Source organism: Mesorhizobium sp. BAC0120 (genome assembly GCF_033542235.1).
Taxonomy (GTDB): domain Bacteria; phylum Pseudomonadota; class Alphaproteobacteria; order Rhizobiales; family Rhizobiaceae; genus JAWRCU01.
Map to the genome: position 1 here is coordinate 1 of NZ_JAWRCU010000028.1, position 55319 is coordinate 55319.

General features: G+C 62.7%; 52 protein-coding genes and 1 tRNA gene. 17 read left to right on the forward strand and 36 right to left on the reverse strand.

The features are described from left to right. The first annotated feature begins 517 nt into the window (after nt 1-517). A complete protein-coding gene (locus tag SAZ10_RS31740; RefSeq protein ID WP_318613524.1) occupies nt 518-2479 on the forward strand; it encodes a M23 family metallopeptidase in 1962 nt (653 codons plus the stop codon). Here the strand turns inward: SAZ10_RS31740 and SAZ10_RS31745 are convergent. From SAZ10_RS31745 to SAZ10_RS31760, 4 genes are all read right to left on the reverse strand, one after another. After that, nucleotides 2463-4076, reverse strand: a complete 1614-nt coding sequence (locus SAZ10_RS31745; protein ID WP_318613525.1) for an MFS transporter — start codon at nt 4074-4076, stop codon at nt 2463-2465. The genes SAZ10_RS31740 and SAZ10_RS31745 overlap by 17 nt on opposite strands. Before the next feature lie 149 nt (nt 4077-4225). Then, a complete protein-coding gene (locus tag SAZ10_RS31750) occupies nt 4226-5644 on the reverse strand; it encodes a L,D-transpeptidase family protein (protein WP_412535337.1) in 1419 nt (472 codons plus the stop codon). 210 nt (nt 5645-5854) lie between these two features. After that, nucleotides 5855-6952, reverse strand: coding sequence for a tetratricopeptide repeat protein (locus SAZ10_RS31755; RefSeq protein ID WP_318613527.1), 1098 nt, complete (start codon nt 6950-6952; stop codon nt 5855-5857). A gap of 565 nt (nt 6953-7517) precedes the next feature. Next, entirely contained in the window at nt 7518-7658 is a 141-nt protein-coding gene (locus SAZ10_RS31760) for a hypothetical protein (RefSeq protein ID WP_318613528.1), read from the reverse strand. A gap of 105 nt (nt 7659-7763) precedes the next feature. Between SAZ10_RS31760 and SAZ10_RS31765 the strand changes: the two genes are divergently transcribed. Next, nucleotides 7764-7976, forward strand: coding sequence for a helix-turn-helix transcriptional regulator (locus SAZ10_RS31765; protein ID WP_318613529.1), 213 nt, complete (start codon nt 7764-7766; stop codon nt 7974-7976). A 179-nt stretch (nt 7977-8155) separates the two neighbouring features. Here the strand turns inward: SAZ10_RS31765 and clpB are convergent, their stop codons facing one another. The 9 genes from clpB to SAZ10_RS31810 all read right to left on the reverse strand — a co-directional run bounded on the left by clpB (nt 8156) and on the right by SAZ10_RS31810 (nt 20743). Then, complete coding sequence (gene clpB, locus SAZ10_RS31770; RefSeq protein ID WP_318613530.1) at nt 8156-10768, reverse strand: ATP-dependent chaperone ClpB; 2613 nt, start codon at nt 10766-10768, stop codon at nt 8156-8158. 203 nt (nt 10769-10971) lie between these two features. Then, entirely contained in the window at nt 10972-11757 is a 786-nt protein-coding gene (locus SAZ10_RS31775; protein ID WP_318613531.1) for a DUF4167 domain-containing protein, read from the reverse strand. A gap of 307 nt (nt 11758-12064) precedes the next feature. Next, entirely contained in the window at nt 12065-12937 is an 873-nt protein-coding gene (prmC, locus tag SAZ10_RS31780) for a peptide chain release factor N(5)-glutamine methyltransferase (protein WP_318613532.1), read from the reverse strand. Continuing rightward, entirely contained in the window at nt 12924-14003 is a 1080-nt protein-coding gene (gene prfA, locus SAZ10_RS31785; protein ID WP_318613533.1) for a peptide chain release factor 1, read from the reverse strand. Before prfA ends, prmC begins: the two co-directional genes overlap by 14 nt. A 17-nt stretch (nt 14004-14020) precedes the next feature. After that, a complete protein-coding gene (gene ptsP / locus SAZ10_RS31790; protein ID WP_318613534.1) occupies nt 14021-16297 on the reverse strand; it encodes a phosphoenolpyruvate--protein phosphotransferase in 2277 nt (758 codons plus the stop codon). Between the two features lie 101 nt (nt 16298-16398). Beyond that, complete coding sequence (locus SAZ10_RS31795) at nt 16399-17673, reverse strand: aspartate kinase (protein WP_318613535.1); 1275 nt, start codon at nt 17671-17673, stop codon at nt 16399-16401. Between the two features lie 171 nt (nt 17674-17844). After that, nucleotides 17845-18606 (reverse strand): ABC transporter permease, encoded by a 762-nt coding sequence (locus SAZ10_RS31800; RefSeq protein WP_318613536.1) that lies wholly within the window; start codon nt 18604-18606, stop codon nt 17845-17847. Next, on the reverse strand, nt 18603-19529 hold the full coding sequence (locus tag SAZ10_RS31805) for an ABC transporter ATP-binding protein (RefSeq protein ID WP_318613573.1): 927 nt from the start codon (nt 19527-19529) through the stop codon (nt 18603-18605). Before SAZ10_RS31805 ends, SAZ10_RS31800 begins: the two co-directional genes overlap by 4 nt. A 293-nt stretch (nt 19530-19822) precedes the next feature. Beyond that, nucleotides 19823-20743: an NAD(P)-dependent oxidoreductase gene (locus tag SAZ10_RS31810; protein WP_318613537.1), complete on the reverse strand. Its 921-nt coding sequence runs from the start codon at nt 20741-20743 to the stop codon at nt 19823-19825. A gap of 223 nt (nt 20744-20966) precedes the next feature. Between SAZ10_RS31810 and ubiG the strand changes: the two genes are divergently transcribed. Together ubiG and SAZ10_RS31820 are read left to right on the forward strand one after the other, a co-directional pair. Next, nucleotides 20967-21755 carry a bifunctional 2-polyprenyl-6-hydroxyphenol methylase/3-demethylubiquinol 3-O-methyltransferase UbiG gene (gene ubiG, locus SAZ10_RS31815; RefSeq protein WP_318613538.1) on the forward strand — a complete coding sequence of 263 codons (789 nt, stop codon included), beginning with the start codon at nt 20967-20969 and terminating at the stop codon, nt 21753-21755. A gap of 57 nt (nt 21756-21812) precedes the next feature. Further along, a complete protein-coding gene (locus SAZ10_RS31820; RefSeq protein WP_318613539.1) occupies nt 21813-22148 on the forward strand; it encodes a GIY-YIG nuclease family protein in 336 nt (111 codons plus the stop codon). 69 nt (nt 22149-22217) lie between these two features. Here the strand turns inward: SAZ10_RS31820 and SAZ10_RS31825 are convergent, their stop codons facing one another. Continuing rightward, nucleotides 22218-23336, reverse strand: a complete 1119-nt coding sequence (locus SAZ10_RS31825) for an LLM class flavin-dependent oxidoreductase (RefSeq protein WP_318613540.1) — start codon at nt 23334-23336, stop codon at nt 22218-22220. Between the two features lie 103 nt (nt 23337-23439). Here SAZ10_RS31825 and SAZ10_RS31830 point away from each other — a divergent pair, with 103 nt between their 5' ends. Both SAZ10_RS31830 and SAZ10_RS31835 read left to right on the forward strand, forming a co-directional pair. Further along, the gene (locus SAZ10_RS31830) at nt 23440-24015 is read left to right on the forward strand and encodes a winged helix DNA-binding protein (protein WP_318613541.1); all 576 of its coding nucleotides are present in this window, start codon (nt 23440-23442) and stop codon (nt 24013-24015) included. Between the two features lie 113 nt (nt 24016-24128). Further along, nucleotides 24129-24512 (forward strand): MmcQ/YjbR family DNA-binding protein, encoded by a 384-nt coding sequence (locus tag SAZ10_RS31835; protein ID WP_318613542.1) that lies wholly within the window; start codon nt 24129-24131, stop codon nt 24510-24512. 5 nt (nt 24513-24517) lie between these two features. On the opposite strand, the gene SAZ10_RS31840 is transcribed toward SAZ10_RS31835, so the two are convergent. The 5 genes from SAZ10_RS31840 to SAZ10_RS31860 form a co-directional block, all read right to left on the reverse strand. Then, a complete protein-coding gene (locus SAZ10_RS31840; protein WP_318613543.1) occupies nt 24518-25426 on the reverse strand; it encodes a DMT family transporter in 909 nt (302 codons plus the stop codon). Nucleotides 25427-25542: 116 nt separating this feature from the next. After that, complete coding sequence (locus tag SAZ10_RS31845) at nt 25543-25968, reverse strand: DUF1178 family protein (protein WP_318613544.1); 426 nt, start codon at nt 25966-25968, stop codon at nt 25543-25545. Further along, a complete protein-coding gene (locus tag SAZ10_RS31850) occupies nt 25965-26834 on the reverse strand; it encodes a carbon-nitrogen hydrolase family protein (protein ID WP_318613545.1) in 870 nt (289 codons plus the stop codon). The genes SAZ10_RS31845 and SAZ10_RS31850 overlap by 4 nt, the downstream gene beginning before the upstream one ends. An 8-nt stretch (nt 26835-26842) precedes the next feature. After that, a complete protein-coding gene (gene grxC, locus SAZ10_RS31855; protein ID WP_318613546.1) occupies nt 26843-27112 on the reverse strand; it encodes a glutaredoxin 3 in 270 nt (89 codons plus the stop codon). A gap of 22 nt (nt 27113-27134) precedes the next feature. Next, complete coding sequence (locus tag SAZ10_RS31860; protein ID WP_318613574.1) at nt 27135-27932, reverse strand: ComF family protein; 798 nt, start codon at nt 27930-27932, stop codon at nt 27135-27137. Nucleotides 27933-28055: 123 nt separating this feature from the next. On the opposite strand from SAZ10_RS31860, the gene SAZ10_RS31865 reads away from it, so the two are divergent. Further along, entirely contained in the window at nt 28056-28913 is an 858-nt protein-coding gene (locus tag SAZ10_RS31865) for a methyltransferase domain-containing protein (RefSeq protein ID WP_318613547.1), read from the forward strand. A 45-nt stretch (nt 28914-28958) separates the two neighbouring features. Here the strand turns inward: SAZ10_RS31865 and SAZ10_RS31870 are convergent, their stop codons facing one another. From SAZ10_RS31870 to argJ, 5 genes are all read right to left on the reverse strand, one after another. After that, nucleotides 28959-29135 (reverse strand): Flp family type IVb pilin, encoded by a 177-nt coding sequence (locus SAZ10_RS31870; RefSeq protein ID WP_318613548.1) that lies wholly within the window; start codon nt 29133-29135, stop codon nt 28959-28961. 219 nt (nt 29136-29354) lie between these two features. Beyond that, the gene (locus SAZ10_RS31875; RefSeq protein ID WP_318613549.1) at nt 29355-29669 is read right to left on the reverse strand and encodes a hypothetical protein; all 315 of its coding nucleotides are present in this window, start codon (nt 29667-29669) and stop codon (nt 29355-29357) included. Between the two features lie 195 nt (nt 29670-29864). Beyond that, nucleotides 29865-30278: an 8-oxo-dGTP diphosphatase MutT gene (mutT, locus tag SAZ10_RS31880; RefSeq protein ID WP_318613550.1), complete on the reverse strand. Its 414-nt coding sequence runs from the start codon at nt 30276-30278 to the stop codon at nt 29865-29867. Continuing rightward, nucleotides 30271-31059 (reverse strand): GNAT family N-acetyltransferase, encoded by a 789-nt coding sequence (locus SAZ10_RS31885; protein WP_318613551.1) that lies wholly within the window; start codon nt 31057-31059, stop codon nt 30271-30273. The genes mutT and SAZ10_RS31885 overlap by 8 nt, the downstream gene beginning before the upstream one ends. A gap of 4 nt (nt 31060-31063) precedes the next feature. Continuing rightward, nucleotides 31064-32305, reverse strand: a complete 1242-nt coding sequence (argJ, locus tag SAZ10_RS31890) for a bifunctional glutamate N-acetyltransferase/amino-acid acetyltransferase ArgJ (RefSeq protein WP_318613552.1) — start codon at nt 32303-32305, stop codon at nt 31064-31066. 137 nt (nt 32306-32442) lie between these two features. Here argJ and SAZ10_RS31895 point away from each other — a divergent pair, with 137 nt between their 5' ends. Next, on the forward strand, nt 32443-32865 hold the full coding sequence (locus tag SAZ10_RS31895) for a hypothetical protein (protein WP_318613553.1): 423 nt from the start codon (nt 32443-32445) through the stop codon (nt 32863-32865). 508 nt (nt 32866-33373) lie between these two features. Here SAZ10_RS31895 and SAZ10_RS31900 read toward each other — a convergent pair. After that, on the reverse strand, nt 33374-34276 hold the full coding sequence (locus SAZ10_RS31900) for a peptidylprolyl isomerase (RefSeq protein WP_318613554.1): 903 nt from the start codon (nt 34274-34276) through the stop codon (nt 33374-33376). 250 nt (nt 34277-34526) lie between these two features. On the opposite strand from SAZ10_RS31900, the gene secA reads away from it, so the two are divergent. After that, nucleotides 34527-37274 (forward strand): preprotein translocase subunit SecA, encoded by a 2748-nt coding sequence (secA, locus tag SAZ10_RS31905; protein ID WP_318613555.1) that lies wholly within the window; start codon nt 34527-34529, stop codon nt 37272-37274. A gap of 103 nt (nt 37275-37377) precedes the next feature. Here the strand turns inward: secA and SAZ10_RS31910 are convergent, their stop codons facing one another. Further along, nucleotides 37378-38061: an HMA2 domain-containing protein gene (locus SAZ10_RS31910; protein WP_318613556.1), complete on the reverse strand. Its 684-nt coding sequence runs from the start codon at nt 38059-38061 to the stop codon at nt 37378-37380. Between the two features lie 75 nt (nt 38062-38136). Here SAZ10_RS31910 and SAZ10_RS31915 point away from each other — a divergent pair, with 75 nt between their 5' ends. Further along, nucleotides 38137-38613, forward strand: a complete 477-nt coding sequence (locus SAZ10_RS31915) for a hypothetical protein (RefSeq protein ID WP_318613557.1) — start codon at nt 38137-38139, stop codon at nt 38611-38613. A gap of 209 nt (nt 38614-38822) precedes the next feature. Here SAZ10_RS31915 and SAZ10_RS31920 read toward each other — a convergent pair whose 3' ends face one another. The 3 genes from SAZ10_RS31920 to SAZ10_RS31930 all read right to left on the reverse strand — a co-directional run bounded on the left by SAZ10_RS31920 (nt 38823) and on the right by SAZ10_RS31930 (nt 42612). After that, nucleotides 38823-41912: an HAD-IC family P-type ATPase gene (locus SAZ10_RS31920; protein ID WP_318613558.1), complete on the reverse strand. Its 3090-nt coding sequence runs from the start codon at nt 41910-41912 to the stop codon at nt 38823-38825. A 61-nt stretch (nt 41913-41973) separates the two neighbouring features. Further along, nucleotides 41974-42273 carry a DUF5132 domain-containing protein gene (locus SAZ10_RS31925; RefSeq protein WP_318613559.1) on the reverse strand — a complete coding sequence of 100 codons (300 nt, stop codon included), beginning with the start codon at nt 42271-42273 and terminating at the stop codon, nt 41974-41976. 48 nt (nt 42274-42321) lie between these two features. Continuing rightward, nucleotides 42322-42612, reverse strand: coding sequence for a DUF5132 domain-containing protein (locus tag SAZ10_RS31930; RefSeq protein WP_318613560.1), 291 nt, complete (start codon nt 42610-42612; stop codon nt 42322-42324). A gap of 404 nt (nt 42613-43016) precedes the next feature. On the opposite strand from SAZ10_RS31930, the gene SAZ10_RS31935 reads away from it, so the two are divergent. Together SAZ10_RS31935 and SAZ10_RS31940 are read left to right on the forward strand one after the other, a co-directional pair. After that, on the forward strand, nt 43017-44051 hold the full coding sequence (locus tag SAZ10_RS31935) for an OmpA family protein (protein ID WP_318613561.1): 1035 nt from the start codon (nt 43017-43019) through the stop codon (nt 44049-44051). A gap of 43 nt (nt 44052-44094) precedes the next feature. Further along, nucleotides 44095-44409: a hypothetical protein gene (locus tag SAZ10_RS31940; protein ID WP_318613562.1), complete on the forward strand. Its 315-nt coding sequence runs from the start codon at nt 44095-44097 to the stop codon at nt 44407-44409. A 674-nt stretch (nt 44410-45083) separates the two neighbouring features. On the opposite strand, the gene SAZ10_RS31945 is transcribed toward SAZ10_RS31940, so the two are convergent. Further along, nucleotides 45084-46634 (reverse strand): CHAD domain-containing protein, encoded by a 1551-nt coding sequence (locus SAZ10_RS31945; RefSeq protein ID WP_318613563.1) that lies wholly within the window; start codon nt 46632-46634, stop codon nt 45084-45086. Nucleotides 46635-46813: 179 nt separating this feature from the next. Then, nucleotides 46814-47050, reverse strand: a complete 237-nt coding sequence (locus SAZ10_RS31950) for a hypothetical protein (protein ID WP_318613564.1) — start codon at nt 47048-47050, stop codon at nt 46814-46816. Nucleotides 47051-47146: 96 nt separating this feature from the next. On the opposite strand from SAZ10_RS31950, the gene SAZ10_RS31955 reads away from it, so the two are divergent. The 3 genes from SAZ10_RS31955 to SAZ10_RS31965 all read left to right on the forward strand — a co-directional run bounded on the left by SAZ10_RS31955 (nt 47147) and on the right by SAZ10_RS31965 (nt 50994). Continuing rightward, nucleotides 47147-48556: a lipopolysaccharide biosynthesis protein gene (locus tag SAZ10_RS31955; RefSeq protein ID WP_318613565.1), complete on the forward strand. Its 1410-nt coding sequence runs from the start codon at nt 47147-47149 to the stop codon at nt 48554-48556. Beyond that, nucleotides 48556-49839, forward strand: a complete 1284-nt coding sequence (locus SAZ10_RS31960; protein WP_318613566.1) for a GNAT family N-acetyltransferase — start codon at nt 48556-48558, stop codon at nt 49837-49839. Before SAZ10_RS31955 ends, SAZ10_RS31960 begins: the two co-directional genes overlap by 1 nt. Before the next feature lie 144 nt (nt 49840-49983). Further along, nucleotides 49984-50994: a DUF4105 domain-containing protein gene (locus SAZ10_RS31965; RefSeq protein WP_318613567.1), complete on the forward strand. Its 1011-nt coding sequence runs from the start codon at nt 49984-49986 to the stop codon at nt 50992-50994. Nucleotides 50995-51001: 7 nt separating this feature from the next. Here SAZ10_RS31965 and SAZ10_RS31970 read toward each other — a convergent pair whose 3' ends face one another. From SAZ10_RS31970 to SAZ10_RS31990, 5 genes are all read right to left on the reverse strand, one after another. After that, nucleotides 51002-51556, reverse strand: coding sequence for a flavin reductase family protein (locus SAZ10_RS31970; RefSeq protein ID WP_318613568.1), 555 nt, complete (start codon nt 51554-51556; stop codon nt 51002-51004). 301 nt (nt 51557-51857) lie between these two features. Then, a complete protein-coding gene (locus tag SAZ10_RS31975) occupies nt 51858-52313 on the reverse strand; it encodes a hypothetical protein (protein ID WP_318613569.1) in 456 nt (151 codons plus the stop codon). Between the two features lie 425 nt (nt 52314-52738). Next, nucleotides 52739-53215 carry a hypothetical protein gene (locus tag SAZ10_RS31980; RefSeq protein ID WP_318613570.1) on the reverse strand — a complete coding sequence of 159 codons (477 nt, stop codon included), beginning with the start codon at nt 53213-53215 and terminating at the stop codon, nt 52739-52741. Continuing rightward, complete coding sequence (locus SAZ10_RS31985) at nt 53193-53483, reverse strand: hypothetical protein (RefSeq protein ID WP_318613571.1); 291 nt, start codon at nt 53481-53483, stop codon at nt 53193-53195. Before SAZ10_RS31985 ends, SAZ10_RS31980 begins: the two co-directional genes overlap by 23 nt. Nucleotides 53484-53763: 280 nt before the next feature. Then, a tRNA-Leu gene (locus tag SAZ10_RS31990) sits at nt 53764-53850 on the reverse strand. A gap of 201 nt (nt 53851-54051) precedes the next feature. Here SAZ10_RS31990 and SAZ10_RS31995 point away from each other — a divergent pair. Together SAZ10_RS31995 and SAZ10_RS32000 are read left to right on the forward strand one after the other, a co-directional pair. Then, nucleotides 54052-54639, forward strand: coding sequence for a YqaA family protein (locus SAZ10_RS31995; RefSeq protein WP_318613575.1), 588 nt, complete (start codon nt 54052-54054; stop codon nt 54637-54639). Between the two features lie 35 nt (nt 54640-54674). Next, the gene (locus SAZ10_RS32000) at nt 54675-55193 is read left to right on the forward strand and encodes a disulfide bond formation protein B (protein ID WP_318613572.1); all 519 of its coding nucleotides are present in this window, start codon (nt 54675-54677) and stop codon (nt 55191-55193) included. The last annotated feature ends 126 nt before the right edge of the window (nt 55194-55319 follow it).

Consider the following 55319-nt stretch of genomic DNA (forward strand, 5'->3'; position numbering starts at 1 on the left):
CGCAGAGTGTCGCTCACGCGGCTCTCTTGGATTTCACAAGGGCGAACTTTCTGGTCGCCAGCGGCGCGCCGCCCTCGTTGTGGGGCGTATATAGGCGGCACCCACTTTCCATGTCAACAGCGATTTGCAGTTTTTTTGAAACTTTTGCGACGACGCGTTGCCAGCCCGAATTGGCGTCCGGGCTGCCCCAAGGGCAATGCCTAACCTGTTCCCTGGGCGCCCATATGTCCACAGCGCCGGTACGCTCTTATGTGGGGTCAGCCTGCCGCAGGTTCAATGTTCCAACCGTCTTCGACCGTGCCACAAAGGAGCCCTATTGCGGCCCCATTGCCGGCTGATGAATGCACCTCCTCCCGCGGGGACATGAGCCGGCAGGCGCATAGCGGGAGGGCAGAGCTTGGAGGGGTAAACACGATGAACGGCGCCCGCCTTCATTGACTTCGCCCATCCCGGCAGGCAATTGTCCGGCAACAATTATTTTATCGACAAGTCGGGTTGGGGAAGTCGCCTTTTCTGAATGAATGAAACCGAGGCAACTATAGCTGAGCTCGGCAATGAGCCGCCGCTGTCAGCCGACGGCCGTAGCGGCCCGCCCGACAAGCGGGAGATTTCAGCGCGCTGGCTGTCGGGCACGTTCCTGACCGGTGTGACCTCGACGATCCTGATGGGCGTCGCGCTGATTGCGGCGCTCGATGGGCGCGAGCAGCTCGCCACCCCGCCAGAAATCATGAAGCTCGCCGCTGCCGCGGATGATGGTGAATCGGGCGAGAAGGCCAAGACGACCCGCCTCTCGCCGCCGCACCAGATCGCGCGCGCCAAGGACCGCAGGCACATGGAAATACCGACCGCCACGCGTGTCGGCGACCATGATGTGGTCCGCACCATGCCCTACGTGCAGATCAAGATGGCGCTTGCCGCGGGCCACAAGAGCAACCGCAAATATCCGCCCTTCGATCCGTTCGCCATCGCCTCAGAAGACGGTGAGTTGCAGCAAGTCGCCCAGCAGGCCGCGACGAACATCACGTTCGACGCGAAGGGCGAAAGCGACATGAGCATCAAGACTGTCGACTTTCCGCTGGACGCAGTCTCGTTCGACGGCAGCAGCACGCTTTCTGCAGACGAGGTCGAGGAAGTTGTTCGCCAGACGGCCGATGTCTTGAGCGATGGCGCAGTGCAGGTAGCGGCCCTGCACTATGTCGACCCGCAGCGTTTCGGCACGTCCGATGCTGAAGCGCTTGCCAGTTCTTACGGCGTCAAGATCGTCCAGGAGAATGTATCGGTCGCCCCGCGGCCGCCGGTCGATCAGGACAGCAGCGCCTATGCGGAAGACATCATCCCATTCACAGAAGACCGCAACATTAAGGACGCTCTGGCGCAGGCCGGCTATGACGGAGACGACGCGGTCGGCATGGCCGAGGCGATCGGAAAGCTTCTGAACAGCGAAGCGCTGAAGGCGGGCACGGTTCTCCGCGTCGGCCTCCTCGTGCATGGCGACGCGCCGAAAGTCGTGCGTACAAGCGTCTACGACCGCACCACGCATATATTGACGATCGCGCTTGACGATCGCGATCAGCTGGTGCCGGCCCAGGAGCCGGAGCCGAATCCGGAGCTTGCCACGGCTTTCGACGATACGCCGGCGGCGGTGCGCACGCGCGGCGATCTGCCGACCGTCTATGATGGCATCTATCAGGCGGCCTTTTCCTACGGCATGTCGGCGCCGATGACGAAGCAGCTCATTCGCCTGCTTGCTTCCGACGTCGACTTCCAGGCCCGGCTCAACCCGACCGACCGTCTCGAAGTGTTCTTCTCACAGCCCGACGGCGACGATCAGGTATCGGACGAGTCGGAGCTTCTCTATGTGTCCGCCACTTTCAGCGGCAGCACCCGCAACTTCTATCGCTTCCGTTCGTCGGACGGCAGCGTCGACTATTTCGATCAAGAGGGCCGCAGCTCCAAGCAGTTCCTGCTGCGCACGCCCGTTCCGACGGGTCAGTTCCGGTCGGGTTTTGGCGCGAGGCGGCATCCGATTCTCGACTATGTGCGGATGCACACCGGCGTCGATTGGTCCGCGCCGGCCGGCACGCCGATTCTCGCCGCCGGTAATGGCGTGATCGAAAAGGCTGGTTGGGCCGGCGGATATGGCCGCCAGACCATCATCCGTCACCCCAACGGCTACGAGACCTCCTATAACCACCAGAGCGCGATCGCGAGCTGGGTGAAGCCCGGCGCCAAGGTGCGCCAAGGCCAGGTGATCGGCTATGTCGGCGCCAGCGGTCTCGCTACCGGCGCCCACCTCCACTACGAGCTGATCGTCAACGGCACGAAGGTCGACCCCATGCGCGTGCGCCTGCCGAACGACAAAGTGCTCAAGGGCGACGATCTCGTCGCCTTCAAGCAGGAGCGGGACCGCATCGACCAGCTCCTTAGGGAAGAGAACGATCCATCGCTGAACGTCGCAAGCGTCAAGCTGACCGACTGACTCGCTGGGCTGCGCTTCGGGTTTCCGTACTTTGCCGCGAATCTGCGGTGGCTGCCGGCGTACCCGGAACGGTCATCCATGCAATGGCGGCGGAAAGCAGGCAGAGCACGCACGTGACCCAGGCAACTGCCGAATAGGCGGCGTCGCTCGCGGCGATCCGCTGCGCGTCAAGTTCGGCGGGGAGAGCCCTGGCGACCTCACCGAAGCCTGGCAAGGTCCCTGAGTGTTCGCCCAGTTTCGAGGCATAGCGTGCCGTGGCCACGACTCCCATCGCGGCGACCGCGATCAGGCCGGCGATGCGAGAAACAGCATTGTTGATTCCCGACGCCGCGCCGGTGTCCTTGTCCTCGACTGAAGTCATTACCGCAGTCGATAGCGGGGAGACTACGAGCCCCATGCCGAATCCCATGACCACCATCATCGGGAATATCGCGGACCAGAAGCCGTGATAGCCGGCTCCCGTCACGGCTCCTAATCCGGCGAAGGCGGCACCGACCAGGAGGCTTCCAGCGGTGATCGGCAATCGCGGCCCGATTCGATCCGCAAGCGTGCCCATGGGTCCTGACAGCAGGGCGATTGCGCCCGAAAGCGGCACGAAGATGAATCCGGCTTCGGCCGCACTCAGTCCCCAGCCCGCGATCAGCAGCATCGGCAGGTAAAAGAGAATCGCCGAAAGGGCGAAATAGAGGAAGAAGGTCGAGGCATTGGCGCCGGCGAAGGAAAGGCTGCGAAACAGCGAGAGGTCGGCCATCGGCTGCTCCTGCCGCCACTCCCAGAAGATGAAAACTGCCAGGAGCACGACCCCCGCCAATATGAAGGCTGCTGGCCAGCCGATCGACAATTGACCATTTTTCGCCGTCATGGCGGTGAGGCCATAGGCAAGAGCGCCGAAAGCCATGGTCGCCAGAGCCGCCCCGGTCAGGTCCAGCTTTCGCCGGTCGGTGGCCGCGTCCGGCGGCACCTTCGCCAGCAGCAGGTAGATGGCCACTCCACCGAGCGGCAGGTTTATGGCGAAGATCGCACGCCAGATACTGTCGCCGAATGCCGAGAGCACAAAGCCGCCGAGAACAGGCCCAAGCACAGTGGCGAGCGCCGACGAAGCCGCCCAGATGCCGATCGCTCTGCCACGTTGCTTTTTCGGATAGGCCTTTGCGATAATGGCGAGGCTGCCCGGAACCATGAAAGCCGCCCCGACTCCCTGCACGGCACGGGCGCAGATGAGAAGCGTCGGACCAGGCGAGATCGCGCACAGGATCGAGGCGACGGCGAAAAGCGCGATACCCGCCGTGAATGTTCGCCTGAGCCCGAAATTGTCTCCGGCCGCGCCCCCTGGAAGAATGAGCGCCGAGAGAGTGAGCGCATAGGCGTTGGAAATCCACTGTGCGTCCGCAAAGGACGCGCCGAGATTGCTGCGAATCGCAGGGATGGCGATCGACACCACCGAACCGTCGATGAAACCGAGCGCCGAGGCCAGGATGGCTGCAACGAGAACGAAGCGCCGGCGTGGCTGCGGACAGAAGGTGTCGTCTGCTTCGGCTTGAGCCGTCGCGTCGAAGCGTGCCCACGACTGCCTGGCGGGCCGGATAGGATAATGCATGGCACGCCACATAGGCTGAAAGGCCGCGGTGGCAAGCGGCGACAGATCACCCAGTCGGCAATCCAGAAAAGTTGCAGAGTTTTCTGATAAGTTCGCGAGAGAGGAAAGAACTAGAGCAGGATGAATGATCCTGCGCTAAGCCGCTCCTGCTAATCCACGAACTCCACGGGCACACCCGGCTTCACGAGCTTTGCAAGCTCGGCAGCATCCCAATTGGTGAGCCGCACGCAGCCATGGCTCTCGCTCTTGCCGATCTTGGAGGGCTCAGGTGTGCCGTGGATGCCGTAGGTCGGTTTGTCGAGCGCGATCCAGATCGAGCCGACAGGTCCGTTCGGGCCGGGCGGGATCTTCAGTATTTTGTCGTTTTCACCCTGCTTGAAGTTGAGCTTGGGATTGTAAGTGTATTCCGGGTCGAAGGCGACGCGGGACACCGCATGCGTGCCGGACGGCGATGGCGTGTCGGACGAGCCGATCGTGGCCGGATAGGCGGCGACGATCTTGCCAGCCGCATCGTAGGCCCGGACCTGCTTCTGGCGCTTGTCGGCGACGATCCGCGCGACGGCCGTCGAAACCTGGCGCCCGGTATTCGCGACCTTTATGACTGTTCCTGGTCGCGAAAAATTGGCGCCGGGGTTCTGCGACTTGAGGTAGCTCTCGTCCATATGGAAGCGCTCGGCGAGCATTTCGGAGACCGAAGTATAGCTGAGACGATCAAGCTTCGCCTTCGCGCCATAGTCCTCGGGGACCGAGGCAACGTAGGGGCCCGCGGCGTCCTCCGGCGTGATCGTATATTGGATGAAGGCATCGCCGCCGCTCGCCGCCAGGTCCGCCTTGATCTTCGCCGTGTCCGTCGAGTGCAGGTTGTCGCCGGTAATCTCGCGATAGGCGGCAAGCGCCTTGTCGAGATTCGAGCCGAAGCGACCGTCGATCACGCCCGGCGAAGCTCCCTTGCGGTCCAGCAATACCTGCAGCGCAGCGACATCGTCGCGCACCCCGAAGGCGAGGCCGGGCTGTGTTGCGCCGGGTCCGGTTTCGCTGCCGATGGTTCCACCGTCGTTGGTTCCGTTCTCAATCGTCGGATTGCCGAGCGGTCGCCGCTCGATGGGGTCGCGAGTCACGATTTCCGGACCACCCGGCTCCTCGGGGTAGGCCTGCAGCGTCTCGGGCGAGACCCCCTGGGGCGCTTCTGGATACACCTCATCCGGGCCGTCGCCTGGATAGGCTTGGTACTCGTCGACAGGCCGGCCATTGCGATATGGCCTCGGCCTGTAGGGAACATCCTCGTCTGGGTTGACGTAGCCGAAATCCGGATCGCGATCGAGTTGCCGGCGCCGCATCATGCGCCGGTACTCCTCCCGGCTGCGATACGTACCCGGCCGCTCGATTCCGACCACCTCCCCGGTGAAAGCGTCGACGATGACGCGCCGGCCATACTGGTCGGTATAGACCTCGACATTGCCATATTGCGCGAGTTGCAGCAGCGGCGGGGTGTTCGCGCTGCGCGAATCCGTCCTTCCTGTGAAGGAGGCCGTTTGATCTTGCCCTGTCGAAGCGACAGCTTGCGACATCGGCAGCCCAGCCAATAGCGCCGGCACTATGACAAGAGTCCAGACGAATTTTTCCAACAATGCTCTCCGATATTGTCGCCCTATGCCCCGGCCCGGCGACGTGAATCATCCCTGCCCGCCAATAAGCGATCTCACCATCAACATGAACCGGGCATGAAAATGGCGATCCGAACCACGTTCAAAACGCCGATCGAGGGACTTTGGTTCTGGCTAATTCGTGTTGCTGGCGACCGGATCCGTATTTGCCAGAACGGGCTCGCCAGGGCTTAGCCCAAGACGGCGCACGATGGTGATGAACCGGTCCGAATTGCGCATTTCGCGGAAGATTGGATCTATATTTATCGCCAGAACAGCTTGCTCGCGTAGCGCGAGAGCTTGCTCCAGATACGCGATAGCGGCCTCGGGATCCCCTTGCAGGGCCGCAATTCTCGCCTGGAGATAGGCATGGTTGCCCGGCTGCCCGGCTTGCCCGGCGAACAATTCCGGGATCTTCGTCGCAGTCACCCCGGCTCCGCCCTCTTGAACGCCCGACTGCGCAGCCGAGATCATGGCGGAAAGTGGGGTGTCTTTGCGTATCCGCGCCACCGCTTCCATGTTCTTCAGGAATTGAGCAGATCGTCCCTCGACAAGGTCCAGACCAGCCATGTAACGATAAGGAGCGGCAAACTCCGGGGCGCTCTCGATCAGATCGGTCAGCTCACGTTTGGCGTCCTGAGAGCGGCCCAGAAGCGCAAGTATGCGTCCCTTGGTGGCGCGAATGGCAGGCGAGCGTGGACTAAGGTTCTGCGCCTTCTGAATGTGGCCAAGGGCGATATCGAAATCGCCTTGGTACATGCGCGCCACGGCATACCAGTGATTGGCGGCTGCGGAGTTGGGGGAAATGGCCAGGGCCTGTTCCAACAGTTGACCGGCGAGGGCGACGTTCCGGCTGCCGTAAAGCGCCACGATAGCTGATGCGGCAATGGCTTCGGCATTCCTGGGGTTTGCGCTGAGCGCCCTGTCCGCCCAATACCTCGCCAGCGTGAACGCGTCAGCGGCTTGGGCCGGTTGGGCGGCCTCGCCGATCACTGCATATGTCTTTGCCAACCACGCCAAAGCTTCGTCGGATTTTGGATCGAGGCGGACGGCCTGCCTGAAGTCCTGCTTTGCGCGTTCCAGGCTATGAGGCGTGCGCAGGGCCAGCTGGTAGATCCCCGAAAGGAAGAAATCCCGTGCCTTCGATACTTCCGATTTGACATCGCTCGCAGGTGCAGGGGCCGGGGCGCCGGCAAAAATAGCAGTGGTGGCAACAGCGCCGACCAGCAGCACGCCGAATACGAGCCCCGACAAAATCGATGTCCGCGCTCCACCTAATCGCCAAGGCGCTGCCGGCGGCCTGCCAGGCGTGTCGGATTGCGGCGTTCTGGTCCGGGCGGGTCTGCGAAGCCACTCCTCGAGCTCGGACCGATATGCGTAGACGGTAGCGTTCGTCCGATCGTCGACTCGATGGATGGGAAGGCAATGTTCGCGTTCCCATCTTTTTGCGGTCCTTTCCGTCTTCCCGAGAAAGGCAGCGATCGCTTTCCAGCCCTGCAGGCGTGGATCGTCGTCAGCGAACTGTGTCATTTTGCATGGTTTGTCCCGATTTGGCCTGACATGGTCAATGCAATCGCGTGACGATTGGAGATAACCTCCCCCCAGCCTTTTGCATACCGGATGGTTGACGCGAGAAGTTGGGCGGGAACTTCGCATCAAGGGCATAAGGTTGGTCACGTGTCGGGCTTGGCACGAGACCCCGTCGCAGCTTCAACATACGAGACCCCATCCAGTCATCTGTTGAAGCTGCGGCGGCATTCATGATTCCGCCGCAGCATAACGCTGCCGACGAGGCGGATCAATTTGGCGGGCCGACCGCAGCCGACCAGCCGTTCGAGTGGCCGGCGAGGCGTTCGTCCGCGTCCTGGAGCATCGGACCGAAAAATGCGAAGCGGTTTTCGGATAAATCCAATGCATAATCAAAGACATAGAGCGGCACGGGCCGCTCCATCATCGGGTTTTGCGCTCGAGTTTTCGACATCACAAGGGAGTTGCAGTGCAGCATTCTAAGATCGCCTCACCATTCTCGCAGACGGAGGGCCCGATGAGCGCCGAGACCAATGTCATCACGACCATCCGCACATCGATGGGCTACACGGTCGAGGAACTGTCATTGACCTGCGGCCTTTCGGTCGGCGAGATCACCGAGATGGAGCGTGACGACGAGGTCGATATTCCGAGATTGCGCCGGATCTTGTCGGCTTTGCGAATCTCTGAAAGCGACCTGCCGACCGTATTTGTTTTGGCCAGCAGCTAGGCCGTGTCTGGTGGAATGCCGAGGAGGAGAGCGGCAGACGCGAACTGGCAGCCTGTCAACGATCCCGCGGCAGCGGAAGAATGCGACCGAAGCCTGCCAGCCTTCAAAAAAGCCCCGGCGAGCTTCTCGCCGGGGCTTGATAAGCCAGGAGCATATCCGACGGCGTCGGGTGCGCTATGTCAGGCGGCCTGTTCGGCCTCCGCCGCAACTGTCGGCCGCGACCGGAAGTTCAGCCTGTCGGACCCCGACGTCACGGCAACGGTGGAGCCGTCGAGAATCTCGCCGAGCAGGATCTTCTCGGCGAGCGGGTCCTGCAGTTCCTTCTGCATCACCCGCTTCAGCGGCCGAGCGCCGTAGGCAGGGTCGTAGCCCTTGCCCGCCAACCAGTCGATCGCATCCTCGTCCAGCTTGAGCGTGATCTTGCGGTCCGACAGCAGCCGCTCCAGCCGCTTCAGCTGGATCTCGACGATCCTGTCCATGTCCTGCCGGCGCAGCCGGTGGAACAGGATGATCTCGTCGACGCGGTTCAGGAACTCCGGCCGGAAGGCAGCCCGAACCACGCTCATGACCTCGTCGCGCACCGCATCGACGTCCTGGTCTTCGCGCAAATTGACCAGATATTCGGCGCCGAGGTTGGATGTCATGATGATCAACGTGTTTCGGAAGTCGACCGTGCGGCCCTGGCCGTCGGTGAGCCGCCCGTCGTCCAACACCTGCAGCAGCACGTTGAACACGTCTGGATGCGCCTTCTCGATCTCGTCGAACAGGATCACCTGATAGGGTCTGCGCCGCACCGTCTCGGTGAGCACGCCGCCCTCCTCATAGCCGACATAGCCCGGAGGCGCGCCGATCAGCCTGGCGACCGAATGCTTCTCCATGAACTCCGACATGTCGATGCGCGCCAGCGCGTTCTCGTCGTCGAACAGGAAGGCGGCGAGCGCCTTGGTCAGCTCGGTCTTGCCGACGCCGGTCGGGCCCAGAAACATGAACGAGCCGATCGGCCGGTTCGGGTCCTGCAGCCCCGCGCGGGCGCGCCGCACGGCCTTGGAGACGGCCTGCACCGCTTCGCCCTGGCCGACAACGCGCTTGCCGATCTCGTCCTCCATGCGCAGGAGCTTGTCGCGTTCACCTTCGAGCATCTTGTCGACCGGGATGCCGGTCCAGCGCGAGACAACCTGCGCGACGTGGTCCGGCGTCACGGTCTCCTCGACCATGGAGCCCTTGGTACTGTCGCGCTCTTCGGCTTCCCTGAGCTTCTTCTCGAGCTCCGGGATTTTGCCGTAAGCGAGCTCGCCGGCGCGAGCGAACTCGCCCTTGCGCTGCGCAATCGTCAGTTCGTTGCGCGCTTCGTCGAGTTGCTTCTTGAGTTCCGCGGCAAGCCCCAGCTTCTGCTTCTCGGCCTGCCATGTGGCGGTGAGCGATGCCGACTCTTCCTCGAGCCCTGCGAGCTCCTTCTCGAGCCGCTGCAGCCGGTCCTTCGAAGCCTCGTCCTTCTCGACCTTCAGTGCTTCTCGCTCGATCTTGAGCTGCATGATGCGCCGGTCGATCTCATCGAGCGCTTCGGGCTTGGAATCGACCTGCATCCTGAGGCGCGAGGCGGCTTCGTCGACAAGGTCGATCGCCTTGTCGGGCAGGAAGCGGTCGGTGATGTAGCGGTTGGAGAGCGTAGCCGCTGCAACCAGCGCCGAGTCGGAGATGCGAACCTTGTGATGCTGCTCGTACTTCTCCTTGATGCCGCGCAGGATCGAAACCGTATCCTCGACCGACGGCTCGTCGACGAATACCGGCTGGAAGCGCCGCGCGAGCGCTGCGTCCTTCTCGACATGCTTGCGGTATTCATCGAGCGTGGTCGCGCCGACGCAGTGCAGCTCGCCGCGCGCGAGCGCCGGCTTCAAGAGGTTCGAAGCGTCCATCGCGCCTTCGGCCTTGCCAGCGCCGACCAGCGTGTGCATCTCGTCGATGAAAAGGATGATATTGCCGGCAGCGGCAGTGACCTCGGAGAGCACGGCCTTCAGCCGCTCCTCGAACTCGCCGCGATACTTCGCGCCGGCAATCAGCGCGCCCATGTCGAGCGCGAGCAGGCTCTTGTCCTTGAGCGATTCCGGTACGTCGCCATTGACGATCCGGAGCGCCAGGCCCTCGACGATTGCGGTCTTGCCGACGCCCGGCTCGCCGATCAGCACCGGGTTGTTCTTGGTGCGGCGCGACAGGACCTGGATGGTCCGACGGATTTCGTCGTCGCGGCCGATCACCGGATCGAGCTTGCCGGAACGGGCGTCCGCGGTCAGGTCTCGTGCGTATTTCTTCAGCGCGTCATAGCCCTGCTCGGCGCTCGCCGAATCGGCGGTGCGGCCCTTGCGGATGTCATTGATCGCCTCGTTCAGGGCCTGCGGCGTGACGCCGGCCTTGGCGAGGATATCAGATGTTTTTGCCGACTTCTCCATGGCAAGCGCCTGCAGCAGGCGCTCGACCGTGACGAAGCTGTCACCGGCCTTCTTGGCGAGCTCTTCGGCGGTCGTGAAGACCTTGGCGAGCGGCTGCGCGAGATAGAGTTGGCCGTTGCCGCCTTCGACCTTGGGCAGCGCTTCGAGCGCAGCCTCGACGCCGAGCTTCACATCACGCGGGCGGCCGCCGGCGCGCTCGATGAGCGAGGCGCAAAAGCCGTCGTCGTCGTCGATCAGAACCTTCAGAAGATGTTCGGGGGTGAATTGCTGGTTGTTGCGGGAAAGCGCTGCCGTCTGCGCGGACTGTATGAAGCCGCGGACGCGCTCCGTGTACTTTTCAAGATTCATCTATGTCTCCCTTCCTTCACCGGCCCGCTTCGCGGCACCGGATCAGCATCTGGCGACGGGCCTCCTGGCGGCAGGCCCAACGCTCGCCATATGGGGATTGTCATTGTTCGGCTCAAGATGAATTGACAGGCGTCAAACAGCAAAAAACGGCGGGAAGGTTCCCGCCGTTTTTTGCTGTTTGATCCGAATCTCGTTCGCGTGCGTCAGTCCTGCGAGGCTGGCGCCGCCTCCGTACCCTGAGCCGCCGGCGCCGTCGCCTCGCTTACGGGCTCGTTCGGTTCCTCTTTTTGTCGCGCAACGGATTCGCCATTGCCACGCCGGGTCGGCGTCGGCTTCACGGGTTCGTCGCTGCCGGCCTCTTGGGGAGCATTGCTGCCCTCGGCCGCCCGCCCTGCCTCGCCCTCGCCGGCCTGATCGCCGCCCTGCTCGAAATCGGGACGGCCGCGGCCGCGGCGCGAGCGCCGGTTGCGGCGCGGATAATTTTCTTCGCCGTTGAGGCCGTTGTGGTTCCCGTTCTGCTTGTCGGCGCGCTGCTGTCCGCCATTGCCGGCGGCTTCCGGATTGAGCGCGACTTCAGCCGGGGTACCGTCGATCACGGGCTGCGGGCTGCTGCCGTTGACGAAAGCCTGCTGCTGGCTCTCGGCGAAGCCGCTATTTTCAGGCTGCTGCTCTTCGCGCTCCTCGTCGAGATCGTCGTCGAAATCGTCGCGATTGTCACGGAACTGCTGTATAGGCATCTGCGCCTGGGCGGCGGCAATGATGCGGTTGTAGTGCTCTGCGTGCTGCAGGTAGTTCTCTGCCATCACACGGTCGCCGGAGCTCATGGCGTCACGGGCGAGTGTGGCATATTTTTCCGCGATCTGCTGGGCGGAGCCACGGATCTTCACGTCCGGGCCATTGCTCTCATAATTCCGCGTAAGTGGGTTCGGGCCTTTGCGGTTGTTGTTGTTGCGACCGCGCATGCGCCTGTTTTGCTGTTGTGGCCTCATTCGATTCTCTTAAGCTCTGAAATGCTACCGCGAACGGAGCACGTCATATGCCTTCCGTCCGGTATTGGTCTGCCGGTGTCCGCGCGCAAGATCGCGCTCGCGTCACATGCCATTCTGGTTTGGTCTCAGTCAGTTGCCGGACAATCCCCGCACGAAGTCGCGGCGTTGTTCACGCAGTTAGGCAGTTGTTTTCAACGGGAACCGAATCGTTTCCAGCACTGCCTGCTTCGTTTCATCCGGTGGCCGGACCCTATCCACATTCCCTGGTATTGCCAAGCATTTTTTCGTTACGCGCTGAAATGCCACGTCATCCCCCAAACACCAGCGCCCGCTCGGTTCCCGCGAGGTCGCGATGTGCCGAAGCCATTCGAAAGCCGGCTTCGGAAAATATCAGCGCAACGTCTCTCCCCTGTCCCTCGCCTACCTCGACTGCAATAATCGCGTTCTCGTCGAGATGTTCCGGCGCCCCGGCAGCGATTGCGCGATAGGCATCAAGCCCGTCAGCTCCGCCGTCCAGCGCCCTTACGGGGTCATGCAACCTCACTTCCAGCTGCAGTCCGGCAATCGCTCCAGCCTCTATATAGGGAGGATTTGAGACGATTGCATGAAATTTTCCGTCGACGGCCGAAAACCAGTCCGAAACGCGTGGGATGAACCGAGCCGCCAGCCCCAGGCGAGCCGCGTTCCCGGTCGCCGTGGCAAGGCTGCCGGCCGAAATGTCGGTTGCGGTCACAATTACCTCCGGCACTTGCGCCGCGATCGCGAGCCCAATCGCACCGGTACCGGTGCCGAGGTCAAGGACACGGCAGTGCCCTTCCCGCCTGACCGTTTCGCGAACAAATGGAAGCACTGCATCGACCAGCGTCTCCGTGTCGGGCCGCGGCTCCAGCGTGTCGGGCGACAGCTTGAGCCGGAGCCCGTAGAACTCACGCCAGCCGAAGATGCGATGCACCGGCTCGCCTGCCAGTCGCCGGTTGACGGCATCGTCAATGTTGGCAATCTCTCCTGCGGATACCGACCGCTCCGGCGTGGCGATCGCGTCCTTCCGCGCCGTTCCGGTGAAATGCTCGACGATCATTCGAGCTTCGAGCGCCGGATCGTCCATATCGCCGGCCGCCAGCCGCCGCCGCGCTTCAGCGAGCACGGCTGCCAGTGTCGCCGCTCCCTCAGTCTTCGGCACCGGCATCGGCCAACAGCTTCGACTGATGATCGGCTATGAGCGCGTCGATGATCTCGTCGAGGTCGCCCTCCATCACCCGGTCGAGCTTGTAGAGGGTCAGATTGATGCGATGATCGGTTACCCGCCCCTGCGGAAAATTGTAGGTGCGGATACGCTCGGACCGATCGCCGGAACCGACCTGCAATCGCCGGGATTCCGAGCGCTCCTCGGCAGCTCGCGTCCGTTCCAGGTCATAGAGCCTGGCGCGCAGGATCTGCATGGCACGCGCCCGGTTCTGGTGCTGCGATTTCTCGGCCTGGGTCACCACGATCCCCGTCGGCAGATGGGTGATGCGCACTGCCGAGTCCGTCGTGTTCACATGCTGGCCGCCGGCGCCCGAGGCCCGCATCGTATCGATGCGGATGTCTTCCGGCCGCACTTCGATATCCACCTCCTCGGCTTCTGGCAGAACGGCGACGGTGGCCGCCGAGGTGTGGATGCGACCGCCCGCTTCGGTGACCGGCACGCGCTGCACGCGATGGACGCCTGACTCGAACTTCAGGTGCGCGAACACGCCCTTGCCCGAGACCGTGGCGATGATTTCCTTGTAGCCCCCGACTTCGCCCTCACTGGCCGAGGCCACTTCGACCTTCCAACCATGGTTGGCCGCATAGCGTTCATACATGCGGAAAAGGTGGCCTGCAAAGAGCGATGCCTCGTCGCCCCCCGTGCCGGCACGGATTTCGAGGATGGCGTTCCGATCGTCGGCGACATCTTTCGGCAATAGCAGGATCTGGATGTCGTGCTGCAGGCCTTCGATGCGTTCCCGCACCGCCGGGAGCTCGGCTTCCGCCAGCGCACGCATCTCGCCGTCCGTCGCCCTGTCGGCGACCATCGCCTCGAGATCGGCATTCTCCTTTTCCGCAGATCTCAGCGCTCGTATCTTGCCCGCGATCTCTTCCACCTCGGCATATTCGGAGGCGAGCTTCACATAGGCTTCCGGCGAAGGACCAGCAGCCATCTGCGCTTCGAGCATGTCGAATCGCTTGACGAGCTGGTCCATCCGATCGTGTGGCAGGCTGATCATGGCGTACAAATAGTGAGCTAAAGGGGAATGCCGTAAGCGTCGGCGAAGGATTGCAGTTCGCGGCGCACGTTGCGGCCTCGCGCCGGTTTCGACAAGGTATCGTCGAGCATCTCTTTCAGCGCCGCGTAGGGTAGCTCGTGGACCATTGCCTTGACAGGGCCAATGGCCGCGGCCGACATGGAAATGGCCCTGTAGCCGATACCGATGAGCGCCATCGCCGAAATGGGTTTGCCGGCAAGCTCGCCGCACAGCGTCACCGGCGTGCCCGTCCGCTCGCCGGCATCGACGATCTGCTTCAACACGCGCAGGAACGGCACCGACAGCGGGTCGAAACGGTCGGCAAGCTGTGTGTTGCCGCGATCCGTCGCCACGATGAACTGGAACAGGTCGTTGGAGCCGACCGAGACGAAATCGACCGCCGCCATAAGCTCGTCGAGCTGCCACATCAGCGCCGGCACCTCCAGCATCGCGCCGAGTTTAAGACTTGTGGGCAGATGGTGCGCGAAGCGCGACAGGTGCCGCACCTCGCGATCGATGATCTCGCGCGCCTGTGCGATCTCGGAAAGCTCGGTCACCATGGGTAGCATGAGCCGCAATTCGCGTCCGCCTGCCGCCTTGAGCAATGCCCTGATCTGCGTCCGCAACAGGCCGGGCCGGTCGAGGGTGAGCCTGATCGCCCGCCAGCCAAGCGCCGGATTCTCCTCGACGGTAGCGTTCTTGAAATAGGGGAGCACCTTATCGCCGCCGATATCGATCGTGCGAAACGTGACCGGCTTGTCTCGCGCCGCGTCGAGCACGTCGCGATAGAGCCGCTCCTGCGCCTCCGCGCGTGGGAAGGTCGAGGCGACCATGAACTGCAACTCGGTCCGGAACAGACCGATGCCGGCTGCCCCCGACTCGGCAAGTTGCGGCAGGTCGACCGCCAGCCCGGCATTTATGAGCAGCGTGACCTTCACCCCGTCGGGCGTGACCGCCGGCTTATTTCTCAGCTCGCGGTAGAGCTCCTGCCGTCGCGCCCGGAAGCGAACCTTCTCGGCATAGGCGCTTTCGAGATCGGCCTGCGGCCTCAGATGTACCTTGCCGTCGTCGCCGTCCACGATCGCCGGATCGCCGTTTTCGGCCATCGACACGGCGCCGGGCACCTGCCCGGCGACCGGAATGCCCATGGCCCGGGCAACGATGACCACATGGCTGGTAGCAGCCCCGTCCTCGAGCACCAAGCCGCGCAGCCTGTCGCGGGGGTAATCGAGCAGTTCGGCCGCACCCATCGAGCGGGCGACGATGATGGCATCCTTCGGCAGCGTATCGGCGAGCAAATCGGGGCCGCGTCCCATCAGCTGCCTGAGCAGCCGATTGGTAAGGTCGTCGAAATCGCTCATCCGCTCGCGCAGATAGGGATCGGTCATGTGCAGCATGCGCGCGCGCATGTCGCTCTGCACCTTCTCGACCGCCGCCTCGGCGGTAAGGCCGTTGCGCACCGCCTCCTCCAGCCGGCGCACCCAGCCGCGGTCGTTGGCGAACATGCGGTAGGCTTCGAGCACGGCCCGGTGCTCACCTTCGAAGGCAACTTCGCGGCGCGACAGCATGTCGTCTATGGAGAGCCGGAGCGAACCGAGGGCCTCGTCGAGGCGGCTTATTTCCTCGTCGCTGTCCTCGTTGAAGAGGTTCGTGACGACGACACGCGGCTCGTGGAGCACCACATGGCCGAGCCCGACCCCGTCGTTGAAGGAGTGGCCGGCAAGGCTGACAGGCTTCCTGAGGTCGAGCTCCAGGCCTGGACGCGTCAGTCTCGCAAGGTCGCCGGTCGCAATCATCTCGGCAATCACCATCGCGGTCGTTTCCAGCGCCTCGAGCTCGTCATCGCGATAGTGCCGCTTGGTGCGGTTCTGCACGACCAGAACGCCCAGCGTACGGCCGGCGCGCAGCACCGGCACACCGAGGAAGGAGTTGTAGATCTCCTCACCCGTTTCCGGCAGGTAGGCGAAGGCCGGGTGAGTCTGCGCGTCCGGCAGATTGAGAGGCCTGGCGCTTGCGGCGATCGTGCCGACCAGGCCCTGCCCGAGCTTCAACTGGGCAAGGTGCACCGAACCCGGGTTGAGGCCCTCTGTGGCGTAGAGTTCGAGCACCCCATCCGCACGCAAAACATAGAGCGAACAGACCTCGGCCACCATGTTGGCGGCGATTTCGCGCACGATGCGGTCGAGCCGAGCCTGCGGCTCGAGCGGCTCCGCCATCAGCTCGCGCAGGCGCTTCAGTAGGACGCGCGGACCTGCCGCCATGTCACGTGTCGACATTCTCCAACGCCCACCAGCCAGTTTTGCGCCCCGGCCCTGAGCCCGTCGAAGAGGGATAGGTCAGGAGCGGCCGCCAGCCATCGCTCGAATCTATTTTCCAGCTACTGCTTATCTAGACCATAAACGGAATGCAAAGTACGAACCGCAAGTTCCGTATACGGTCCGTCGATCAATATGGATATCTTGATCTCGGAGGTCGTGATCGCACGGATGTTGATGGCGCGGTCGGCCAACGCCTTGAAGGCGGTGGCGGCGACGCCCGCATGGCTTCGCATGCCTATACCGATCACCGAGACCTTCGACATGCCGGCTTCCGACTGTACGGCGTCGAACCCGACGGTCTGTCTGACCTTTTCCAGCACGGCGAGCGCCTTGTCGATGTCGCCCGACGGCACGGTAAAGGTCATGTCCGTGAACTTGCCGTCCTCGGAGATGTTCTGGACGATCATGTCGACGTTGATGTTTGCCTCGGCAAGCGGCCCGAAGATGCTGGCGGCCACGCCCGGTCGGTCCGCCACCCGGCGCAGTGAAATCTGGGCTTCGTCCTTGGCGTAGGCGATACCGCTGACAACCTGCTGTTCCACGATTTCATCCTCATCGCAAATGAGCGTACCTGGCGGGTTCAAGAGATCGCCCATGCCGGGTGCGTCCGGATCCTCGAAGGAGGAACGCACGAAGGTGCGCACCCGATGCACCATCGCCAGCTCCACCGAGCGGACCTGTAGCACCTTGGCCCCGAGCGAAGCCATTTCCAGCATTTCCTCGAACGAAATCTTCGAAAGCCGCCGGGCCTTGGGCTCGATGCGCGGGTCCGTCGTGTAGACGCCGTCGACATCGGTATAGATGTCGCAGCGGTCTGCCTTGACCGCCGCGGCGATAGCTACCGCGCTGGTATCCGAGCCTCCCCGGCCGAGCGTGGCGATGCGGTTATCCGGCGCCAGGCCTTGAAAGCCGGCTATGACCGCCACCTGCCCTTCGCCGAAACGCTTGATCAGGAAGGATCCGTCGATGTCGGTGATGCGGGCTGCGCCATGCGCATTGTCGGTACGGATCGGGATCTGCCAGCCTTGCCAGGAGCGGGCGTTGACCCCCATCGACTGGAGAGCGATCGCGAGCAGGCCGGACGTGACCTGCTCTCCCGATGCGACGACTGCGTCATACTCGCGCGCGTCGAAGAAGGGGCTTTTGGCGCCCGTCGCCTTGGGGATGCCCTGGACCCAGCCGACAAGCTCATTGGTTTTTCCCGACATTGCGGAAACCACGACCGCAACCTCATGGCCGGCGTCGACCTCGCGCTTGACGTGGCGCGCGACGTTGTGGATGCGGTCGAGATCGGCGACGGACGTCCCGCCGAATTTCATCACGATGCGCGCCATCGGCCCGGAGCGAACCTTCTGAAGGCTGCCGCTCAGTTAAGCCGGGAGCCTGTTGAAACGAAAGCGCCCCGGCTTGCCGAGGCGCGGAATTCGCCGGCTCATTAGCCAAAACAGCCTGGTCGCGCAAGGACGCGTCTGCAACCGCCCTTGCCAGCGAGCCTCGCCTCCCATTCAACTCTTCAGTCTGTATCCGGTCCTGAAGATCCACGCGACGATGCCGAGGCAGATCGCCAGGAAAGCAAAAGTCATGCCGAGGCTGATCCCGATGCTCACGTCGGACTTGCCGAAGAAGCTCCAGCGGAAGCCGCTGATCAGGTAGACTACCGGGTTGAACAGCGAAACCGTCTGCCATACCGGAGGCAGCATTGAGATCGAATAGAAGCTGCCCCCAAGGAATGCGAGCGGCGTGACGATCAGGAGCGGGATCATCTGAAGCCGCTCGAAACCGTCCGCCCAGATGCCGATGATGAAGCCGAACAGGCTGAACGTCACGGCCGTCAGCACCAGGAACAGTATCATCCAGAACGGGTGCTCGATGTGGAGCGGCACGAAGAAAGTCGATGTGGCGAGGATGATCAGGCCGATCATCGTCGATTTGGTCGCGGCCGCGCCGACATAGGAAAGCACCGCCTCGAAATAGGAGACCGGCGCCGAAAGCACCTCGTAGATCGTGCCGGTGAATTTCGGAAAATAGATCGCGAACGAAGCGTTGGAGATGCTTTGCGTCAAAAGCGTCATCATGATCAGCCCCGGCACGATGAAGGCACCGTAGGCCACCCCTTCGACCGCATCGATGCGCGAGCCGATCGCCGCGCCGAAGACGACGAAATACAGCGCTGTAGATATGACGGGCGAAACGATGCTCTGCAGGATCGTCCTGAACGCCCGTGACATCTCGAAGACATAGATCGCTTTGATTGCATAAAGGTTCATTGCCGCCCCCTCACCAGCCCGACGAAAATTTCTTCCAGCGAGCTTTGATGCGTCTGCAGGTCCTTGAAGCCGATGCCCGCCCTGCCAAGTTCGTCGAGCAGCGCAGTGATGCCGGTCCGCTCGCCCTGGGTGTCGTAGGTAAAGACGAGTTCATGTCCTTGATTGGCGAGCTCAAGCCGGTGGCCGCCGAGCGCCGGCGGGATTTCCGAAAGCGGAGTGTGCAGTTCGAGTGTAAGCTGCTTCTTACCGAGCTTGCGCATCAGGGCGGTCTTTTCTTCGACCAGGACGATCTCGCCCTTGTGGATGACGCCGACGCGGTCGGCGAGTTCCTCGGCCTCTTCGATATAATGGGTGGTGAGGATGATGGTCGCCCCGGCATCGCGCATCGAGCGGACAAGCTTCCACATGTCACGCCGGAGCTCCACATCGACGCCCGCTGTCGGCTCGTCCAGGAAGAGTATCTCCGGTTCGTGAGAGAGCGCCTTGGCGATCATCTGGCGGCGCTTCATTCCGCCGGAAAGGGTGATGATCTTTGCGTTTCGCTTCTCCCAAAGCGACAGATCCTTAAGGATCTTCTCGATCAACGCGGGATTGGCCGGCTTGCCGAACAGGCCGCGGCTGAACGTGACGTCGGCCAGCACCGTCTCGAAGGCATTGGTCGTCAGTTCCTGCGGGACCAAACCGATCATCGAGCGGACGGCGCGGTAGTTCGCAATGATGTCCTTGCCCGCAACCTTCACCTCACCTGCCGTCCGATTGACGATGCCGCAGATGATATTGATAAGCGTCGTCTTGCCGGCGCCGTTCGGCCCGAGCAGAGCGAAGATTTCGCCGCGGCGGATCTCGAGATTGACATTTTTCAGCGCCTGAAAGCCGGCCGAGTACGTCTTGGAAAGATTGGATATTGCAACTATCGGCTGCATGAAAGGCGTCGATCGGGCCATGTCCCATCCCTATGCAAGTTTCGCAAAGATGTCCTCGCTTTTGCGACAAACAACGAATCCAGCGGGCATTCGTGGGTCGACCATGAATGCCTGGTTGGCTAAAGCACTGTCGCAGGCCAAATGCCATAGGCGACCGGCGGCCCTGCGCGAGTTCGCTCGATATAGAGCCGGCTCGGCCGTTAACCAAGCCGAAAGCGTCGTGTCGATGATCTTGCAGCGTGAGGCCGCGCATGCATTGGCGTCGAAGCCTTGCAAAGCCTCCGCTCCGTCCGCTATTTGCCTTTCATCTCGGCCAAGGTGGCCGGCCACCCCTCACGCACGCTCGGATAGCGCGGGCTCCACCCGGTTTCCTCTTTCAGCTTGCGGTTGGAGAGACGCAACGAACGTGCCGCCGCTTCCCCCACGCTGCCGAACAGCACCGTTGCCCACGACGGCAGGAACCGCGGCGGTCTCAACCCCAGATTCTCGGCCAGCGACCCAAAGAATACTGCGCGCGTGACCGGCTCGTCATCGCTCACATTGTAGGCGCCGGCCGACGCATCGAGCGCCGCGACGACCGCGGAAGCGGCATCGTCATGGGAGATCGACGAAATGTAGCGGTCCGCCCCGCCCGGCAGCACCGCCAGGCCTTTGCGCAGCCCGTCTACGTAGCCCTGCACCTGAATCGCGTCGGGCCCGTAGAAAGCCGCGAAGCGGAGGACCACGCCTGCCCTGCCATCATCTGAGAAGCTGGTCGCCGCCGCTTCGGCATCGAGCACCGTCCGGTTGTAGTCGGAAGGATCGAGAGGAGTCGTCTCGTCGATCCAGCGGTCGCCGCTGTCGGGATAGGTCGGTGCGAAGGATTCCTGGATCAGCCTCGCAGCGCCGCCCTCTCGTGCTGCCGCGGCGATGTTCGCCGCCCCTTCGGTCCTGATACGATCGTTGAGCCTCCACGAGCTGCGGAACACCATCTTCCAGGCCGCCGAGGGCATGTGCGTGGCCAGATTGATGACGACGTCATGTCCGGCCACGGCGCGTCTCAGCGCATCCGGATCGAACAGGTCGACATTCACGAATGTGAGGCCGCCATGCACGACCGCCGCCGAATCGGGCATTTTCCTCACGATCGCCGTGACGGAATGTCCTTGAGCCAGAAGAAGTGGGATAGCGCGCCGACCGACGACGCCCGTGGCGCCGCTCACGAAAACCTTCATGGGTCGCTCGTTTCATCCTCAGGAGGAGCCATGTCCCCGTTCGTCGGCTCTGGTCGGTCCTTCGACACCCGGCCACCACCGGGTTAGCGGCCGGCGCCCGTTTTTCAGCATCTGTGGCAGGCGCTCGGCAAGTCAACGGTGATAGCCTGGGCATGACCGCGATTGTCTCCTTGACTTTCGCGTGGCGCGGCCCGACTTCCTGTGCTCGGAGGAGATCATCCCCATGGCCGAAGCACGACGCACGACGATCGACACCGGCGAAGTGGCCCGTTTTTCGGCACTCGCCGCTGAATGGTGGAACCCGAATGGCAAGTTCCGCCCACTCCACAAGTTCAACCCGGTCCGGCTGGTCTACATCCGCGACGAGGTGGCGACGCGCTTTGGCCGCGATCCGCGCGCGGCGCAGCCGTTTGAAGGCTTGCGCTTCCTCGACATCGGCTGCGGCGGCGGCCTGCTTTGCGAGCCTATGGCGCGCCTCGGCGCCGAAGTGGTCGGCGCCGACGCCTCTGCCACCAACATCGAGGTGGCGAAGCTCCATGCCGAGCAGGCCGGTGTTTCGATCGACTACCGCAACACGACCGCCGAGGATCTGGCCGAGGCCGGCGAGCGGTTCGATGTCGTGCTCAACATGGAAGTAGTCGAGCACGTCTCCGACGTCGATTTCTACATCGCCCGTTGCGCCGAGATGGTGAAACCGGGCGGGCTCATGTTCGTCGCCACCATCAATCGGACACTGAAAGCGCTTGGGCTGGCGATCATCGGCGCCGAATATGTGCTGCGCTGGCTGCCGCGCGGGACGCACAACTTCAGCAAATTCGTCCGGCCCGAAGAGCTGGAAAAGGCGCTCGCTCCGACGGGCATGACGATCGTCGACCGCACCGGCGTCGTCTACAACCCGCTCGCCGACCGGTGGCAACGCTCGAAGGACCTGGACGTGAACTACATGGTGCTCACGGAGAAGCCACGCCTGGCCACGCCCGATGCACCGGCGTCGGATACGGGAGCAGTCTAGGCGATTTGGCAGACACGTGTCCCCACGGTTTTGCGACGAGATACTGCGCGAGGTCTCATGAAAGGCCCCGATAGGAAGGCTGCTATTGCGGCCTACAAGGAAGAGAAGGTCATCGCCGGCATCTATGCCGTCCGCTGCCTTCCGACTGCAAAAGTTTGGGTTGGCAGCGCCCCGAACCTCGCCACGATACAGAATCGGATCTGGTTCATGTTGCGCCAGAATGCCAGCGCCAACCGCGCCCTTCAGGCTGCGTGGAACGACTCGGGCGCCAGTGCCTTTTCGTTCGAGATTATCGAGCGGCTGGACGAGGAGACTTCACCCTATTTCCAGGCCGCCGGGCTCAAGGACCGGCTGCAGTATTGGCGTGCAGCTCTTGAAGCCGAGCTTGTTTAGCCGGCGCTTCAAGACATTCTCACCGCAAATGTCCGTGCCATCCGGATCTTCACGCGACGGGCACGGAGCTCAGATCGCCGACTGCATGCGAGGGGCTGCAGCACGGATGCCGCGCTCCTCGAGCAAGGGCAGAACGTTATCGCGGAAATAAGGGAACTCCTCCGCATAGTCGACGAAGGACAGTGTCGTGCCGCGGAAGCCCGCAGCATGCAAGCCGGCGATTCCGTCGGCAACCTGCTCCGGCGTGCCGGTGAGGGGGAACCCGCCATGTCCCGCCGCCATGCGGTCGCGGATCAATGCCAGCAGGTCGTGCGGGAAGGATTGCGCGTGAGCGAACTGCAGCCGCACAAGATTGTCGACGGCCTCCCAATCGGCATTCGTCCGGCCGAAATGTTCGAGATAGTCCTTCGCCTCCTTTTCGGTTGGCCGACAGACGACATGCGCGAAGGTGAGCACCTCGACAGAGCGGCCGGCCTCCCTTCCCTGCTCCTTCAGCGCCGCAACTTCCGCTTTGGAACGCGAGAGGTCGATCGCCGGCGTGAACAGGAAGTTGGCATTGCGCACCGCGAACTTGCGGCCTTGCTCGGATCCGGCGGCATTGATGATCGGCAAGGGCTTTGCCGGCCGTGGATCACCGAGCACGTTCCTCAGCTTGAAGAAGGCGCCGTCCCAGTCGAAGGCCCCCGTACGGGTCCACAACGCCCTGACGACATCGAACCACTCTTGCGCGTAGCCGTAACGGGTCTCGTGGTCGTCGGGCAGGGTCAGGCCGAGAGCCTCGTATTCGGGTTTGTTCCAGCCGGCGACAATGTTGAGGCCGATGCGGCTCCCGCTGATCTGGTCGATGGTCGCGAGTTGCTTGGCGACGACCACAGGATGGTTGGCGGCCGTGTGGATGGTGGCGAAAACGGTGAGGTTGCGGGTGTGGGCGAGGAGCCCTGTTGCCCAGGTCATCGTCTCCAGCACGCTGCCATGGAAGTTGGTCTCGCCGCCGTAGCCAATCCACCTCGCGATCGGCAGCATGAAGTCGACGCCCGCGTCGTCGAGCAGACGAGCGAGCCGCAGATTGTTGTCCCATGAGCTTACCCAGCGCTCCGGAACCTTCGTGACAGTCATGCCGCCGGAGCAGTTGGACGCAAAGGTGCCGAGGAAGAACGGCTGCGAGTTGGAGGCGTCGAGCATACTCATGTCTGGTTCCCCTATTGCTTATAATTTATGATAAAAAGTCTATCATAAATTCACATGGACGCAATTTGCAATCCATGCATGCTTGCCGGCGGGGAGCCGGCACATGAGCAAGCGGAAAACACCTTTGGGAACATCAGACGATCTTCTGGATCGCGGTTGGCACCTCGCCCGCACGCCGCTGGAAATCGACGTGACGGAGGTAGAGTACGCGCTGATGCGGTCTTATGAAGCTTTCGGCCGGTGGCAGGCCGAATGCTTGGCGACCGTGATCGAGTTCTCGGCAAGCGGGCCGGAGAACGCGCTGCTGCATATCATCAGAATGAACGACCGGCCCAAAAGCGTGCGCGACCTCGCTTTGATGACCAACCGGGAGGACATCCCCAACATCCAGTATAGCCTGCGCAAGCTCCTGAAGGGTGGCTTCGTTAAGCGCACCGGCAGCGGACGCGCGGGCGTCACCTACGAGGTCACGCCCCTCGGGCAGCGCGTGACGGAGCGCTATGCCGACATACGCGAAGTGCTGCTGATCGGCGCGGTGAAGCGCATCCCGGATCTTGCCGGCAAGCTCGAGGTGGCGGCGCGAACGCTGGAACTCATGACCGGCATCTATGAGGAGGCGGCGCGGGCGGCTGCCACTCACCGCCAACGCCATCCGCAGCCCGAAGTGAAAGGCGGTTAGCGGAAGATCTGCGGCCTCGCGGTAACATTCCTTCAAGACTACCCGATCCCATTGATCCATCCTGGCGGGCAGCTCGGCCAACTGGCCGTCACTGAATTTAGGACCCGTGCATCATGGATAAGGAAACCGTCCGACAGCTCGCCCTCGCCCTTCCCGATGCGGAGGAGAAGGCGCATTTCGGCCGGCCGGATTTCCGCGTCCGCAACCGCATCTTCGCAACGCTCCCCAAAGATGCCCATGCGGTCGTCAAACTGACGCCCGACCAGCAGGAGATGCTCATCAGCAGCGAGCCGTCCCTATTCAAGCCGGTCATTGGCGGGTGGGGCCGGCAGGGATGGACTGAGGTGATGCTTGCGCATGCGGACGAGGTAACACTGAAGAGTGCGCTGCTCATGGCTTGGCGCAATGTGGCGCCAGCCTCCCTTCAGAAAGGGCTCGGTCTCGATGCGATCACGCTATCGACGACAGCCTGGCTCGCGACTGTGCGCAAGCCTTGACTGCTTCATTTCTGCGCCTTTGTCGTCATCAGGACGCCGATGGTGATGATGAACGCCCCGATCCAGGTGAGCGTCTGGTAGTGCTCGCCGAGAAATACCGTCCCCGAGAACAGTCCGACGGCGGCGGCGACATAGCCGATCTGGCTCAAATAGACCGGCCCGCCGACCGCCTGCAGCCTGAAGAAGAAGGCGAACATGGCGGCGCTGGATGCGACCTGGGCAAGCGTCACGCCCGGAACGCTACCGAGCGCAATTAACGCACCGCCATTGCCGGTCGCGAACAGGAGGATAAGCAGCATGCTTGCTGCCGCCAGATGGCTACCGGCAGCGAGCTCGATCGGCCCGGCATCCTGCGGCCAGTCGAATGTCCGGTAAATGTTACCCGCTGCAAGAAACACCGGGATCAGCAGTCCGACGATGACCCAGAAGGCTTCGGCCGGCTGGCCGACCTCGCCTCGCGTCAGCGCTACCATCACCGCGCCGACGAAGCCGATCGCTATCCCCGCGACACCGAGCAAATTGGGCCGGCGCACCCCGAGCGCGATTGAAAGCACCAGCGTGATGACCGGCGAAAGTGTGAACATGATGCCCGCATAACCCGCGCCAAGATGCGGGATGGCCGAGAACATCAGAAGATTGGGGATGGCATAGGAGATCGCCGCAGCGATTGCGAAATAGCGCAACCGATGCGCGGTGAGCTTGAAACGACGGCCCGTGATGAGAAGAGCACCGATGAGCACGCCGCCCGCGCCGCCGGAGATCACCAGAGCCCACACGATCGCCGGCACGCCGGCGGCGGTGGCAACCTTGCCGAAAGGCAGCGTGAGCCCGAGCAAGCCGCCGGTGATGACCAGCAGGCCGATTGCGGACTCCCACAGCCTGTTCGTGCGGATATCTTCGGCACCAACGGTCATTGCGCAGCCTCGCGAAGGTTGATCGCCAGGTTCAGATCAAATGAGTGAATAGCGGATAGGGAATAGCGAATAGCGAATAGCCAATGCTGAATGGTGAGGTGCTCAGTACGCTATTTCTAATTCCTGTCATCTGGAAACACCGGCAGCGGCACAAACGGCACGCCGTCCTCGGCAAGGCTCTTTGCCTCATCCGGAGAGGCCTCGCCATAGATGCCGCGCGGCTCCGTCTCGCCGAAATGGATCTTGCGCGCTTCCTCGGCGAACTTGTTGCCGACATAATCGGCATTCTCGCGCAGCTTTTCGGTCAGCGCCTTTATTTCGGTCATGACACGACGCTGCTCGGCATTCATCGCGAGCGCCACCTTTTCCTTTTTCCGGCTGGTCGAGACGGCCGGGGCCATCAGGGTCTTTTCGACCTTGTGCGAGCCGCATTCGGGGCAGTCGATCAGCCCGCGCTTTCTCTGCTTGTCGAAATCGTCGCTGCTGCGGAACCAGCCATCGAACTCATGGCCTTGCTCGCAGCCCAAAGTGAAACGGATCAAGATGCCGCCCTCAGCTTGTCGACGCTCGCGCCCGGCGCGACCTCGTTGACCTTGAACTCGCGCGAGTTCCTGAGGTTGGGAATTTTCTTGCGCGCCTCGGCGACCACGGCCGTATCGATGTCGGCATAGACGATGCCGGGCTCGTCACTTCCTTGCTCGGCCACGATGCGGCCCCAGGGATCGACGATCAGCGAGTGCCCGAAGGTCTCGCGCCCGTCCTCATGCAGCCCGCCTTGCGCAGCCGCGATCACCCAAGCGCCGTTCTCGATCGCGCGCGCCCTGAGCAGCGTGTGCCAATGCGCCTCGCCGGTCTGCCGCGTGAAAGCGGCCGGCACGGTGAGCACTTCGGCCCCGGCCAGCGCCTCGGCACGGAAGAGCTGCGGGAAGCGCAGATCATAGCAGACGGCAAAGCCGAGCCTGGCGAACGGCAGGTCGGCGACGACTGCCTCGGTGCCGGGCTCGTAGGTCGCAGATTCGCGCCAGCTCTCACCATGGTCGAGATCGACGTCGAACATGTGGATCTTGTCATAAGTGGCGATGCGCGCCCCGTCGGGCCCGAACAGGAAGGCGCGGTTCGCGACCTTGCCGTCGGTCCTGGCGATCGCAGTAGAGCCGACATGGAGATATAGGCCGAGCTCGCCTGCGAGCCGCGCCGCGGTACCGGCAATCAGGTCGCGCTCCTCGGGAAGCAGCGCGGCGGCGAGCGCCGCCTTGTCGCGCACGAGCGCGCCCGTCATCTCGGGAGTCTGCACATAGATCGCACCGCCGGCGGCAGCCTCGCGCACTTTTGCCTCGAACGTCGCCGCATTGCGCTCCGGATCGGTCCCCGAACGCATCTGGATCGCGGCTGCCTTGAAACTCGCCATCGTCCCTCTCAGTTCAACTGTCCGGTTGCAAGCAGGTCATCGAGCCGACCCTGCCGGTCGAGCGCGTAGAGATCGTCGCACCCGCCGACATGCACCTCGCCCACGAAGATCTGCGGAAACGTCATGCGGCCATTGGCGCGGCTGATCATTTCCTGCCTCGCCTCCGGCGTGGCGGTAGCGTTGTGCTCGGTATAGCTCACGCCTTTCTGGTCGAGCAGACGCTTGGCCGCCTCGCAGTAACCGCACCAGTCTCGTGTGTAGATCGTGACATCCGCCATGATTTTACCTGCTTGTGGGCAGCTATATAAGCTCCGCCTCGCTCGCCGAGAAGTCCCCCGGCAGCACACGCGCGAAGGTGAGCACATCGACCTCTGCTGCGCCACCCCGCTTCAATGCGCGCGTCACGGCGCCTGCCGTCACCCCTGTCGTGTAGACGTCATCTATCACCAGCACACGCCGGCCGCGCACGAGCACTTCGCGCTCAGAAGGCACGCGGAAAGCGCCCCGCACATTGTCCTCGCGGGCGGCAAGCCCAAGACCGACCTGCTGGTGGGTGGCCCTGATGCGCGTCACGGCCTCCGGCGCGAACGGCTTGCCCCCACCCTTGGCGACGGCCCGCGCCAGCTCCGCCGACTGATTGAAGCGTCGCCGGACGAAGCGGCGCCAGTGAAGTGGCACGGGCACGACGACATCGGCTTCGGCGATGAGCTCGGCACCGGCGCGCAGCATCCAGCGCGCCATCCACGGTGCGAGACCTGTGCCGTCATGGTATTTCAGGCTCTGCACCATCTGACGCGCCACGCCTGAATAGACGACAGCGGAGCGTGCCCGCCGGAACGGCGGCGGGTTGGCGATCGCCTCCGCCGAAAGGAAGCCCTCGCCCATGTCATGCATGAATGGTGTGCCCATCACCGGGCACCATGGCCTCTCCAGGAACCTGAGCTTCGGCCAGCACTCGCCGCACAGAGTTCCCGGTTCCGCAACTAGTCGGCGGCAACCAGCGCAAGCCGGCGGGAACAGCACGTCGGCAGCCCAGCCGAGCGCTCGTCCTGCAAAGACCTTGAACTCTCTCCCCCGATCCGCCACGTGGTAACCCATCAAAGCGCGTCCGGAAAACGCGGGCACCCGTTTTCCGCCCCGGACGTACGCCAACAGAGACATCAGAGAATAGCCTGCAGCCCGGCCGCAGGCTATCCGCCAAAGAAGCTTTCGGATCAAGCCTTGCAGCCGATTTTCGACGACCAGCTCATTCTCCGGCACAAGCACCGCGCACTCATGGCGGCAACGCCCGGGATATCCTTCCTGCTCGACCGCGCCGCAGAGGATCTTGCCGAGCGGCTATCGACGGTCGAGCGGCGCTTTGCCAAGGCCGCCGCCCTGTTCTCGCTGACCCCCGCCGCTGGCGACGCGGTGCTCGCCAGCGGCAAGGCAGGAGAGTTGGTCCGCATAGAGACGGATCAAGCCTTCCTCGGCGGCGGGCCCGGCATGGTCGGCAGTTTCGGCCACATCCCGCTTGAACCGGAAAGCATCGACCTTGCCGTATCGCTGCTCTCTCTGCACGAAGCCAATGACCTTCCCGGTGCGCTGATCCAGATCCGCCGGGCGCTTCGGCCCGACGGCCTGTTCCTCGGCGCGATCGCCGGCGGCGGCACGCTTGCAGAGCTGCGCGAGACCCTGCTCGTCGCAGAAACGGAGATCTATGGCGGCGCAAGTCCGCGCGTTGCGCCATTCACGGACGTCCGCGACGCCGGCGCGCTTCTGCAGCGGGCAGGCTTCGCGCTGCCCGTAGCCGACGTGGAGGCGCTTACCGTGCGTTATGATTCCATGTTCACATTGATGCGCGACCTGCGCGCCATGGGCGCTGCGAACGCCCTGACCGCGCGCTCGCGCCGGCCGGGCTCGCGGCGGCTGTTCGCCCGCGCCGCCGAACTTTATGGAGAGAGATTCTCGGACCCCGACGGCCGCGTCCGTGCCACATTCTCGATCGTGTGGATGTCGGGCTGGGCGCCGCATGCCTCGCAGCAGAAGCCGCTGAAGCCCGGCAGCGCCGAAGTATCGCTCACCAAATTGCTGAAATAGTCCTGGGCAGGATGTCGAGCAGAAGGCCAGTGAAGCGGCTCGGCGTCAATTGCCGGTCTGCTCCAGAGTAGTTGTCGCGTAGCCGAACATGTTGAGGAGGGCGTCCTTGACCCCTTCAACGCCGGCGACGACCGCCAGGGAAAGAACCGCTACAATCAAACCGTACTCGATTGCCGTCGCCCCGTGCCGGTCTGCGAGAAATCTGCTGATAGTCGTTCGCATGACAGTATCCATTTCGCCAGGAACCTAAGGCGTCGGCCGTTAAGAAACATTAACGCCGCAGCATTAACCATATATGAAAGGCTGTGTCCGACCACCGGCACGATGTCGAACCGACGGTCGGCGAAGCAAAGCGCCGTCACGTTTCTGATGAGATCGTGCTGCGAAAAAACCCCGGATCGGGGTGAATGGGCTCTATCGAAACCGTCAAGCTCCGCGTGTTCAGCAGTCACCGGCCCGTCGGCCGTTGCTTTGAATAACACATATCGAATCCGGCGAAGATTGCAGCACGCTCTTGCGGATTGTGTAGGTTCTGTCGCCTTTATTGATGCTTCCGGTCGTGAACTCGTCGAGGCCGAAACGCGTAGTGCCCTGCGCGAAATAAGAGCGTGTCTGGTTCTCGGCGAGCGGAGTGAGGATCAGCGCCAGCGCGATGGCCGCCGACCCGAACAGCAGCGCGATGCGCAATAGCCCCATGCCGGTGCCGCCGACCGGCCAGCCGCGGTCGTTGCGCACCACATCCCATTCGTTTTCCATGATGTGCTCCCCGGTTGCCTGGATGGACGGGCGAAGTGCCGCCTTTGAATCAATTTTTCATGCCGGGATAAAGGATTGATTAATTGTTGGTCGCCGGATTGGGTACTGGGGACAGTTTACTTTTTCCGCTGGCGCAAGTTCTCGACTGCCGCCAGCTTTCTGCGGAAAAAAGTAAACTGTCCCCGGGAGAGCCCCTCAAAGAAGGTCTATCAGGAAGGGTATCAGCGGCGCGTCGGCCGGTGGCATCGGGTAGTCGCGCAACTGCTTCGGCCGCACCCATTTGAGTGCCTGCCCCTCCTTCGGCTGCGGTGTGCCCCAGAAGCGCCGGCAGACGTACAGCGGCATCAGCAAGTGAAACTTCTCGTAGGCATGGCTCGCGAAGGTGAGCGGCGCAAGGCATGCGGCCTTGGTCTCGATCGCAAGCTCCTCATGCAATTCTCGGATCAGCGTCTCCTCGGGCGTCTCGCCCGGCTCGACCTTGCCGCCGGGAAACTCCCAGAGCCCAGCCATCGGCTTGCCCTCAGGCCGCCGCGCAATAAGCACGCGCCCGTCCGCATCGACCAGAGCGCATGCGGCGACGAGCAGCACAGGCTTCACAGGGCTATCCATGAGCGCTTCCCGCCGGCTGCCGGTAATGGTAGCGATAGATCTCGACAAAGCCGATCGAGCGGTAAAGCGCCAGAGCGGCCCCGTTATCAGCTTCGACCTGCAGCCAGGCTTGGCCGGCGCCGTGCTGGCGCGCCCATTTCAGCGCCGAGAGCACCAACCGCCGCGCGTGTCCCTGGCGCCGCTCGCCAGGGTCGGTCGCAATTTCAAACAGCCCGGCAAGTTCGCCGTCATGTACGCAGATCGCGCTGACGACAGGCTTGTCGTGGATCTGATGCACGAAGAGCCCTGCGTCCGGCTGGATCGAGCCGATTACCTCGGAGAGACCGGGCCGGATCGACTCCCCTGCGCCGCGCACGGCGAGCGCCGCCGTCACGAAGCGCGCGATGTCCTTGAGCGGGATCTGGTCGATGGCCTCGGAAAAATCCGCCTGATCAAGGTCAAGCCGCATCACCAGCGACTCAGAGAAATAGGACCAGCCTTCCCGGTCGAGATAGGCCGACAGTTCCCTGCCCGAAAGCGGCGAGAGCCTGAAGGTGAGCGGGCGGCCATAGGCGGCGAAGCGGCGCCCGATCCGCCCGATCCGCCCCTCTATGTCGCCGACATCGGCCGGGTCGAGCGGGTTTACCGAATTGAGGCGCTTCGCCGGATGACCGGCAGTCAGCCTGATCGCCCAGGTGCCGTCATATTGCACGGATGCAGCAGGCCAGGCCCGGAAGCCTGCCGCCTCGAAGCGTCGCACCCTGGCAAAATCCGGCTTTCGCTCCGTGCGCTTCGCCGTCAATCCATCAGCTCCGGTAGTCGCCGTTGATCTCGACATATTCCTTGGTGAGGTCGCAGGTCCAGACCGTCGCCTTGCCGCTGCCGAGCCCGAGATCGACGCGGATCGCGACCTCATCGCGCTTCATGTAGGCCGAAGTCGCCTGCTCGGAATAGTCCGGATCGCGCTCGCCCTGAAATGCAACGCGGATATCGCCGAACCAGACCGATAGGAGGTCGCGGTCGGCCGGCTCGCCGGCCTTGCCGACGGCCATCACCACCCGGCCCCAATTGGCGTCCTCGCCGGCGATCGCCGTCTTCACCAGCGGCGAGTTGGCGACCGACAGCGCGACCTTCTTCGCAGACCGCGGCGACTTCGCCCCGGTCACGGTCACCTCGACCTGCTTGCGCGCGCCTTCCCCGTCCCGCACCACCTGCAGCGCCAGCGACTTCAGCACGCGGTCCAGCGCCCGGCGGAACGGCGCGAGCCGCGGATCCTTCGCATCGGAAATGCACGCCACGCCGCGCTTCTTTGCCGTTCCGGTCGCAAACAGGAGCAGCGTGTCGCTCGTCGACGTATCGCTGTCCACGGTCACCGCATTGAAACTCTTGCCGACGCCGGCCGAAAGCAGCGCCTGCAGCACCGGTGCAGCGATCGGCGCATCGGTCGCCACGAAGGAGAGCATCGTCGCCATGTCCGGTGCGATCATGCCGGCGCCCTTGGCGATACCGTTGATCGTCACCTCAGTGTCGCCGAGCTTCACCGTCGCGGTGGCATATTTCGGGTAGGTGTCCGTGGTCATGATCGCTTTGCCGGCGTCAGCCCAGCGGCCGGGCTCGGCCTTGGCGGCGAGGTCGTCCAGCAGATGAGCGAAGCGCCCGGCATCCAGCGGCTCGCCGATCACGCCGGTCGAAGCGAGGAAGACCTCCTCCGCCTTGCAGCCGGCCGCCTTGGCGGCGGCATCCGCCGTCATCCGCGTCGATTCCCGCCCCTTCTTGCCGGTGAAGGCGTTGGCGTTGCCGGAATTGACGACGAGCGCTCGCGCCTTGCCGCCCGCGAGATTGGCGCGGCAGAGGTCGACCGGTGCGGACGGGCATTTCGAGCGCGTGAAGACGCCCGCGACCTCGGTTTCCTCATCGAACACCATCATCATGAGATCGGTGCGATGCTTGTACTTGATGCCGGCCTCGGCAGTGGCGATCCGCACACCCTCGATCGGCGGCAGCTCGGCGTAGGTCTTCGGGGCAAGCGGCGAGACTTTGGTCGACATGGAAGCTCTGGAAATGTGAGGGACGGGCATCGTTTGCCCCAGACGGTTTGCACGCGCAAGGCGTTTTCTCGCTCCGGCACCATGGCCTCCCATGCGAGCCGAGGCTGCGCAACCGAACGGCGATGTCGGATGTCAGCATGCTCGGATCCGGTAATGCCCCAGCCTTGTTCCATCTCCGGCTCTCGGGCAGTGTTGCGCTGGCTTTGGAGGAGGCGATGATGTGCGAACCCCAGATCATCCTGCGCAAATGGAGCGGCCGCATCAGGACCGCCGACGAGGCGGTATATGTCGCCTATATCGCAAAGACGGGGTTGAAGGAGTACTCAGAAACCCCTGGCAACCTCGGCTACCAGATGATGATGCGCACGCTAGGCGACGGCGTCAGCGAAGTCAGCACGCTGAGCTGGTGGCGCGACATGGAGGCCGTGCGCAGCTTCGCCGGAGATAATCCCGAGCGCGCTGTCTACTACCCGGAGGACGACCGCTTCCTGCTCGACCGGCCGGAATTCGTCGAGCACCATCGCGTATTTGCAAGCAACATCGGTCTCGGAGAAGCATAGCCTCGCCAGGCCTGTCGGTCGGATTCAGGCCTGACGGTCCGATTGGCGTCACACGACCGTGCGCGCCTTCGTCGATTCGATTTTGCGCGACGGCAGGGCGTCGGCCGAAAGGCGATTGTTGATCTGTCACGCAGCGTGGTCGACCACGCTGCTCGCGCCCTCCTCCCGCGCGCAATGAGCGCAGCAGTAGATGACGTCATTTTCCTCGACGCCATGCCCCAAGATCCGGCAACCGCAATGCGCACAGGTCGGCGCAAGTTTTTGGGCCGCGCACTCGAAACTGTCGAACGTGTAGCTCTGTCCTGCCATCGAAATTGAGAAGGACTTGTCGTAGTCGTTCCCGCAAACGTCGCATCGCGCCATGACGTCACCTTTCACTTGGCCCCCGCATAGAACCGCTCTCGAAGAGCCATGTTCCAACGCAGGACCGAGAAAGCCGGCGCGACGGAGCTGAGCGTCAGAGCAATGTCGCTGGGAAGGGCGCCAGGCGCCCCTCCTCAACGTCAGTCTACTGCTGGGATTTTTCGAGTTGCCCGACAGAGTTCTTCAGGTCAGGGTCGGCGATCTCGATCTTGGCAGCGTCGCGGACCTGCTTGACGAACGCGAAATACTCGTCGCGCAAGAGCATCGAGCGCACCTGGTCCTTCACCTGCTCGAAAGCCGGCGGCTGCTTGGCCCGCTTGTCCTCGACCTTGATCACATGCCAGCCGAACTGCGTCTGCACCGGCTCCTTCGTGTACTGGCCCGCATTCAGCGCGAATGCCGCCTTCTCGAACTCCGGCACCATCTGACCCGGGCCGAACCAGCCGAGATCGCCCCCGGAGGTCTTGCCGCTCGGATCATTCGTCTTCTCGTTGGCGAGCTTTTCGAAGTCACCGCCGGCGTCGAGCTGCTTGATGATGTCCTGGGCCTCTTCCTTGGTCTTCACGAGGATGTGTCTGGCCTTCACCTCATTGACCGGCGGCTGGTTCGCGACCTCCTGGTCGTAGCGGGCGCGAATGTCCTGGTCGGTGATCTTGCCGGCCACATCCTTCTCGACCACAGCGCTGTGCAGCGAGCGGTCGCGCAGGAAGGCGATGCGGCGCTGGAACTCATCCGTTTTGTCGAGGCCCTCCTCAACACCCTTTGCCGCGAGCACCCTGATTTCGATGATCGCGGACATGGCAGCCGCGCGGCGCTGCTCTTCCGGCAAACGCGAGAACTGCTGGTCGAGGTCGGCGAGGGCCAGCTCCAGGTCGGCCTCAGTGATCGGCTGGCCATTGACGGTGCCGAGCACGGTGTTGGGCGCCGGCGGCGCAGCTGGCGTCGGCTGTGGCTTGTCCTCAGCGAATCCAGCCGCCGTCCCGATAATCAACAAGGCGGCAACGGCGGTGAGGCGGACAAGCAGGCCGCGTAACGGGGATGTGTTCATGACAAGAACTCCGGAAGGTCGGATCGCGAGGCGATTTGTCGCGAAAACTGGCAGATTTCCGCGCCGCAGAGGGCTTCGCTGCTACGTTGACATCGGTCCGGCCCCCTCTTATCTGTCCTTCATCCTTGCGTCCAGAACCGTTTTCTGGACGTTTTTGATTGGTAGACCCTGCCATCTGACGGTATCAGGCGGGTTGGGCCGGTAAACCCGGCAAGATCCGCCCAAAGCTTTGGAATGAAAGGACCAGTGGATGGTCAGTCTCGGCGGGATCGCCCGCAAAATCTTCGGCTCCTCCAACGACCGGCGCGTCAAGTCGCTGCGTCCCCGTGCCGCACAAATTACGGCGCTGGAGCCTGAGATCAGCAAGCTCACCGATGCCGAGCTGCGGGCCAAGACCGACGAATTCAAGGCAAGGCTCGCGGACGGCGCCACACTCGATTCCATCCTTATCGAAGCCTTCGCGGTAGTGCGCGAGGCCGCCAGGCGCGCCATCGGGCTGCGCCCATTCGACGTCCAGCTCATCGGCGGCAGCGTGCTGCATTCCGGTTCGATCGCCGAGATGCGCACCGGCGAGGGCAAGACGCTGGTCGCGACCTTGCCCGTCTATCTCAATGCCCTCGAAGGCAAGGGTGTCCACGTCGTCACCGTCAACGACTACCTTGCCAAGCGCGACTCCGAATGGATGGGCCGCGTCTATTCCTTCCTGGGGCTGACGACCGGCGTCATCGTGCACGGCCTCACCGACGACGAGCGACGCGCTGCCTATGCCTGCGACATCACCTACGGCACCAACAACGAGTTCGGCTTCGACTATCTGCGCGACAACATGAAATACGAGCGCTCGCAGATGGTGCAGCGCGGCCACCATTACGCGATCGTCGACGAGGTGGACTCGATCCTGATCGACGAGGCACGCACGCCGCTCATCATCTCCGGCCCGCTCGAAGACCGCTCCGAGATGTACAACACCGTCGACGCCTTGATCGTGAAGATTGGCCCCGAGGACTATGAGGTCGACGAGAAGCAGCGCACCGCAATCTTCACCGAGCAGGGCACGGAGAAGGTGGAGGGCATGCTGAAGGCGAATAACCTGCTGAAGGGAGAGTCGCTCTACGACGTAGAAAACGTCGCCATGGTCCACCACGTCAACAATGCGCTGAAGGCCCACCGCCTGTTCCAGCGCGACAAGGACTATATCGTGCGCAACGGCGAGATCGTCATCATCGACGAGTTCACCGGCCGCATGATGCCCGGCCGCCGCTATTCGGAAGGGCTCCACCAGGCACTCGAGGCCAAGGAGCACGTGGCGATCCAGCCCGAAAACCAGACGCTCGCATCCATCACCTTCCAGAATTACTTCCGCATGTACAAGAAGCTCGCCGGCATGACCGGCACGGCTTCGACGGAAGCGGAGGAGTTCGGGAACATCTATAATCTCGACGTGGTCGAGATACCGACCAACCTGCCCGTCATCCGGATCGACGAGGACGACGAGGTCTACCGTACGGTCGAGGAGAAGTACAAGGCGATCATTCAGGAGATCCGCGACGCCAATGCCAAGGGCCAGCCGATCCTGGTCGGCACCACCTCCATCGAGAAATCGGAACTGCTCGCCGAGCGGCTGCGCAAGGAGGGTGTCAAGAACTTCCAGGTGCTGAACGCGCGTTATCACGAGCAGGAGGCCTATATCGTCGCCCAGGCCGGCGTGCCGGGCGCGATCACGATCGCCACCAACATGGCCGGCCGCGGCACCGACATCCAGCTCGGCGGCAACCCCGACATGCGCATTCGCCAGGAGCTTGCCGACATGCCGGAAGGTCCCGAGCGCGACGCAAAGGAGGCGGCGATCCGCGCCGATATCCAGCGCCTCAAAGAGAAGGCGCTCGCCGCCGGCGGTCTCTATGTGCTCGCCACCGAGCGCCATGAGTCGCGCCGTATCGACAACCAGCTGCGCGGCCGCTCCGGCCGTCAGGGTGACCCCGGCCGCTCTAAGTTCTACCTCTCCATCCAGGACGACCTGATGCGCATCTTCGGGTCCGACCGCATGGACGGGATGCTGAAGACCCTCGGCCTTAAGGAGGGCGAGGCGATTATCCATCCCTGGATCAACAAGGCTCTGGAGAAGGCGCAGAAGAAGGTCGAGGCGCGCAACTTCGACATCCGCAAGAACCTTCTCAAATATGACGACGTGATGAACGACCAGCGCAAGGTCATATTCGACCAGCGGCTGGAGCTGATGGACGGAGAGAACATATCCGACACCGTCGCCGAGATGCGCACCGAGGTGATCGAGGCGATGGTCGCCCGCCATATCCCCGAGCAGGCCTATGCCGAACAGTGGGATGCCGCCGGCCTCAAGGAGAGCTGCATCGCCAACCTCAACCTGGACCTGCCGATCGAGGATTGGGTCAAGGAAGAGGGCATCGAGGAGAACGCGATCCGCGAGCGCATCACCGCGGCCGCGGATGTGGCTGCGGCTGACCGTGCCCAGCGCTTCGGCGCCGATATCATGGCCTATGTCGAGCGCTCGATCGTGCTGCAGACGCTCGACCATCTGTGGCGCGAGCATCTGGTCAATCTCGATCACTTGCGCTCGGTCGTCGGCTTCCGCGGCTATGCGCAGCGCGACCCGCTGAATGAATACAAGTCCGAAGCCTTCGAGCTCTTCCAGGCGATGCTGGGCAACCTGCGTCAGGCCGTCACCGCGCAATTGATGCGCGTCGAACTGGTGCGCCAGGCTGCCGAAGCCCCGCCGCCGCAGGCACCCGAGACGTTTGGCAGCCATATCGACGGCACGACGGGCGAAGACGATTTCGGCGAGGGCTATCCGGGTGACGGGGCCGGTGTCATGACGCTCACGCGTGCCGAACACCATGCAGTGCCCGCCGAACAGCGCGATCCCAAGGACCCGAGCAGCTGGGGCAAGGTCGGCCGCAACGAGCCTTGCCCCTGCGGCTCGGGCAAGAAGTACAAGCACTGCCACGGCGCATATGCCTGAGGCGGTGTAACTCCCGGCGACAGTTTGCGTTTTCCGCAGAGAGGCGTCGGCAGTTTGACGTGGCGCAAGGCAGGAAAAGGTGAACTGTCCCCCGCCGCCTGCGCTATTGCTGTGGCAGGACTGCCTGGCGCCCATGTTCCGGGCCGTTCGGCCGGCCATCTTGCCGAGGGCCGGCACCAGCTATCTGCCTGATCGCGAAAGCATAGAATAGCAGGGATGTTGCCGATCCCGCCCACCGGCCTCGCATGACTTGCAGCAGTCCCAGACCGCCGAAGACGAGCGCAACCATGGGATTGTTCAGGATGCGCAGCGCCCCGAAAGCATTCCAGAAATTCTCGCTGGCTGGCCCCACGGCATAGCCTCTCATCGCCTGGAGAGCGCTGAGGCTCATCAGGCCGATGGAGGCCGCATCGCCTGTCGCGAGCGTGGCCGCCTTCTCATTCGCGGTGGAGAACCGTCTCTGCGCCGACCGTCCATTCGGTCGCTGTGCGGTCGGGCCATTCGAGCGCAGAGCTGAAGAAGAAGGCGCCTCCTGAAGGTCGAACACTTCGGATTTCGTGGCGATGTCTCGGATGGCAGGCAAATCGGCCTGATGCTGAATGACAATGCTTGCGGTGACGGGATTCGCCCACAATGCCGATATTTCCGGGTGTTTGGCGAGCTTCTCGACTGTCGAGCGAAAATACGAAGCGTCATGGCGGAGTTCCGGAATTCTCACCCGGAGACGTCCAGGCATTGCGTGTTCGACTGTAGCTTTAGGAAGCATGATTTGCCTCTCGACTGTCATCAGACCTTCGCACGAACGTCATATGACATCCCTCGAAATCCCACGTCTTAGAAACAAGGATGGCATAAGGACGAAATGCATCGACGATTGAAAGCCCATATCGCGCACCGCACTCCTGGCCGGCTGAGGCTCAAGATACATGCTGCCCGCGACAATGCCGGCTTCTTCGCCGCGCTGAAGGCGGAGCTGGTTGGCATCGAGGGCGTGCTGAGCGTTACGGTCAACCCTGCAGCGGCAAGCATTGTCATCGTGCATGACGGCAGCGTAGGCACGCTGGCGCTCTGCAATGGCATTCCTGCATTGGCAATCGTGCCGTCTGCCATTGATCCGATCGCGGCCGAAGGCGATGGCGCTGCGGACTCTCTCCGAGCCGAAGCGGCTCTGCTCTTGATCAAGCTTCTGCCTTTCGCATGTGCGCGGCACCCCCTTGCGCAACTGGCAGAAATTGTCGCCGAGCCGGTGCTTCGGGTGGTGGTGCAGGCGCTGACACGTCCGAGTCTCAAGCGGCTCGGCCGCTCGCTCGAGGATGAGGCCGTTTTGCTTGCGGCCTAGAGCATGATCCCGAAAAGTTGCAGACTTTTCGGGCAAGATCATGCGTTGAGGGACACTAGCATGATCCCGAAAAGTTGCAGACTTTTCGGACAAGATCATGCACCAAAGGACGACAGCATGATCCCGAAAAGTTGCAGACTTTTCGGATGAGATCATGCACCAAAGGACGACAGCATGATCCCGAAAAGTCGCGGACTTTTCTGATGGGATCATGCGCCTCTCTGGCCCGGATGCCATTGCACCATGTCCCGTGACCACATCAGTTCATTCTGGGTGGTTTCGCGCCTCGCCTTCGTCCATTCCATGGCGACGAAGGGCAGGATGCCCGCAGCGAGCGTGACGAGGGCGTCCGCGGCCGCAATCGGCGCAATGCCTAGAACCCGCCTCAAGAACGGGACGCACAGGCACGCCGCCTGGAGAACGGCTGTTCCGCCGAGGATTAGAGACAGCGCCCGATTTGACGGTCGTGACCGCCCGCCAAAGACGCTGTGCGATTGTGAGCGGGACGTTATCGCGTGCAGCAGCTGGGCGATGACAAGGCTGCCGAAAGTCATCGTTCTCGTGCGCGGCGAGTTCAGTCCGTAACGGGCCGCGCCGAAAAGACCGGCTCCCATCGATGCGCCACCCATGATCGCCGCCTGTGCAGCCAGGCTGCCGATCTCCCTGCGGGACAAGATCGCCGGTTCTCGCCCGGGCGGCTGGCGCAGCACGTCGGATTCGGGCGGTTCCATCGCCAGACCGATACCGGGCAGCGCATCGGTCACCAGATTTATCCACAAGAGCTGCATCGGCGCGAGCGGCGCGCTCATGCCGATGGAAGTACCCGCCAGGACCACTAGCATCTCACTGAGGTTCGTGCTGACCAGGTATCGGATGGTCTTGCGGACGTTGCGGTGTGTGGTTCGGCCTGTTTCGACGGCGGGGCCAAGGCTGCCTAGCTCTGCACCATCTATGACGACATCCGCGATTTCCTTGGCCGGGCTCGTGCCGCCGCGGCCGATCGCAACCCCGACATCGGCCGCCTTCAATGCGGGCCCGTCATTCACGCCGTCGCCGACCATGGCCACCCTCACGCCGGCTTCCTGGATCGCGCGGACGATCCGCAGCTTTTGCGCTGGATTCACGCGACTGAGTGCCTGGGCACGCTGTGCCGCCCGTACGAGTTCCGCCGCGGTCATTCCATCAATATCAACGGCGTTGATGACCCCTAGCTTGCCGTGGCCGTTCAGCCCGACGCGCTCGCCGATCGCTTGAGCGGTCGCTTTCTGGTCGCCGGTGAGCATGATCGTGTGAATGCCTGCCCGGTGCAGTTCGTCCAGCAGCTCCGGAACCCCGGGTCGGACTTGATCGGCCATTCCGACCAGGCCGAGCCAGACCAGATCATGGACGCCGCTGCCGTTCAACTTGGAGGCATTCCCTTGCTTGCGGGCGACGCCCAGAACGCGCAGTGCCTGGGATGCCAGCACGAGATTTTCTTGGGCGATGGCCGCCCTCCGATCAGGGGTGAGGTGTCGCTCGGTCCCGTCGGGCAGCAACTCGGCGCTGCAGCGCCGCAGGACCTCATCCGGACTCCCTTTCATGGCGATCAGCGTCCTGCCTTCTACCTGATGATGCGTGACCATGAAGCGAGACGACTCGGTCCGGTGCTGGATCGATGTGATGGGAAATCGCCTGCGGAGCGACGCGACGTCGACACCGGCGTCGAGGGCTGCCTGGACGAGGCAGCTGTCGGTCGGGGAGCCGCTCAAATGCACGCCTTCATGGTTGTGGGCAATGCGCGCGTCGTTGCACAGCGCGGACGTTTCCAGGAGTTCGCGCAGCGGACCGCTCACGCCGACGGGCTCGCGGGCGCCGTTGATGGAATACGCCTTGTCTCCGATCCGCACCGTCTCCACGGCAATCTGGCCGAGCGTGAGCGTTCCCGTCTTGTCGAAACAGACAAGCTCTACCCCAGCGAGCGTCTCCACCGCCTCCAACTTGCGGATGAGGACCCCTTTGCGCCGCAGCTTCTCTACGCCGAGCGCCAGCGTGGTCGTCGCCACCATAGGCAGGCCTTCCGGGACGGCGGCAACGGCGACGGACAGCGACGAACGCGCCATCTGCAGGAAACTGAAGCCGCGCAGCCAACCGCCCAACACAAGGAGCGCACAAGCACCGATCGTCATCCAGCCCAGCCGTCGGCCCAGATTGCCGAGATCTCGTTGGATGGGCGTTTCAGGCGCCACTGTCTCCGCCACCAGCCGCTGGATACGACCGGCCTGCGTGAACGGGCCCGTTGCGACGACGATTGCGCGTGCGCTGCCGCCGGTCACCATCGTCCCGCGATAGATCATGTTCGAACGCGACCCGAGGGGTAGCTTGGCCTTTCTGATCGTAGCGGCGGTCTTGGACACCGGTACGCTTTCACCCGTCAGGATCGCTTCGCTGACCGTCAGGGCGTCCGCGCTTATGAGACGCGCGTCCGCCGGAACGACATCGCCTCGCCCTACCCAGAGGATATCGGCGGGAACGATGTCCCGCACCGGAACAGCAGATAGCACGCCTTCGCGCATCACCTTCGTTGTGCGCGGGCCCTCGCTTTCCAAACTTCGGATCGTTCGTTCCGCCCGGCTCTCCGTGTAATAGCCAATAGCGGCATTGATGCCGACCACGCTGAGGATTGCCGCCGCCTCCAATGCTCCGCCTGTCAGGATCGAGATCGCTGCGGCCCCCAGCAACATCCCAACCGGCAAGCTTTGGAACTGCTCGAGGAGGATACTCGTGCTCGAGCGCGCGCGCATGGCCTGGAGCACGTTGGGACCGGTGCTCGCCAGGCGGGCGCGCGCATTCTGTCGCGATAATCCTTCATCTGCAGAAACCTCGAGCATCGCGCCCACGCGCCGGGGCGAAAGCGTGTGCCACTCGGGCCCAGCGTCGGGATGTCGCCCTGCCGCGACGGGGTCGCCCCGCAGGAGGGCCGCGAGATACTCGATGATGGTGTCGAGCGATGTCTTCGGCTCGAAATGGACCAGGAGGTTTCCTGTCAGGGCGCTCGCGCCTACGCTGGATACGCCCGGCGCACCGCGACCTCCTCGTTCCAGCAGTTCCTTGATCGCAGGCGATGCTTGCAGGCCTGCGACCTTCAGCCTGACGCGGCCGGGCACGGCAGCGTGAACTGGCACGATGGAAGGTACGGGGCCAAACCCAGGCGCCGGCTCCTTTGCCGGACTGGCAGCGCTCATCTTGCGCTTTCGGCGCAGCGGTGGCTCCGCAAACCTGGCAGCATCGGCGGTCGGTCGAGTGACATTGCCCGAGTGCATGTGGTCCCTTCCGCCGCCGAGGCCGGCAGAGTCACCGGTTCACGATCATAGAGCTTGAGAGCTAAGTACCGGCGGGACGTGCGGGCTTGCCCTCCGCGGGCCGTCGCGCAATGCCCTTCGTTTCAGTCTCCAACTCGGACATTTCGGATCTGGCTTCGGCAACGAGGTCGGAGGCCTGCTCGTTCAGCTCTGCTACCGCAACCCGGGCCTGGTCGTAGGCCACCAGGCCGGCCTTCAGAACCGTCTTGGCGAGCGGACGCAACACAGGGACTGCCAGCGGCGCCAGGACGACAGCGCCGATACCGATTGCCAGACCGGTTACGATATTGCCGCCTTTCAGTGCGTCTTCTATGAGTGCCATTGGGACTGCCTCTTGTTCTCTCTCCACCCCTCCTTGGTCGAGCAGCGCTCAGATCGCGGCTCGGTGGTTCTTGTCGCCGTCAGGACGCGCTTTGGGCTTCGGCTGCTGGACAGTCGAGTTACGCTCCTCTTCAATTTCTGACCTGACTTCGGCGAGGATGTCTCCGGTGCGCTCACTGAGTTCAGCGAATGCAACCTTCGCCTGATCGGTTGCCGCCAGTCCGGCTTTGAGTATCGACCTGCCGAACGGCTTGAGGATCGGGGCGACCAGAGGTGCAAGCAGCCCTCCTCCGATGCCGATCGCCAAACCGGCAAGGATATTGGCTCCCTTGAGCGCCATGCCTTGCTCCCTCTGGTTTGATGAATTCTGAGCTAGGATGGGCTCCAACGAATGGCCGCCGGAGCGGTTCCACGTGATCACCGAATTTTGTCACCAATTTGTCGCCTGACAGTCACATTGAAGAAGCCCGAATACCGCCACGGCGTATTCGCGCAAATGCGAGAGCTTTCCGCCCGCGCGTCCATCGAAGCACCGCCTCCCTTTGCGGGGAAAAGCAAACTGTCCCCGTCGCCCCGCGGCTGAAACAACCGAAACACGAAGGGCCGCTCCGGAGCACATTACCGAAACGTCGCCCGGCTAGATTCGCCGCTACAGCCAATCGCCGCGGCTGAGGCACCGGGATAGCGAACTGCGTCCGCGCGGCCGCGGCAGATCGGCACTGCCCCTCCCTGTGGAGTGATCCCATGGCTTGGTTCCGTCCTGCCCACCTCTTCAGAAAGCTCACGACACACGAGCGCAGCCTCGCATGGCACGTCTTCCATCATTCGCTGCCAGCGCTCGACACGATCGGCGTGACAGACGGCCTCGGCGACGACGGTTCCATCTGGACGCTCGATCGTTCGTTCCTCGAGTTCCTTCAGAGCGGCCCGCCCGCATCTCTCGACCGGCTGAAGTATTTCCTGAATTTCGGCGAAGCCGTGCATTGGGACCTGGCGGACGACAAACCCCTGCAGCGCGCCGTTCCGGGCTATCCCGACCGAGCAAGGGACGTGTTCGTTCACGAGATGACTCACGTCTGGCAGTTCCACCGCGGAGACAGCGTGAAGCTCCGCAGCATCTACGCGCAGAAGATTGGCGCGGGCTACGAGTTCACGCGTGGAGCACCATGGAAGGAATATAATGTCGAGCAGCAGGCGCACATCGTCGAAAGCTGGAACCGAGAACGCACGGACAGGGGCGAGAATGACGAGCTGTTCCCCTACATCCACTACATCATAAGGCGGGAGGGCCAGTGGAAACTATCAACTGACGAATACTGGTCGAAGTCCCTTGCGGAGCTTCAGCTCATGCTCGACGGCGAGCGGGGCAAGGACACCATGACCAATGACGGGCCGACGCGGGTCACGGTCGGTGACGACTCCATGGTGATGGTGCTGGGCGGCGACGTGCTTTTCGATTTCGACAAGGCGATCGTGAAACCCGAAGCGGAAGCGATCCTTCACCAGGCGGCGGCGACGATCAAGGCAAGGACGACGCCCCGTCTCCGTTCGATCGACATCAACGGCTATGCCGACAGCACCGGTGCGGCAGCGTACAACCAAAACCTGTCCGAGCGACGGGCGAAGGCCGTGGCCGACTGGTTCACGTCGCGAAGTCTCCTCCCCGCGCATCTCGTGAAAACGCAAGGTTTTGGAGAGGCCAACCCGCGCGTCCCCAACACCACATCGCAGAACCGCGCCAAGAACCGCCGCGTCGAGATCGTGATGTGGAACAACTGAGTGAAGCGCTCGCGATTAGCCAATCTCCCCCCTTGCGGGAGAGATGGCCGCCAGGCCAGAGGGGGGCGCTGTATCGCCAGTTTTTGTCCGAGCGGGCAATTCCGGTGCACGGGCCGTAGCGCTTGCCGTCGGCGCAGCGAGTGTTATTCTCTCGGCCATGACCAAACTCGATCAGATCGAAAAATCCATCGCCAGCTTGTCTGACGACGAGTTCAAAGAGCTCGTTGCCTGGTTCGACGAGTTGCGTTGGCAGCGCTGGGATCGTCAGTTCGAGAATGATGTGAAAGCGGGCCGCTTGGACAGGCTCATTACTGAAGCCAGAGCGGAGATAGCGGCCGGCAAGACACGGCCGTTGTGACGCACCGCGCTACTTCAAGCTTCTGGCGGTGCTATAAACAACTGCCGGAAAGCGCTCGCCATCTGGCCGACAAGAACTTTCAGCTCCTAAAGGAGAACCACGCCACCCCTCGCTGCAGCTGAAGAAGACCGGAGAACTCTGGTCGGCGCGTGTAGGAAATCATCACCGGGCGCTCGCCCTGGAAAAGCACCGAGGCTCACCTGGATATGGATCGGCACGCATGCCGAATACGACAAGTTGCTAAGCTGACTACGCAATGCCCGCTGTTGGTTAGCCAATCTCCCTATGGGGGGATCTCCTGCAGGACACAGGGGGCGCTGTCCCGCCTATCCTCGCAGTATCGGCAATCCCACTGTTGTGGTCCGGAATTTCACGCGCAGCTCGCCACCCTGGATACTCAAAACGAAAACGTCGCTCGGCGAATCTCCTCTGTCAGGATGTGCAGGATCAGCATCTGCCGCACGTCGGCTTCACCGATGCTCGGGTTGATGGAGTCCTTGGCGTGGCGTAGGAATTTTTCGGCCGCCTGCTGAAATTGCGGATTGCCTGGACAGGATAGGCCGACTCGATGCGGCCCCTGAGCGCTTCGAGAACCGCCGTTGCATGTCGCAGCCGCGGAAGCCCCGGAGGTATCGCCCCTTAAGCAAGCATGAATGCAAGTGCGCCGAGGGAGCCTACCTCCAGAAAACCTTCGTCTCCTCAAGGTCCTTCCAGAGCGATTTCGCGCCGGTCCAGCTATGCTCGGCGCGAGCCTGGCTGGCACCGACCACCCAGCCGACCGCGCGCTCTGCTCCGGCTTCGTGAAGGCGTGACGCGGCATCGCGGGCAAACATCGTCTTCACCAGCGTCGCGTCATTGAGATCGCCGAACGCCGTCTGTAGCTTCTTCAGCCGTTTCAGGAACGGCTGGATGCGCTTCTCGGGATAGAGCGGGCCGAAGAACTCGACCGCGTAGCGCAGCTTCTTGAGCTCCTTGCGCAGCTCGTGGCGTTGCTGGGGATCGAGCGTTTCCAGATCGGCCGCGAGCTTGCGGGCCTTCTTCCAGCGCTTGCCGAGCGCCTTTTCAGCGAGAGCTGCGACCGGCTGGGCGAGCCGCCCGGTCTGCTCGAAGTCGTTGGGCGAGAGCCAGCCGCGGGCCTCGGTAAAACGCGCGAGGTCGATGATGAAGGCCTGCGCGCGAGCCGCGGCAAGGAGTGCGCGCAGTTCGCCGCGCCGCGCCGCCGTCTCTGCGTCGAGCGCGTCGGCAAGCGCGGCGAGCGTCGGCTCGTCCTGATGGGCGACGGCTTCGCGTCGCACGATCTCGCCCGCCACCACGTCGAGGTCGCGCACGCGCCCGACCTCCTGACCGAGCCAGCGCGCCTCGCTGGAGAGCCGATCCCCTTCCGGGCTCTTCAGGACGGGTTTGAAGACCGAGAATGCGCTTCTGAGCCGCCTCAGCCCGACGCGAAGCTGATGCGGCCCCTCCACATTATCGAGCTTCAGCACAACAGCGATGTTCTCGGCTACCTGGTCGAGGCATTCGCGCAGCACGTCGCGGGCTGCTGTCTCGGCCGTCTGCTCCGCCTCCAGCGGAACCGTCTCGGCGTTGCGCGGAGCGAGCGGCGGGTCGATGTGCCCTTTTTCCGACAACAGATAGCCGCGCGCTGCCTTGGAAAGCCGGGAAAATCGCAGGCCACCCTCCGGGAACAGCGTTTGCGCGATGTCGAACAGCTTGGCGGGGCTGCCCTTGAGAAGCTCGATCTCTGCTTCGGCGAGCCTGGCCGAGCGGCCTTCCGCGCGAATTTCGCCGATGTCGACTGCGAGCTCTGCGCACGTGCCGTCCTCGAGCGAAACCTCGCCTGCCGTGCGCCTGATCAGGGTTTCGCAGACCGGCCGAAGCGACGCCCCGTTGAGGCAGTGGAAAACCTTGTCGCGCATCGCCATGTCCGGGATAGCGTGAATGTCGACCCTGCCCCCGGGAGCGGGGTTCTCCACCTCGCCGACTTGCGACAGGCCACCATGCAGCTGCCCGCCCGCCTTGACGGTCTGGATCCAGCGCCGCCCATCGCGTCTCAGCCTGAGCGCAATGCCGGCCTGCTTCAGCGCATGCTCGGGGGTGTCGAGATATATGCTTTTGAGCATTCTCGTCGTCGGCTTGCCGCTGATGAGCTTCGAGGCCTTGGCGCGAGCCCACAGCCCCTTGCTCGCCGCCTCCTCGATCAGGAACTTCAGCTCGATTTCGCTCATGGCAGCTTTGTGACGCTTTTGTTACGCCTACCGCAGCTCAATAGCATACGCAACGACGCCAAGTATTGCGCGATATCACTGTGGGGCGCTGCGGACAGTTTGCTTGTTTCGGTCGTAAGCTTTTGCCCCATGTAAATGCGTACTTGCCGTAATACGCAAACGTCTCCGGCACCTCTTCTTCAGCAAGGCCCGCATTCCCGGTTCGCCAGCTCGATGAGGTTCCTGATCGCCTGAATGCCAAGCCTGTTCAGCGGCGGGCGGCCCGACACGATGTCGATACGCATGGCGATCTGCTCGGCCGCAGCGTCGGCAAGGTCTTCGAGCCGCGTGATCCCCGCCTCCTCGAGATAGGCGATCATTCGCGGGCCGATCGAATAGGCCCTGAGCATGCGTGCCCTTTCGCTCGCCTCGATCATGCGCAACCGGCCTCCCTGCCCTGATCCGACCCAACCGTTTCTTAAAGAGTTTTCAATAGAGCACGACCGGATACGATGGAACACTGGGAGTAGCGCGTGCGCTTTTCCGCGGCCACGACGGCCGACCGGCTTTTGCCGCAGCGCCTCGCGCTGCGCGCCAGGCCGCTGCTCGACCGGTTCGATGCGCTGATCTTCACTGCCGACGAGCGCGGCGAAGCTGGCCGCATGTCGGTGATTGCCTTCATGATCCGCGTCGTCAGCGCCGTCATCGCCTTCGTCAGCCAGGTGCTGCTCGCACGCTGGATGGGCAGCTTCGAATACGGCATTTTCGTGCTGGTGTGGACGACGATGATCATTGTCGGCAACCTCGCCTGCCTCGGCTTCCACACGTCGGTCATCCGCTTCATTCCCGAATACCGGGAGAAAGGGCTGATCGCGGAGCTGCGTGGAATCCTGCTCACGAGCCGTCTCTTCGTGCTCGTTGCTTCCACGCTGATCGCCGCGCTCGGTGCGGCAGGCATCTGGCTCTACTCGGCCGAGATCGAGCGCTATTACGTCGTCCCGTTCATCCTCGGTGTGGTCTGTCTGCCGATGATCGCCCTTTCGGACCTGCTGCAGGGCATCTCGCGGGCCAACGCCTGGGCGCTTTCCGCGCTCTCGCCCACCTACATCATCCGCCCGGTGCTGATCCTCGTCTTCATGGCCGCAGCGCTGATTGCCGGCTATCAGCCCTGCGCGGAGACGGCCGTGCTCGCTGCGATCGCCGCGACCTATGCGACGACGCTCTGGCAGCTCGTGAGCGTGACGGCCCGCCTCGATGCGAGGATGCCGGCCGGGGGCCGCCAGATCCTGTTCGGCACCTGGTTCTTGGTCTCGCTACCGATCTTCCTCGTGGAAGGCTTCTTCTTCCTGCTGACCAATGCCGACGTGCTGATGGTTGGTGCCTTCATGCAGCCCGACGACGTCGCCGTCTACTTCGCCACCGTGAAGACGCTGGCGCTCGTTCACTTCGTTTATTTCGCGGTCAAGGCCGGCGTTGCCCAGCGCTATGCCGCGTTCACCCACGGGGATCCCGGCCGTCTCGCCGCTTTCGCGCGCGAGACGGTATCGTGGACGTTCTGGCCCTCCCTGGTGATGGCCTTCATCGTGCTTGCCCTCGGCAAACCGATGCTGACGTTGTTCGGGCCCGAGTTCGACCAGGGCTTTCCGCTGCTTTTCCTGCTGGTCCTTGGCGTGGTTGCGCGCGCCGCGGTCGGCCCTTGCGAAAGCCTGCTCACGATGAGCGGCAACCAGAACGTCTGCGCTCTGGTCTATGCGCTGACTCTTGCCTTCAACGTGATGCTGAGCGTCGCGCTCATTCCGCTCGTCGGCCTGTGGGGCGCCGCTGTTGCGACCGCTCTGTCGATGGTCTTCGAGGCGGCCGCCTTGTCCTACACCGTCTGGCGCAAGCTCCGCATCGTCATGGCGATCTTCGCGCCTGCTGTCGCCGAAAAGGGAGCCCGCTGATGGCCGCCATACCTTTGCTCGAAGAGATGAGCGGCAGCCCCTCGGGCACAATGTTCGCGGAGCTTGCCGGGCTTGCTCGGGAAGCCGGCGATCCGGCACATCTCGAGGTGCTGGAGAGCCGCCGCCCGGAGCGCCGGCTCGCCATCTATCCCGCTTCGGCCGGTTTCGACCTCGTCGAGGAGCTCGACTATCTGTGCGCCCGTACAATCGAGCCCAACGTCTTCTTCAATCCGCGGTTCCTGGCCCCGGCCATGCCGAGGCTGGAGGATCGCGAGGTGCGGCTCGCCGTGATCCGCGACGGCGACGAGGAGAAGAGCAGACTTCGCCTTCTCGTCCCCTTCTCGGTGGAAAAGCCGCCGGTGCCGTTCGGCGTCAACGTCATGCGCACCTGGTCGAGCCCGTTCGGCCCGCTCGGCACCCCGCTGCTCGATCGCGACGATCCCGCCGGCGTGGTCGAGGACTTCTTCGCCATGCTGGCGCGAGTTCATCTCAAATTGCCCAAGGTGCTCGTCCTTCCCGACATGCGGCTCGATGGACCCGTGGCAAGCCTGATCGGCGCGGTCGCCGAAAGCCGCGGATTGACCCTCGTCACGACCAATGAAGCGCAACGCCCCTTCCTCGAAAGCGAGCTCGACGGCGAGGCCTATCTGAAGCAATCGCTGCGGCCGCATCATCTACGCGATTTCCGGCGGCTGAAGCGGCGCCTCGGCGAGAAGGGCGAGATCGAGCACGTCGTCGCCCGCACAGCCGACGAGATCCGCCTTGCGGTCGAGTCCTTCCTGACGCTGGAGGCCTCCGGCTGGAAGGGCCGGGAGCGCACCGCCATGGCGATCGACCGCTTCCGCGCCGCCTTTGCCCGCGAAGCGATGGACAGGCTTGCCGAGCAGGACCTTTGTCGCATCCATTCGCTGACGCTCGATGGCAAGCCGATCGCCTGCCTCATCGTGTTCGTCGAGGCCGGCGTCGCCTACACGTGGAAGACGGCCTATGACGAGAACTACGCACCGTTCTCGCCAGGCACCCTCCTGATGATGGAAGTCACGGAGCAGCATCTCGATGATCCGAATATCATGATGACCGACTCGTGCGCCGTTCCCGACCACCCGGTCATGAGCAGGCTCTGGAGCGAACGCAGGCCGGTCGGCACGATGGTCGTCGGGCTGATGCCCGAAGCCGACCGCGCCGCGCGGCAGGCGGCCTCGCAACTCCATCTCTATCGCGAGACGCGCAACATGGCGCGCCTGGTGCGGAACCGATTGCGGAATCTGCTTGGGCGGCGTTGAGGCCCGGCGTGGAAGATTAGTCGCGCCGCCGATCTTGCGGTGATCGGTCTGAAAGCTATCATGGCGGCTGCCGGAGCCACCAGGTCTTACCGTTAGGTTCGATCTTCCGGCAGTTGAGGGGGGTGGCACTTCGGGGAGGTAGGCGTGCGCCAAGCCGCGCGGGTTCTCTCTGCCACGATTCTGGCCTTCTTCGTCGCGATTGCCGCGCTTTGGACAGGATTGGCTCTCTGGTACCGTCTGCCCCCACCGGATTGGGGGCGAGGGATTTCGGCCAGCATGTTCGTGTTGTTCGGCCTCTGCGTGATCATCGCGCTGTTCAGTCGGTTTCGGACGCATGCAATCACTCTGTTCGCCGCGGCCTTCGGCGCTGTCCTGGTCTGGTGGAGCAGCATAACTCCGCCCGTCCAGGCCAACTGGGCGCCGGATGTCAGCCGGCAGGTCACCGGAACGATAAACGACGACTTGTTGACGCTCACCGATGTCCGCGACTTCGAATGGCGGGGCGACGACGATGCCACGCCACGATGGGTGACCCGCAGCTACGACCTCGCCAAGCTCAGGACGCTCGACCTCTTCATGTCCTACTGGGCCGGCCCGGAAATGGCCCATGTCATCATGAGCTTCGGCTTCGAGGGGGGCGACTATCTCGCCTGGTCGGTTGAAGTCAGGCGCCGAATGGGCGGCGAGTTCTCGCCGGTCGCGGACCTCTTCAAGAGCAATCCCTTGGTGATCGTCGCAGCCGACGAGCGCGACGTGGTCGGCGTCCGCTCGAATATCCGCGGGGAAGACGTTCAGCTCTATCGGATGACAACCCCGCCCGAGGCCGCCCGCAAGCTTCTCCTCGAATATGTTGCCGATGCGAACGCGCTTTCGACTACTCCGGAGTTCTACAACTCCATCACCACGAACTGCACGACGACGATCGTCAAGATGGCAAGGGCGGTCGGCGCCAGGATACCGTTCGACTGGCGCCTGATCGTCAATGGCTATCTGCCCGACTATGCATATGCGCAGGGGGCGCTCGACACGCACATGCCCTTGCCGGAACTGAAAGCGCTCGCCCACATCGACGAGCGCGCCCGTGCGGCGGGCCTCTCACCGGAATTTTCGCAGCTAATCCGTGTCGGCGTCCCCTCGCCGCGGGGGCAGCCGTGAGGAAGCCTCAGCCGAGCATCTCCGGCCGAAACTGCAACCGACGACTGATGATCCTGCCGGACACCATGAACACGCCATCGCCGGTGTAATGCAGCGTCTCGGGGTGCTTGGGCGATACTGCGACATGCGCTTTCACGACCTCGAAGATGAAGAAGTCGTAGCGCTCCACCAGCGCATCGTCATGGAGCCGACATTCTAAGCTGGCGTGGCATTCGCCGATCAATGGTGCGCCCACCTTCTCCGCCTCCTGGGCGGTGAGGTTGAAGTGCTCGAACTTGTCGATTTCCGCGCCGGTCGTGTTGCCGATCCCAACCACCGTATCGGTGAGCGCCGTTGTCGGGAGGTTGATGACGCATTCGCGGCTGTCGCGGATCATGCGATGGCTGTGGTTGCCGGAGGAAATCACCAGGCCGATCAGTGAGGGCGTGAACTCGAGGACGGTGTGCCAGCCCAAGGTCATGATGTTGGTGGCGCCTCGCCACTTCGACGACACCAGCACGATCGGACCGGGCTCGAGATATTGCCGCACCCGGCTCACGGGGAAATCGGTCTTCCTAGGCAACTTTGCGACGAAGTCTCCACTGATAGTTCTTCGACCATGAACATAGGCAGCATGTCGACAGGGTCACGGCAGTCAGATTCAATCGGTCGGCGAAGGCCAAAGTTCAAAGAGTGGTGTCCGAGGCCCGTATCCGAGGGCTCCTAGAGGCCTTGCGCCACAAGGCTTTCGACGCCGCATCCTGTACCAGCGTGTACCGGACACCGTACTGGGGTATGGGGGAATAGCGCCCAGCGCACATACGCAAAAAGGCAAAACAATACTCTGGTACAAAACAATAGTCTGGTAAAAAAAGGTCCGCTCTTCAGCGCTGAGAGGCTTCGGCTATGATAGGTCGAAACAACTCTTCAGCGGCCCGTACAGCGTTATCGATGCGTCTGCCCATCTCGTCGTCGTCTCCGCCCCAGATGGTATCCTCCCACGCTTGGCGCTTATCCAAGGCGGGCTGAATTGGCTCTCCTTTCTCAGTGTGAATCAGAATGATCGACGCGGCTCGAATGTTGTTCACACATGCCCTGATCTCCTGAAAGGGATGTTCAGCCTTATCTCCGAGAAGCGCCCTAGCTCTGTATCGTTTGGCGTCTAAACTGGCGAAGAACTCGGACCGCTTATTTATTCGAGCAACTGGCACATAGTAGGAATCAAGAAGAGACCGGACTTGATCGGTCTCATTGCCACGTCGCTCGCGCGAGGCTCCCTCGCCATCGTACGAGGCGGGCACTCTTACCCAGAGCAATTCTTCCTTAGCCTCATAGAACATCGCGAGGGCCTCCTCGGCAAACTCCAAACGCCGCTTGCCGATGGTCTCAGATTTCCAAGTGGACAAACCGCGCCCAAGCAACGATAGCCGCTCCCAACGCCGCTAAGGCGGCTCCGAGATTTGCTAGAGAAGAAACTACATCCCAATTCATGCAAATTCCCCAAGCTTCAATAGCGCAGAGACTGCGTTACCAGATTCTATTCAGTCTCCGCTCCTCTCATTTTTCTTACGCTGCGAAAATTGGACCCGGTAATAGAACCAGATAGGGCACCTATACATTACCGATCAGACAATCACTTTCTCAACGAAGTCGGGAAAATCCTCGGGGGCCTCACGGTTGCCTCATGGGTCCCGTGGGGACGCATGTGCGTGGGTTTGGGACAACGCCCCCCCAAGGGCACAGACGACTTTGTGTGCGTGACCGGTTAGCGGAAGTCCGGGCGTTGATCGCGAACGTGGGTGAAATTGATCGCTTCCAAGCCCGCCTTCGCAGCAGCTAGATACAACAGCAGGTCATCGGTTAAGATGACCGCATCATTCAACATCTTCGCCAAATAGAGCAATCCCGCATCTGTCAAACCAAGCCGGCGGTATTCCTCCCGACTAACGGCCTCTACGCTCCTGACAATTTGCTCTTTTCGTTTCTGAGCAATCGTCACAAGAACCTCAACGAAACGGGTCTTCCATGGCTCCTTTGACTGCCGGACAAGATTGCACGTCTCCGTCAAGACGTTTGGAGTGAATATAAGTTCGGATGACGCTACTACAAACTCTTCAAGAATTTCAAAATCAGTTTGATCGTACTTTCCTAATCGTTTATGCTGCTTAATCTGCCCCTTAGAGATTGAACCGACAATTAGCAAAATTGCCAAATTTGTGTCAATGATTAATGGACGATTCATCGATCAACCGTCGTTTTACTGAAATGACATTTCCCATCGAGTCGATGTGAACAACCCGATAGAGACGCTTTAGCGATGGTTCGCCAGTTATGGCGCTGAGCGCGTTCTTTGTTGAACTCCAAGGGCGCGAGAACCCAACAGTGATATTCCAGGCATCACGGTCGACGTCATATTCAACCTCCTCCAACCCGAAATTAACCATCCCCTCTTCTTCGAAGAGTTCTCGCGCGTAGTCCTTCGCAAGCTTTATCGCTTCTTTCACATCCATAAAGCGGCCCCTTTCTCCCGAACAAAACCCTGCGTTGAGATAGTCGAGGCCACGGGATAAGACAATCGGTGACCTTATCGGAATTCGGCTTACTCCGAGGGTACAACGGCGTCAGCCTCGGCAGCTTCGGCCTCGGCATCGGACACCTCGACTTAGAGTTGCCAATTTGCAGGAAGATGCGCTCAGTTTACACTTGGTGACGTTTGCTGCCCCCGCCGAAGGATCGTGATGGGGAATCTCACTTTCGGTCGGCGAAGGCCGTAGCTCGAAGAGAGAAGGATGGTGCCCCTGGCCGGGATCGAACCAGCACGCCCGTGAGGGCAACAGATTTTGAGTCTGCCGCGTCTACCAATTCCGCCACAGGGGCCTTGCCCTTGTCGGGCGAGAACGGCAGCGAACTACAGATTGGACGCGCTGCCGTCAACTGCGAGCTTGGCCATTGACGTGGAGCGGTATGGACATAACGAAACCATTATCCTCGTGCCATGAGGAAGAGCCGCGCCATTGTGCGGCGTAGAAATTCTCACTAGACAGGCTGCCGCCCCGCCCAATCCGGAAAGGCCTGATGCTGCTTCGCAGATTGTATGACTGGACCCTGTCGCTTGCCGCGCGCAAATCGGCAGAATGGTGGCTGGCCATCATTGCCTTCGTCGAAAGCTCCATCTTCCTGGTGCCGGCCGACGTGCTCTTCCTGCCGATGGCGCTGTCGCAACCCAAACGCGCCTATCGCTATGCGCTGGTGGCGACCACCGCATCGGTGCTTGGCGGTATCGCCGGCTGGATGCTCGGTTATTTCGCTTACGAAACGATCGCCAAGCCCGTGCTCGAGTTCTACGGCAAGCTCGATGAGTTCGAGGCGCTACGCACCTCTTCCGGCTTCGGTCTCATACTCCTGATGCTGGTCACGTCCGGTCTCGCGCATCTTCCGCCGATCAAGGTGGTGACGATCCTGTCCGGCGTCATGCAGGTCAATCTGCTGCTGTTCGTCGTCTCTGCGATTGTCGCCCGCGGCGCCCGCTTTCTGTTCCTCGCCTGGCTGCTGAGGCGCTATGGGGAGCCGATCCGTCACTTCATCGAAAAGCGCCTGGGCCTGATTGCCAGCGCCGCGGCGGCTGTCCTCATTGTGCTCTATCTTGCCGCCCATTATCTGCTTTGAGCCCGGTCCACCGCACCGGACATGACGGAAACCCGATGACTTCGATAACGGCGCTTGCCAAACCCCGCACCCATCTCATCACGGCGGGCTTCCTGATGATCGCCATGGCGGCGACCGTCGGCGCCGCGCTCGGCTTCCAGCACCTGGGCGGCTACATCCCCTGCAAGCTCTGCCTGGAGCAGCGCATCCCCTATTACATCGGCGCGCCGCTCATGGCCGTCGCGCTGCTGTCGGCGGCGCTGCAATTTCCTTCCTGGCTTACCCGGCTCCTCCTTCTGGCAGGCGGCCTGCTGATGACCTACGGGCTCTATCTCGGCGTCTACCACTCAGGCGTCGAATGGGCTTGGTGGCCGGGTCCGACGGATTGCGGCGTCGTCAATGCCCCGGCGGGAAGCGGCAGCAACGGCGTGCTCGATCAGCTCAACACGGTGATCCCGCCCTCCTGCGACAAGGCTGCACTGCGCATCCTCGGCCTGTCACTGGCAGGCTGGAACGCGATCATCAGTCTCGTCCTGGCGCTGGTCGCCTTCCGCGGCGCGCTCGCGAAGGAGTGAGTCGACCGTGAACTATTGCGATTTCACGTTGATACGAGGCGAAGCTGAGTGCTGAAGGCAGCCAGCATCAGGCACAGCAAAAGACTGAGCCAGCGGATGAGGCGGCGGAAGTTGTAGCCGGCGGCG

Excerpts from the sequence above, each read along its gene's own strand:
- SAZ10_RS31740 (WP_318613524.1), top strand. The coding sequence starts at position 518 with ATGAATGAAACCGAGGCAACTATAGCTGAGCTCGGCAATGAGCCGCCG.
- SAZ10_RS31900 (WP_318613554.1), bottom strand. The coding sequence starts at position 34,276 with ATGAACACATCCCCGTTACGCGGCCTGCTTGTCCGCCTCACCGCCGTT.
- SAZ10_RS31795 (WP_318613535.1), bottom strand. The coding sequence starts at position 17,673 with ATGGCGCGCATCGTGATGAAATTCGGCGGGACGTCCGTCGCCGATCTC.
- SAZ10_RS31985 (WP_318613571.1), bottom strand. The coding sequence starts at position 53,483 with ATGGATGTGAAAGAAGCGATAAAGCTTGCGAAGGACTACGCGCGAGAA.
- SAZ10_RS31975 (WP_318613569.1), bottom strand. The coding sequence starts at position 52,313 with ATGTTCTATGAGGCTAAGGAAGAATTGCTCTGGGTAAGAGTGCCCGCC.
- SAZ10_RS31945 (WP_318613563.1), bottom strand. The coding sequence starts at position 46,634 with ATGAGCGAAATCGAGCTGAAGTTCCTGATCGAGGAGGCGGCGAGCAAG.
- SAZ10_RS31800 (WP_318613536.1), bottom strand. The coding sequence starts at position 18,606 with ATGAACCTTTATGCAATCAAAGCGATCTATGTCTTCGAGATGTCACGG.
- SAZ10_RS31950 (WP_318613564.1), bottom strand. The coding sequence starts at position 47,050 with ATGATCGAGGCGAGCGAAAGGGCACGCATGCTCAGGGCCTATTCGATC.
- SAZ10_RS31895 (WP_318613553.1), top strand. The coding sequence starts at position 32,443 with ATGCTCGGATCCGGTAATGCCCCAGCCTTGTTCCATCTCCGGCTCTCG.
- clpB (WP_318613530.1), bottom strand. The coding sequence starts at position 10,768 with ATGAATCTTGAAAAGTACACGGAGCGCGTCCGCGGCTTCATACAGTCC.
- SAZ10_RS31835 (WP_318613542.1), top strand. The coding sequence starts at position 24,129 with ATGGATAAGGAAACCGTCCGACAGCTCGCCCTCGCCCTTCCCGATGCG.
- SAZ10_RS31840 (WP_318613543.1), bottom strand. The coding sequence starts at position 25,426 with ATGACCGTTGGTGCCGAAGATATCCGCACGAACAGGCTGTGGGAGTCC.
- SAZ10_RS31765 (WP_318613529.1), top strand. The coding sequence starts at position 7,764 with ATGAGCGCCGAGACCAATGTCATCACGACCATCCGCACATCGATGGGC.
- SAZ10_RS31750 (WP_412535337.1), bottom strand. The coding sequence starts at position 5,644 with ATGTCGCAAGCTGTCGCTTCGACAGGGCAAGATCAAACGGCCTCCTTC.
- SAZ10_RS31775 (WP_318613531.1), bottom strand. The coding sequence starts at position 11,757 with ATGAGGCCACAACAGCAAAACAGGCGCATGCGCGGTCGCAACAACAAC.
- SAZ10_RS31930 (WP_318613560.1), bottom strand. The coding sequence starts at position 42,612 with ATGGCGCTCAAGGGAGCCAATATCCTTGCCGGTTTGGCGATCGGCATC.
- SAZ10_RS31980 (WP_318613570.1), bottom strand. The coding sequence starts at position 53,215 with ATGAATCGTCCATTAATCATTGACACAAATTTGGCAATTTTGCTAATT.
- SAZ10_RS31830 (WP_318613541.1), top strand. The coding sequence starts at position 23,440 with ATGAGCAAGCGGAAAACACCTTTGGGAACATCAGACGATCTTCTGGAT.
- prfA (WP_318613533.1), bottom strand. The coding sequence starts at position 14,003 with ATGATCAGCCTGCCACACGATCGGATGGACCAGCTCGTCAAGCGATTC.
- SAZ10_RS31910 (WP_318613556.1), bottom strand. The coding sequence starts at position 38,061 with ATGACAGTCGAGAGGCAAATCATGCTTCCTAAAGCTACAGTCGAACAC.
- SAZ10_RS31925 (WP_318613559.1), bottom strand. The coding sequence starts at position 42,273 with ATGGCACTCATAGAAGACGCACTGAAAGGCGGCAATATCGTAACCGGT.
- SAZ10_RS31940 (WP_318613562.1), top strand. The coding sequence starts at position 44,095 with ATGGCCGCCAGGCCAGAGGGGGGCGCTGTATCGCCAGTTTTTGTCCGA.
- ptsP (WP_318613534.1), bottom strand. The coding sequence starts at position 16,297 with ATGTCGACACGTGACATGGCGGCAGGTCCGCGCGTCCTACTGAAGCGC.
- SAZ10_RS31860 (WP_318613574.1), bottom strand. The coding sequence starts at position 27,932 with ATGGGTTACCACGTGGCGGATCGGGGGAGAGAGTTCAAGGTCTTTGCA.
- SAZ10_RS31745 (WP_318613525.1), bottom strand. The coding sequence starts at position 4,076 with ATGCATTATCCTATCCGGCCCGCCAGGCAGTCGTGGGCACGCTTCGAC.
- SAZ10_RS31825 (WP_318613540.1), bottom strand. The coding sequence starts at position 23,336 with ATGAGTATGCTCGACGCCTCCAACTCGCAGCCGTTCTTCCTCGGCACC.
- mutT (WP_318613550.1), bottom strand. The coding sequence starts at position 30,278 with ATGGATAGCCCTGTGAAGCCTGTGCTGCTCGTCGCCGCATGCGCTCTG.
- SAZ10_RS31870 (WP_318613548.1), bottom strand. The coding sequence starts at position 29,135 with ATGCGAACGACTATCAGCAGATTTCTCGCAGACCGGCACGGGGCGACG.
- argJ (WP_318613552.1), bottom strand. The coding sequence starts at position 32,305 with ATGTCGACCAAAGTCTCGCCGCTTGCCCCGAAGACCTACGCCGAGCTG.
- SAZ10_RS31960 (WP_318613566.1), top strand. The coding sequence starts at position 48,556 with ATGGCCGCCATACCTTTGCTCGAAGAGATGAGCGGCAGCCCCTCGGGC.
- SAZ10_RS31920 (WP_318613558.1), bottom strand. The coding sequence starts at position 41,912 with ATGCACTCGGGCAATGTCACTCGACCGACCGCCGATGCTGCCAGGTTT.
- grxC (WP_318613546.1), bottom strand. The coding sequence starts at position 27,112 with ATGGCGGATGTCACGATCTACACACGAGACTGGTGCGGTTACTGCGAG.
- SAZ10_RS31820 (WP_318613539.1), top strand. The coding sequence starts at position 21,813 with ATGAAAGGCCCCGATAGGAAGGCTGCTATTGCGGCCTACAAGGAAGAG.
- SAZ10_RS31810 (WP_318613537.1), bottom strand. The coding sequence starts at position 20,743 with ATGAAGGTTTTCGTGAGCGGCGCCACGGGCGTCGTCGGTCGGCGCGCT.
- SAZ10_RS31875 (WP_318613549.1), bottom strand. The coding sequence starts at position 29,669 with ATGGAAAACGAATGGGATGTGGTGCGCAACGACCGCGGCTGGCCGGTC.
- SAZ10_RS31805 (WP_318613573.1), bottom strand. The coding sequence starts at position 19,529 with ATGCAGCCGATAGTTGCAATATCCAATCTTTCCAAGACGTACTCGGCC.
- SAZ10_RS31915 (WP_318613557.1), top strand. The coding sequence starts at position 38,137 with ATGCATCGACGATTGAAAGCCCATATCGCGCACCGCACTCCTGGCCGG.
- secA (WP_318613555.1), top strand. The coding sequence starts at position 34,527 with ATGGTCAGTCTCGGCGGGATCGCCCGCAAAATCTTCGGCTCCTCCAAC.
- SAZ10_RS31935 (WP_318613561.1), top strand. The coding sequence starts at position 43,017 with ATGGCTTGGTTCCGTCCTGCCCACCTCTTCAGAAAGCTCACGACACAC.
- SAZ10_RS32000 (WP_318613572.1), top strand. The coding sequence starts at position 54,675 with ATGACTTCGATAACGGCGCTTGCCAAACCCCGCACCCATCTCATCACG.
- SAZ10_RS31850 (WP_318613545.1), bottom strand. The coding sequence starts at position 26,834 with ATGGCGAGTTTCAAGGCAGCCGCGATCCAGATGCGTTCGGGGACCGAT.
- ubiG (WP_318613538.1), top strand. The coding sequence starts at position 20,967 with ATGGCCGAAGCACGACGCACGACGATCGACACCGGCGAAGTGGCCCGT.